The organism is Segatella copri (assembly GCF_026015625.1).
GTDB classification, from domain to species: Bacteria; Bacteroidota; Bacteroidia; order Bacteroidales; family Bacteroidaceae; genus Prevotella; species Prevotella copri_H.
This window is the reverse complement of sequence record NZ_JAPDVG010000001.1, coordinates 3130857-3188527: the sequence shown is the minus strand read 5'-3', so window position 1 is coordinate 3188527 and position 57671 is coordinate 3130857. Positions and strand designations below refer to the sequence as shown.

41 protein-coding genes (2 of these 41 cut by a window edge) are annotated in these 57671 nt (G+C 46.0%); 22 read left to right on the top strand and 19 right to left on the bottom strand.

Features of this window, described 5'->3' with window-relative positions:
- Window positions 1–339 carry the end of a M20 family metallo-hydrolase gene (locus ONT19_RS13220; RefSeq protein WP_264952158.1) on the top strand. 726 nt of this gene lie to the left of the window's left edge, so the window shows 339 of its 1065 coding nt (coding positions 727–1065); its start codon lies off the left edge, out of view; the stop codon is at window positions 337–339.
- Between the two features lie 47 nt (window positions 340–386).
- Here ONT19_RS13220 and ONT19_RS13215 read toward each other — a convergent pair whose 3' ends face one another.
- The 9 genes from ONT19_RS13215 to dut form a co-directional block, all read right to left on the bottom strand.
- Window positions 387–2588, bottom strand: coding sequence for an alpha-amylase family glycosyl hydrolase (locus tag ONT19_RS13215; protein ID WP_264952157.1), 2202 nt, complete (start codon window positions 2586–2588; stop codon window positions 387–389).
- A gap of 9 nt (window positions 2589–2597) precedes the next feature.
- Window positions 2598–3407, bottom strand: a complete 810-nt coding sequence (locus tag ONT19_RS13210) for a starch-binding protein (protein WP_264952156.1) — start codon at window positions 3405–3407, stop codon at window positions 2598–2600.
- A 410-nt stretch (window positions 3408–3817) separates the two neighbouring features.
- Window positions 3818–4411, bottom strand: a complete 594-nt coding sequence (locus ONT19_RS13205; protein ID WP_234564780.1) for a transposase — start codon at window positions 4409–4411, stop codon at window positions 3818–3820.
- Window positions 4412–4501: 90 nt separating this feature from the next.
- The gene (locus ONT19_RS13200) at window positions 4502–5365 is read right to left on the bottom strand and encodes an Rpn family recombination-promoting nuclease/putative transposase (RefSeq protein WP_234564779.1); all 864 of its coding nucleotides are present in this window, start codon (window positions 5363–5365) and stop codon (window positions 4502–4504) included.
- Between the two features lie 692 nt (window positions 5366–6057).
- Window positions 6058–7515, bottom strand: coding sequence for an IS1182 family transposase (locus tag ONT19_RS13195; RefSeq protein WP_264952067.1), 1458 nt, complete (start codon window positions 7513–7515; stop codon window positions 6058–6060).
- Between the two features lie 175 nt (window positions 7516–7690).
- Window positions 7691–9472, bottom strand: a complete 1782-nt coding sequence (locus ONT19_RS13190; RefSeq protein ID WP_264952155.1) for a murein hydrolase activator EnvC family protein — start codon at window positions 9470–9472, stop codon at window positions 7691–7693.
- A gap of 50 nt (window positions 9473–9522) precedes the next feature.
- Window positions 9523–10437: a DUF4292 domain-containing protein gene (locus ONT19_RS13185; protein ID WP_264952154.1), complete on the bottom strand. Its 915-nt coding sequence runs from the start codon at window positions 10435–10437 to the stop codon at window positions 9523–9525.
- A 327-nt stretch (window positions 10438–10764) separates the two neighbouring features.
- Window positions 10765–12612 (bottom strand): tetratricopeptide repeat protein, encoded by a 1848-nt coding sequence (locus tag ONT19_RS13180; RefSeq protein ID WP_264952153.1) that lies wholly within the window; start codon window positions 12610–12612, stop codon window positions 10765–10767.
- Window positions 12613–12654: 42 nt separating this feature from the next.
- Window positions 12655–13092, bottom strand: coding sequence for a dUTP diphosphatase (gene dut / locus ONT19_RS13175; protein ID WP_117692971.1), 438 nt, complete (start codon window positions 13090–13092; stop codon window positions 12655–12657).
- A 168-nt stretch (window positions 13093–13260) separates the two neighbouring features.
- On the opposite strand from dut, the gene ONT19_RS13170 reads away from it, so the two are divergent.
- The 3 genes from ONT19_RS13170 to ONT19_RS13160 all read left to right on the top strand — a co-directional run bounded on the left by ONT19_RS13170 (window position 13261) and on the right by ONT19_RS13160 (window position 19406).
- On the top strand, window positions 13261–14598 hold the full coding sequence (locus ONT19_RS13170; RefSeq protein ID WP_264952152.1) for a deoxyguanosinetriphosphate triphosphohydrolase: 1338 nt from the start codon (window positions 13261–13263) through the stop codon (window positions 14596–14598).
- A gap of 693 nt (window positions 14599–15291) precedes the next feature.
- A complete protein-coding gene (locus ONT19_RS13165; RefSeq protein WP_264952151.1) occupies window positions 15292–19200 on the top strand; it encodes a hypothetical protein in 3909 nt (1302 codons plus the stop codon).
- Between the two features lie 17 nt (window positions 19201–19217).
- Entirely contained in the window at window positions 19218–19406 is a 189-nt protein-coding gene (locus ONT19_RS13160; RefSeq protein WP_119228237.1) for a hypothetical protein, read from the top strand.
- 1418 nt (window positions 19407–20824) lie between these two features.
- Here ONT19_RS13160 and ONT19_RS13155 read toward each other — a convergent pair.
- Both ONT19_RS13155 and ONT19_RS13150 read right to left on the bottom strand, forming a co-directional pair.
- Entirely contained in the window at window positions 20825–21820 is a 996-nt protein-coding gene (locus ONT19_RS13155) for a GNAT family N-acetyltransferase (protein ID WP_118063419.1), read from the bottom strand.
- Between the two features lie 72 nt (window positions 21821–21892).
- Window positions 21893–22720 (bottom strand): glycerol acyltransferase, encoded by an 828-nt coding sequence (locus ONT19_RS13150; RefSeq protein WP_118416213.1) that lies wholly within the window; start codon window positions 22718–22720, stop codon window positions 21893–21895.
- Window positions 22721–23076: 356 nt separating this feature from the next.
- Here ONT19_RS13150 and rsmH point away from each other — a divergent pair, with 356 nt between their 5' ends.
- From rsmH to ftsZ, 12 genes are all read left to right on the top strand, one after another.
- The gene (gene rsmH / locus ONT19_RS13145) at window positions 23077–23991 is read left to right on the top strand and encodes a 16S rRNA (cytosine(1402)-N(4))-methyltransferase RsmH (RefSeq protein ID WP_117692963.1); all 915 of its coding nucleotides are present in this window, start codon (window positions 23077–23079) and stop codon (window positions 23989–23991) included.
- Window positions 23988–24494 (top strand): FtsL-like putative cell division protein, encoded by a 507-nt coding sequence (locus tag ONT19_RS13140; protein ID WP_153093564.1) that lies wholly within the window; start codon window positions 23988–23990, stop codon window positions 24492–24494. The genes rsmH and ONT19_RS13140 overlap by 4 nt, the downstream gene beginning before the upstream one ends.
- On the top strand, window positions 24491–26650 hold the full coding sequence (locus ONT19_RS13135) for a penicillin-binding protein (protein ID WP_119227535.1): 2160 nt from the start codon (window positions 24491–24493) through the stop codon (window positions 26648–26650). The genes ONT19_RS13140 and ONT19_RS13135 overlap by 4 nt, the downstream gene beginning before the upstream one ends.
- 81 nt (window positions 26651–26731) lie before the next feature.
- The gene (locus ONT19_RS13130; protein ID WP_118067294.1) at window positions 26732–28195 is read left to right on the top strand and encodes a UDP-N-acetylmuramoyl-L-alanyl-D-glutamate--2,6-diaminopimelate ligase; all 1464 of its coding nucleotides are present in this window, start codon (window positions 26732–26734) and stop codon (window positions 28193–28195) included.
- 24 nt (window positions 28196–28219) lie between these two features.
- Window positions 28220–29488 (top strand): phospho-N-acetylmuramoyl-pentapeptide-transferase, encoded by a 1269-nt coding sequence (gene mraY, locus ONT19_RS13125; protein ID WP_264952150.1) that lies wholly within the window; start codon window positions 28220–28222, stop codon window positions 29486–29488.
- Window positions 29489–29531: 43 nt separating this feature from the next.
- A complete protein-coding gene (gene murD, locus ONT19_RS13120) occupies window positions 29532–30869 on the top strand; it encodes a UDP-N-acetylmuramoyl-L-alanine--D-glutamate ligase (RefSeq protein ID WP_119227536.1) in 1338 nt (445 codons plus the stop codon).
- A 37-nt stretch (window positions 30870–30906) separates the two neighbouring features.
- Window positions 30907–32184 (top strand): FtsW/RodA/SpoVE family cell cycle protein, encoded by a 1278-nt coding sequence (locus ONT19_RS13115; protein WP_264952149.1) that lies wholly within the window; start codon window positions 30907–30909, stop codon window positions 32182–32184.
- 91 nt (window positions 32185–32275) lie between these two features.
- Window positions 32276–33382, top strand: a complete 1107-nt coding sequence (gene murG / locus ONT19_RS13110; protein ID WP_117692953.1) for an undecaprenyldiphospho-muramoylpentapeptide beta-N-acetylglucosaminyltransferase — start codon at window positions 32276–32278, stop codon at window positions 33380–33382.
- Window positions 33382–34758 (top strand): UDP-N-acetylmuramate--L-alanine ligase, encoded by a 1377-nt coding sequence (gene murC, locus ONT19_RS13105; RefSeq protein ID WP_264952148.1) that lies wholly within the window; start codon window positions 33382–33384, stop codon window positions 34756–34758. The genes murG and murC overlap by 1 nt, the downstream gene beginning before the upstream one ends.
- Window positions 34759–35553 carry a cell division protein FtsQ gene (locus ONT19_RS13100; RefSeq protein WP_217313005.1) on the top strand — a complete coding sequence of 265 codons (795 nt, stop codon included), beginning with the start codon at window positions 34759–34761 and terminating at the stop codon, window positions 35551–35553.
- A gap of 39 nt (window positions 35554–35592) precedes the next feature.
- The gene (ftsA, locus tag ONT19_RS13095; protein ID WP_264952147.1) at window positions 35593–37038 is read left to right on the top strand and encodes a cell division protein FtsA; all 1446 of its coding nucleotides are present in this window, start codon (window positions 35593–35595) and stop codon (window positions 37036–37038) included.
- 87 nt (window positions 37039–37125) lie between these two features.
- Window positions 37126–38460: a cell division protein FtsZ gene (gene ftsZ, locus ONT19_RS13090; RefSeq protein WP_217313003.1), complete on the top strand. Its 1335-nt coding sequence runs from the start codon at window positions 37126–37128 to the stop codon at window positions 38458–38460.
- 63 nt (window positions 38461–38523) lie between these two features.
- Here ftsZ and recO read toward each other — a convergent pair whose 3' ends face one another.
- Window positions 38524–39249 (bottom strand): DNA repair protein RecO, encoded by a 726-nt coding sequence (recO, locus tag ONT19_RS13085; RefSeq protein WP_264952146.1) that lies wholly within the window; start codon window positions 39247–39249, stop codon window positions 38524–38526.
- A gap of 233 nt (window positions 39250–39482) precedes the next feature.
- On the opposite strand from recO, the gene rpsT reads away from it, so the two are divergent.
- The 4 genes from rpsT to ONT19_RS13065 all read left to right on the top strand — a co-directional run bounded on the left by rpsT (window position 39483) and on the right by ONT19_RS13065 (window position 45385).
- The gene (gene rpsT / locus ONT19_RS13080) at window positions 39483–39737 is read left to right on the top strand and encodes a 30S ribosomal protein S20 (protein ID WP_264952145.1); all 255 of its coding nucleotides are present in this window, start codon (window positions 39483–39485) and stop codon (window positions 39735–39737) included.
- A 308-nt stretch (window positions 39738–40045) separates the two neighbouring features.
- A complete protein-coding gene (gene gyrB / locus ONT19_RS13075; protein ID WP_118063411.1) occupies window positions 40046–42016 on the top strand; it encodes a DNA topoisomerase (ATP-hydrolyzing) subunit B in 1971 nt (656 codons plus the stop codon).
- Between the two features lie 88 nt (window positions 42017–42104).
- Complete coding sequence (locus tag ONT19_RS13070) at window positions 42105–44477, top strand: glycoside hydrolase family 95 protein (RefSeq protein ID WP_264952144.1); 2373 nt, start codon at window positions 42105–42107, stop codon at window positions 44475–44477.
- Window positions 44478–44491: 14 nt separating this feature from the next.
- Window positions 44492–45385, top strand: coding sequence for an alpha-L-rhamnosidase N-terminal domain-containing protein (locus ONT19_RS13065; RefSeq protein WP_264952143.1), 894 nt, complete (start codon window positions 44492–44494; stop codon window positions 45383–45385).
- Between the two features lie 82 nt (window positions 45386–45467).
- On the opposite strand, the gene ONT19_RS13060 is transcribed toward ONT19_RS13065, so the two are convergent.
- From ONT19_RS13060 to ONT19_RS16410, 4 genes are all read right to left on the bottom strand, one after another.
- Complete coding sequence (locus ONT19_RS13060) at window positions 45468–46103, bottom strand: DUF3109 family protein (protein ID WP_264952142.1); 636 nt, start codon at window positions 46101–46103, stop codon at window positions 45468–45470.
- Window positions 46104–46197: 94 nt separating this feature from the next.
- Window positions 46198–46863, bottom strand: coding sequence for a uracil-DNA glycosylase (locus ONT19_RS13055; RefSeq protein WP_264952141.1), 666 nt, complete (start codon window positions 46861–46863; stop codon window positions 46198–46200).
- Window positions 46864–46920: 57 nt separating this feature from the next.
- Window positions 46921–48438 carry a 2,3-bisphosphoglycerate-independent phosphoglycerate mutase gene (gene gpmI, locus ONT19_RS13050; RefSeq protein ID WP_118118493.1) on the bottom strand — a complete coding sequence of 506 codons (1518 nt, stop codon included), beginning with the start codon at window positions 48436–48438 and terminating at the stop codon, window positions 46921–46923.
- 124 nt (window positions 48439–48562) lie between these two features.
- Window positions 48563–49642, bottom strand: a complete 1080-nt coding sequence (locus ONT19_RS16410; RefSeq protein ID WP_437183496.1) for a winged helix-turn-helix domain-containing protein — start codon at window positions 49640–49642, stop codon at window positions 48563–48565.
- Window positions 49643–49845: 203 nt separating this feature from the next.
- On the opposite strand from ONT19_RS16410, the gene ONT19_RS13040 reads away from it, so the two are divergent.
- Window positions 49846–50709, top strand: coding sequence for a GLPGLI family protein (locus ONT19_RS13040; protein ID WP_264952140.1), 864 nt, complete (start codon window positions 49846–49848; stop codon window positions 50707–50709).
- 87 nt (window positions 50710–50796) lie between these two features.
- Window positions 50797–53349, top strand: a complete 2553-nt coding sequence (locus tag ONT19_RS13035) for a hypothetical protein (protein WP_264952139.1) — start codon at window positions 50797–50799, stop codon at window positions 53347–53349.
- A 227-nt stretch (window positions 53350–53576) separates the two neighbouring features.
- Here the strand turns inward: ONT19_RS13035 and ONT19_RS13030 are convergent, their stop codons facing one another.
- The 3 genes from ONT19_RS13030 to ONT19_RS13020 all read right to left on the bottom strand — a co-directional run.
- Entirely contained in the window at window positions 53577–55928 is a 2352-nt protein-coding gene (locus tag ONT19_RS13030; RefSeq protein ID WP_264953064.1) for a beta-glucosidase, read from the bottom strand.
- A 642-nt stretch (window positions 55929–56570) separates the two neighbouring features.
- The gene (trmB, locus tag ONT19_RS13025) at window positions 56571–57341 is read right to left on the bottom strand and encodes a tRNA (guanosine(46)-N7)-methyltransferase TrmB (RefSeq protein WP_022121261.1); all 771 of its coding nucleotides are present in this window, start codon (window positions 57339–57341) and stop codon (window positions 56571–56573) included.
- A 96-nt stretch (window positions 57342–57437) separates the two neighbouring features.
- Window positions 57438–57671 carry the end of an ABC transporter ATP-binding protein gene (locus ONT19_RS13020; RefSeq protein ID WP_218458789.1) on the bottom strand. It continues 474 nt past the right edge of the window, so 234 of the gene's 708 nt are visible here — the last part of the coding sequence; its start codon lies off the right edge, out of view; the stop codon is at window positions 57438–57440.

Below are 57671 nucleotides of genomic sequence, written 5' to 3'. Positions count from 1 at the left end.
ATGCTTGTGGATATCCGCACCAACGAGTTCTACGACAACGAGGAGGTTTACAAGTTTATCTGCCAGCACCTGAAGAGCGAAGTAAAGGCTCACAGTTTCCGTCTGAAGTCATCCCGCATCGACCCGGCGCATCCTCTTATCAGGAAATGTGTAGCCATGGGCATGAAGCCATTCGGCAGTCCTACCCTCAGCGACCAGGCTCTGATGCACTTCCCTTCCTTCAAGTTGGGACCAGGAGAGTCTTCCCGCTCCCATTCAGCCGATGAATTTATCAAAATAAGCGAAATAGCTGATGCTATCGCCAAATACAAAGAACTCTTAGATGGCGCTGCCATCTAAGAGCTCTGCTCAATTCATCTAAATTATATATATGTTTACCTGCAGAATTACTTCACTACCTGTTCAGTAGAGGCATTCTCGCCATTAATAGGAGTACCGGCAGTACCATCGTTGATAAAGAACTTAGCCTTGAGATATGCCGTAGGAATCTGAACCTTATACCAACCAGTCTTACCATTATGAGAAGCAGATGCATCGTAAGTCATCTTGACTCCTGGCCATGCAGCAGAAGAGGTTGTGCCATTATAGAAGTAGCAATAAACATTCTCCCAGTTGGAAGCATTATCGAAGTAAACATACTCCGGATCAACGATCTCATCTTCATGTACCTTGGTAACAGTAGTGCTGTATGCTCCGTCAACATAGTAGCCGTGGTTGACAAACTCCACGTCAGCAGTTATCTTATTTCCATTACCATCCAAGAAAATGATTTGAGTAGGAGCACTTGTCTCGGTGCCATCATAAGTCCACTTGAAGACATTCTTTCCAGAAACACTCTTACCTACAAGAGGCAACTTTTTATTGATAGCATCATTCCAATCACCAGCATACTTAATTACAGGACTAACCTTGTTATTCCATACATATACGGCTGCTGCCGTATTGGATGTCTCCAAGAAACAGGAGATTTCGTCAGCCTTGCCCAAGGCTGGAACGTAAGCCTTCACTTTCTTGTAAGTTACCGAACCTGTTTCTGTCTTGCCTTCCTTGTCAGTTGCACCCCAAGTGATAGTGACATTCTTACCATAGGCAACATCAGCACCTACAGTAAACTGCTTGGCAGCAGTAAAATCCTGCTTAGCACCATCATTCACCTGAATCCAGGCAGAAACAGCATTCAAAGGAGTAGCAGTCACAGTGAGAGACTCATCAGAGAAGGCTGTGCCATCAGCTGGATTGAAAACAACCTCAGGAGTCAGCACGATAGGACCAGCATTATAGATGACAGCAATACCTGACTCGCCAACATGACCAGAGATTGTAGAAGCATTGACGGTGAAAGCACCACCGCCTACCATATCCTTATAAGTACCAGACTTGAGCCACTTGCCGTCGCCAGCACCATTGGCTACAGTCACGTCACGATCAGAACCACTTCCCAATACGATAATAGCGCCACTCTTACGAACCTGAGCACAAACGCCATTACCTTTTACATAATAGTTTGGCTCGCCAGCACAAACGTTGTGCATGTGGTTTACCTGAGCTACTTCAGCATCTTTGAAGTGAACACTTCCCTTATCACCAAATTTGATATCATTCTTTGCCTTCTGAGCAGGACGGGAGAAATAAAGAGCTGTAGCACCATTATTACCAGCTACAACTGCATAAGCACGGTCGATAACATTCTGGCTTTTATTCTTTGACTCACCACCATCGTTGGCATAAGTATCATGGCTTTCACCCCAATAAACCAACTTTTCTGTCTTTGCTTTTCTCTGATTGAAATTGCCAACAGACTCGTTGATAGAACCACCAGCAAAAGAATTGGCAAAGCCGTTACCATAACCATTATCGGTAATGCTCATGTAGGTTTGATACTCTGGGAAAAGGACATTATCATTACCACCAGTACTGTCAAGGATCTCACCATAGTTGTACATCTCCTGGTCTACCACGTTCTGCATAAAAGAGTCACCCTCAGAAGGCAAACCGATGTGCTTGATAGCATCCCAACGGATACCATCCACGCCACAGGCCTTCAAATCCTGGATGTATTGTTTGATGATGGCTTGCACAGTAGGATTGTTGGTATCGAGGTCCCACATACCAATCATGCCAAATGTCACCTGATGACGGTCGTGCCAGTTACCCACACCAAATCGTTCATGATAAAGACTCACGTCCTTCAAGCGTTCAGCCACGTTAGGATGGTCGGTATGGTTGGCAACAACATCCACAATCACCTTGACACCATACTCATGAGCCTTAGCACAGAGAGCCTTCAGATCAGCTTCAGTACCAAGACCATTACCTATTTTAAAGTCGTATGGACGATAAACATCATACCAGACGGATCCTTTACCTGCTCTTTCGTGAACAGGAGAAGTCTGAACGGCAGTAAAGCCTGCCTTGGCGATATTAGGAATTTCTTCCTGGATATCTGCCAACGTCCAGTCGAAGCAATGAAGGATGACACCATCCTGAATATTGTCTTTAAGACCATATTTGTTGTCTGCAAAGATGTTGGATGCCATGGTGAACAGCATCACCAACATCAGAAGACCATAATTGATTGTCTTTTTCATAATCTGTTATTATTTTCTGATGATTACTTTCTTACCATTGTGAATATAGAGACCAGCCTGAGTAGGCTTCTTGATACGGATACCTGTGATAGAATACCAGGCATCATCGGTTGTCTTCTTCACAGCTGTGATGGTAGTATTCTCTATGGCTGTAACAACCTTACCATTTACATAAACCGTTTCTCCCTGAAGAGTTGAACCTGCTTCGCCATTATTGATGACGAAACAACCTGTAAGGAAAGCAGCAGGAACCTCCAAAGAATAATAGCCTTTCTTGCCGTTATACTCAGTCTCTTCGTCGAGCTGCATCTTCACGCCAGGCCATTCTACAGAAGCCTCAGTTCCGTTATAAATATAGCAATATACATTCTTCAGGTTCTCTATTGTATTATCAAAGAACACCTTTACCTTGCCTGCAGGAGCAGTCTCAATGGTCTTGGTATATTTACCTTCTACATAATATCCATGATTCTTGAATTCCTGATCACCGCCATTCAGTTTCTGCCCACCATCATGAGAAAAAATCACACCAGTAGGAATTTCAGTACCAACTGTATATGTCCATTTAAAGACATTCTTGCCATCTTTAGTTCCCATCAAGGTCATGGCATCTCCAGGCCAAGCAGCAGTAGTAAACTGTTTAACCTTGTCATTCCATGCCCAAATCTTGGCATTGTCATAACTTGTTTCCAAGAACACGGAGATTTCATTTTCCGTTACCACTGGTGTATAGTCTGCCGCAAGTGCTGAAACTGGAGCCATGAAGGTCATGCTCAGCAGCAATACCAGTGTACAAATCAACGTATAAAATTTCTGCATAAACAAAATGTATTAAGTTTGAATTATAAGATTTCGTCGGCAAAAATAAGAATACTTTTTGAAAAAAGCAGATGAAGAAAAGTTAAATAAATAGCATAAAAAAAAGACAATCGTTTGCACAATTTGCAAGCGATTGCCTTCTATTTTCTGACTTAATAACAGAACTTTCGCATGTGGCTTAAGTACGGGCTGAAGGCCCAAAAGCTCCAGAAGCAGCACGCCCTGAAGGCCCAGAAGCTCCAGAAGCAGCACGCCCTGAAAGGGCAGAAGCTCCTAGCCCAGGGCAGCGCCCTGGGTATAATGACAATCAGCAAGACGCCCTGTAAGGGCAAAAGCTTTCAAATACCTGGCAAAAACTTTCAAATACCTGGCAATATACAAAGCTTTTGCCCTTACAACACCAATCTTCCTTAATCCCGGAACACGAATTTTTCATTATATTCCACATTATATAATTCCAAGAATGCTCTATATTCCTCTGCAAACGAATGCTTGGTGTGATGCTCTTTCTGATTATCAATATATTGCAATGTTTTGTCCACAACGGATTGACTGATGGAATATGCGGCATAACCACCCTGCCATGCGAAAAAATGATAATAACCCGGATCAAGGTCCTTTATCCATCTACTGCTGTTTCGCTTGATTTCCTCAACAATTTCGGAAATCGTGACATCTTTTGATAATATAAACAATACATGAACATGATCGCCTATACCACCAGCCTTTATCTCGGTACATCCCGCTGCCTTTACAAGTTTGCCGATATAACTATGGAGTCGTTCCAAATCATTTTCACGGATTTGGGGGCTCGTTGATTTGATGTGGAAAATCAAATGGATGTAAATCTTTGATAAGGATTGCGCCATAATTTTAAAGCTTTTGCCCTTACAGGGCGTTGGTTTGTATATCATAATACCCAGGGCGTTGCCCTGGGCTAGGAGCTTCTGCCCTTTACCTTTCCCTTCGGCCGGTGACCGTTGGTTCAGGGCGTGTGGGGACATGATGGCCTTCTGATGCCTTGGGGCGTGTGGGGACATGATGGTGTTCTGATGCCTGGGGCGTGTGGAGCTTACATGCGAAACTTGAGTTTTTTATGAATTGCTCAGATTCTTAATGATTTCCAAAGGTAGCTGGGTAGCTTTGGAAACCTGTTCGGCAGAAAGTCCCATTGCCAGCAAACGTTGTGCTGTTTCTGTGTTGGCCTCATGCTTGCCTTTTTCCATACCTTCTTCCATTCCTTTCTGGTATCTGTCATCCAGAAGGGTTCTTTCAACACTTACCGAATCCCAGAATTTATCATAGGCACGGAGTTCGGCATCTGTAAAGCCGGAAACTTCAAGATCTTCTACGGCTTTTCCAATCTCCGGATCATTGAGCAGGTCGGCAGGAATATCCTTCGTATTGGAATTGATTTCCGTGAGGAAACGGAGCCACAAGACCATCATGCGCTTATCGGCAATGGAATGAGGAGTGAACTTAGGGAGTTCAATGAAGGTGAAATGCAAGCCCTCGATGACCTTATTGCTGTCCTTATCGTGCACGATGCGGTAGTTGTGGATAAAATCCGGAGTATCATGCGCAAAGATATCATTTATCAGGTTGAGAGAATACACTGGTTGAAGTTCGCTGTATTTTCCTCCCTTTTTTGCCTGACTCACATAGAGCTTGGATGCATTGAACAGTACTCGCTGCTGGAATGCATCAGACCATTCCATCTGCATTTCCACGCAGAACTTCCTGCCTCTGACATCCGTGCAGAGTACATCCACTATGGTGTTCTTGCCTCCTTCGAGCTGAGGCACAAGTTCTGTAGGCAGATACTTTATCTCGTGTATCTGCTCTTCTTCGCTGAGTGGCAGGAGGGCGTTCAGAAGACTAATCAGTCTTTTAGGATGATTGCCGAATATCTTCTTGAACGTGAGGTCTGCCTTAGGGTCTAAGTACTTCATAACCATCTGTTTTAAAATTCTATAGCGCAAAGTTACGACTTTATTTTCAAACCCGCAAGAGTTTTCTAGGATTTTTAAAGGTAAAAAAGTAAAAAGGTAAAAAAGTAAAGATTTTGCTATCCCAATACTATCTGATAACTTTTTCTAAAACTTTTCGACCTGTATGGTTGAAATTACCCAATACGCCCTGAACCAACGGTCACCGGCCGAAGGGAATTGAAAATCGCTGGCCGAAGGGTAAAGCAAAGGTAAAGCCCAGAAGCTCCAGAAGCAGCACGCCCTGAAAGCCCAAAAGCTCCAGAAGCAGCACGCCCTGAAAGGGCAGAAGCTCCAGAAGCAGCACGCCCTGAAAGGGCAGAAGCTCCTAGCCCAGGGCAACGCCCTGGGTATAATAGCAATCAGCAAGGCGCCCTGTAAGGGCAAAAGCTTTATTTATGGCCTGGTATTTTAAAGCTTTTGCCCTTACAGGGCGACAGGTTTGCGACCGTAATAACCCAGGGCGATGCCCTGGGAGGGCACTGAAAAAGGTACCCAATTTTAAGTTGCATAGCTTGTTTTTGAACTTTAATTCTTGTCCAAGACGCATTTCATCTTTTAAAAGTGAAATACTTTTTTGGACAGGAATATAGTCTCAAACAGCTTTCTATAGCGTTTCTGGCGTTTAATTCGGCAATATATAGAGAAATCTACTTCCCCCCTTATGCATTTTGCATCAATTTGATGATTCTCTTCACATTTGCAGCGAAAATAGTCAAAGCTCCCTGCATTTCCATGCACGACAAACCGTATGACAGGGCTCTGTCATATCCTAAGACATTCTTAAGTTCGGAGTTTTTGGCTTCTATCTTGTATCGTTTCCTCTGAAGATTTATAAACTCTTCTGTTTTTTGATATTCGATTTGCTCCAACTGTTCATCCGATTTGATGGTAACCGCATATGTTTTTGTCTTGGCTCCTTCCTTGTAGCAACCTTCACGTAATGGACAGACCTTGCATTTGTCCACATCAAAATAATAGGTAATGCTGGAGTTTCTGTGACGCTTGTCATTTTTGCGATAATTCATCTCTTTCCATTTCGCCAGATGCCCTGCTGGGCAGACGTACAGATCTGCATCCTTGTTGTATTCAAAAGGGAGTTTGTTTGTTCGATTACCGTCAATTACAGAGCTTAAACGAGCAGAGAGGCGCATATTGTTTTCCTTTGCCATTTTGAGATTCTCCTTGCTGGAATATGCCTTATCTGCTACTATGGAATCAACTTCCATTCCTGCTTCCTCTGTCTTTTTTATCAATTCTGGCAATTGCTGTCCATCACCCTTCTCGCCGGAGGTGACGGTAGCTGCGGTGATAATTCTCTCATCGCTCATAGCTATATGCGTCTTATAGCCAAAGAATGAAGAATGCGCTGTTTTATGTCCTGTACGGGCATCTGCATCTTTTGATATTACGCCTCGGGTCTCTGCGTCTGAAATGGTTTCTTTCAGCATATTGAGACGCTCCTTGACTGCAGGCATATTGGCAGTTGCAGCATCAGCTTCCACCGTAGCAACTATCGTTTTGGCTGCAGTCATGATAGAAGAATACTTCTTTTCTTTTGGAAGCTCAGGCAATTCCATGCTGTCATCCACAGAATTAACGACCTTGATTACGGCCTTGCAATAATACTCCAAACTCTTTGCTGCACTGATAGGGTTGGAACGAGAATGCGTATGGGTTGCATCAACAATGATGGTTCTAGACTTGAGGACACCTGCTTCTATAGCAATAGAAACAGTCTTCTTGATAAGAAGATCCAACAGGTCCATATCCTTCAGACGAAGTCGACGGAATTTGGTCAAGGAACTAGGATTAATCAGATTAGTCTCCTCAGGAGTTAATCCCAAGAAGTACTTAAACGACATATCATAGCGAGTACGTTCAACAACATCAACATCCGATATGTCATAGATTACCTTTAAAAGAAGATACTTAAACATACGGATAGGACTCTCTGCTGTACGACCATTGTCATGACAATACTTGTCCTGCAATTCCTGGTATACGAAACGAAAGTCCACCAGGTCAGTAATCTGGCGGAGCAGGTTGTCTTTTGGGATAATCAAGTCATACAAACTTGAATAATCACTGAATGATATGGTCTGTTGTTGCTCTAGCATAATCCTTGTATTTTTCTACAAAGATACAAAAAATATTGCACATATGCAACTTTTGGGTACACTATTTCAAAGATCGAATGTTAAACTAACATAACCCATGAAGGGACTTTTTCAGTGCCCTCCCAGGGCTAGGAGCTTCTGCCCTTTCAGGGCGTGTGGGGGAACTATTCATACATTATCTGCTCAGCCAAGCCTCCGGATTGAGCTTGGCAGTCTCCTTGCGAAGCTGGAACTGGAGGATGTTTTCAGAGCCAACACTACCCAAAGCCTGACGGGTACGTACCTTCTGACCCTTATGAACGCTGACCGATTTCAGATTACAGTAAACAGAGATGTAGGCACCATGACGGACCAGCACGTTCCACATGCCACCATAACCGAAGACGGCACTCACCTCACCATCGTAGATGCTGCGAGCCACACAACCCGGCTTGCCCTGGATATTGATACCCTTATTGTCGAGCGTTACGCCCTTCAAGCCTTCCACATTATACTGACCGAAATGACTCACCACACGGTAACTGCCGCTGATAGGCATCGGCAATCTACCACGGTTAGCCTCGAATCCACCGCTCAGCATGCGGTCTACCGAACTCAAGGTAGAAGCCTCCTGTGCCTCCTTCTTGGCAGCGGCAATCTCACGGGTACTGCGTTCCGCATCCATCTTCGCCTTCAACTCGGCAGCCTGTCTTTCAGCCTCCGCCTTTCTTGCAGCCTGTTCGGCAGCAGCCTCACGGGCAGCCTGTTCTGCGGCGGCACGCTTGGCAGCCTCGGCAGCAGCACGCGCCCTAGCCTGCGCTTTTGCCTTCGCCTTAGCCTCAGCCTGGGCAGCAGCCTCCTCCTGAGCCTTTCTTGCAGCCTCGGCAGCCAGTCTTGCTTCTTCAGCCGCCTTTCTGCGGGCAGCTTCGGCAGCAGCCTCACGCGCCTTGGCTTCGGCTATACGACGGGCATTCTCCCTGGCAGCAGCCTCGGCAGCAGCTTTCTTGCGAGCCAGTTCCTCGGCACGTTTCTTGGCGGCAGCAGCGGCAGCGGCCTTCTTCTTAGCCTCGGCAGCAGCACGGGCACGAGCCTTGGCTACTTCCTGAGCAATCAAGCGGTCAATCTGAGCGTTGATTGCCGCATCTTTCTTACGCTGGTCGGCAATGACAGCCTGAATGGTCTTCTGCTGTTTCTGCAGTCCCTGCACCATCTCCTGCTGCTGGGTCTGCTTGCCTTCCAATACCGTTTTCTCCTGCTTACCCTTATATAATAAGGTGTTCTTATGTCCCTTAACATGCTGCAACTGCTGGTGCTTCTCGTTCACCTGCTTCTGCTTAGCCTTTACAGCCTCGCCCTGCACCTTCTGATAGGAAGAATACTGGCGGATGAAGGAAAGGCGGCGATACATCTGTGTCAGATTCTTGGCACTGAAGATGAACATCAGCTTGTCCTGAACCGTATGATGACGGCTCATATAGCGCATGGAACGGATATACTTGTTCTTGCGGTCCTGCAACTGTTGCTGAAGCGTTTTCAACTGTGCCTGCAGAATGCCGATATTGCCGTCAATATGATGGATATCCTTCTGGATACCGTCAATCTTCTTCTGACGCTGGTCTATTTCTCCGTTCAGCGCCATCAGGTCTTCAAGACGTTTCTTCACATCCGCCTTATTTCTCTGCAAAGCCTGCTCCTGCTCTCTGATCTTCTTCCGGATAGAAGCGCGCTGTCCCTGCAAACCTCGGATAGAGGCATTGCTATAGGTTGCCGCCTTGCGTTCTGCCCTGGTTGGCGCAGCTGGTTTGTATGTCTTTCTGGCCGCATGACTTCTGCTGTTCGTCTTTCTGGCAGGAGTAGCAGCCTTCTTTTTCGCAGTTACGGCAGTCTTTCTCACCGGCTTCTTCTGGGCAGAATGCTTCTGCGCAAAAGGTGCGAGCGAGAAGGTGATTGCCATGATGAATAATAAGATTCGCTTCATTTCTTATATTAAAAACCCATGTTCTATAATTTCAAACTCTTGATGAGCATCTACATACTCAATATCTTGCTGAGCACATCTGCTGGAGAAATCTGCTTGTATTTGCTGGAAATCTCGGTCTGAGTACTCCATTTGCTGTCGGTCTTCACCTGATTCAATTCCAGACTAATCTTAGCCTCCTGCTTTTTCCTGGTAGCAGTAGTGGTCATCGCCAGATTCAGGGAGGCAGGGAACATCTTGACGCCTACACTCTTGAAGTTGCCGTAGTCGACGTGGAGATTGGAGGTGCCGTTCTGCGCACTCTTATAGACAACATCTGCAGCTGTGATACGGCCGGTAGTGCGGTTGGCTGTCCAGGCATAGGTCATATTGCCGTTTCTGAAACTAACCGGCACAGCATCTCCTGCCACATCCAGTCTGGCATCAAACTTCTTCAGGTCTGATTCCTTCACAGTCCTTTCGCCCGGCAGGAGCAGCTGGTTCCAGAAGAGAGCCTGCAGAGAATAGAAGGAGATGCCCTGCTTCTTGAGGAAGTCTACCTGGGTATAATCTGCCTTGATATATTCCTTGTGCAGACGGTCGATGATAAGTACATGGTCGGGAGTAAACTCCAGACGGCCCACCTCTGTACCCAAGATAGGAATAAAGAGCTGGATGCGGATGATTTCATCCTTGCGCATGCTCAGTTTGCCCGGCACAGTAATGTCCTTATCACCAGCCTGGAGAGTAAACGACATGTTGCCTACAATATTCCTGGTATACACCTGATTGTCTGAAACCTTCTGTACGAAAGCCAACTTCCTGAGCGTCTCACTCTGACGGGAGCCAGAACCCTTGGTGGCATTCTCTTTCTGATGACTGGCTGATGAGGAGCCAGAGCCCTGTACATTCTTGCTGGTTCCGCAAGAACCGAGGAGCAGGATGCTGCAGGCTGCGGCAAGCAGCATCATCTTATTCTTCTTCATTGTATATTTCATCTTTCCTGATTTTTCTACTTTCCGTTTATTTCTTCTTACTGAAGTTTCGCAAGTAAGCCCCACACGCCCTGAAAGGGCAGAAGCTCCTAGCCCAGGGCATCGCCCTGGGTGTTTATGGGCGCAAACCTGTCGCCCTGTAAGGGCAAAAGCTTTCAAATACCTGGCAACATACAAAGCTTTTGCCCTTACAGGGCGCCTTGCTGATTGCTATTATACCCAGGGCGCTGCCCTGGGCTAGGAGCTTCTGCCCTTTCAGGGCGTGCTGCTTCTGGAGCTTTTGGGCCTTCAGCCCGTACTTGAACCACATGCGAAAGTTCAGTTCTTACCTCTTCTAACTGACTTCTTCGTAGCTGCAGGTTTCTGCTTTGGCGCATTACGCTTCTTCAGTTCTTCTTCGGTAATATATTGTCTGTTTTTAATCTTCCATGCCAGCACCTCAGTCTGGTTCTCGCCGGTATAGGCTTTTTTCCAGAAATCTACGGATTCATCGGCCATACCATTCATATAATAGATATCTCCGGCATGCTCAATAACCGTACTGTTATCTGCGGTGGAATCGCGGTTTTTGAGTGCCTGGTCTATATAGGTCTTGGCATCAGCATAGCGTTCTTCCATAAAGAGAATCCAGGCATAGGTATCCAGATAAGTACCGTTGTTCGGCTCCGCCTTGATGGTCTTGTAGCTCATCGCCTCAGCCTTATGCAGGTCAACGCCCTTCTCGCTGAGATAGTAGGCATAGTTGTTCAGCGCCATCACGTTGTCATCTTTCCATTGCAGACAGGAGTCGTAAGCCGCAAAGGCTTCCTGCTCTTCACCTTTCTTATGAAGAATATCGCCGGTTACGGCATAGAGGTCAGAAACCAGGTCAGCCGGCGACTGTGCATTCACCTGCGCCAATCCGAGACGGAACTCACGGAGCGCCTCGTCTTCCTTATCTTTCTGATAATACGCCATTCCACCGAAGTAATAGAACACCATTTCTTCGGGATTATACTCCTGAGCCGCCTTACATTGCAGGGAAACCAGGTCATATTTCTTCTCGTTCCAGAGCATCTGTACGAGTTGCATTCTGGCATTCACGTTATCCGGAGCTATGGTAAGCACCTTTTCGAAGGCACGGCAAACAGAGTCGGCAGGCATCTTCTTCAAACTCATATAAGCAGCTCTCATCTCTGCCACTTCGGCTGACGGATGAGCCACGTTGAGCGCCTTGTCAAACAGCGCAATCACCTTGGTAGAATCGCCCCCTTCGCTCTCGTTCTTCTGAATGAAAGAGCGGTACATCATCACCTTGGTCTCCAGATCCGATTTCGGACTCATCAATATCTTATCGAGCATCTGCCCGGCAAGCTGCTCCTGACGGGTGGCATTATAATAGTCGTAAAGAGACATCTGGGCATAGGAATTGTCAGGCTCTTCCTTCAACACATCGGTAAAGCACTTGTAAGCTTCCTTCTGGCGGTCGTGCTGTACGAGCCAGTTGCCCAGCATTGTCTTGTACTGCATATCCAGCGGATGCTGGTCTACCAGCGACTTCAGTTCCTGATAGGCAGCCTTCTTGTCGTTCATCAGTTCATAAACTCTCATTTTAGAGAGGGTAAACTGTTCGCTTTCACCTTCTTCCACTTCAAGACGCGAAATGGTTTTGAGTACTGATTTATAATCCTTATTCTGGGAATAAAGCTGAACCAGGATGCGGAGGGCATCGGTATTATCGTGGTTTTTGGCATACAGATTCTCATAGGCATCGATGGCAAGATCGTATTTCTGACTACCTATATAATATCTGCCCAACTGCTCTGCATAGGTCTGGTTTTCCGGATTCAGTTCTATTGCCTTCTGCATATAGGCAAGTGCCAGGGAATCCTGCTTGAGCTGAGAATAGAAAAGCGACTCATAGAAATAGGTTTCAGCCGCCTTCGGGTCAATCTTCCGGGCATGCTCAAAGAGGTCGAAAGCTGCCGAATAATTGCCGGCAGCCTGCTGGCGCGCTCCCTCCAGGAAGAAATAGTTGTAGCGCTGGCGGTCGTTCGGAGAGAGATGATCCTCCTGAACCGCCGGCTTCTGAACCGGCTGCACCTTCTTTTTACGGGCAAGCGACGGCATGGCTACCGAACCCAGCAAGACCAGCCCCATTGCCCAACTGATATTTCTAAGATTCATCTTCACGATTCTAATCCTTTCTATTCAATCTTTAATAATCTGTTATTTTACACCCGTATGACCGTATCCGCCGGCTCCACGTTCGGTTTCATCGAGCTCATTAACCTCGATGAAATCGCATTGTTCGTGCTTAGCCAGCACCATCTGGGCTATACGTTCGCCATCGTTGATAACGAAATCCTCTGTAGAGAAATTGATGAGCAGAACCATGATTTCGCCGCGATAATCGGCATCGATGGTTCCCGGCGTATTCAATACGGTAATGCCATGCTTCAAAGCCAGACCGCTGCGAGGACGGATCTGCGCTTCATAACCTGCAGGCAAAGCCATATAAAGACCGGTTGGCACCAGTCGTCGCTCCATAGGATGAAGCACGATTGCCTCATCGATGTTTGCACGCAAATCCATGCCGGCACTCTGAGGTGTGGCAAACGCAGGTAGAGGCTGATGCCCCTTGTTGATAATCTGTACTTTTATCATGACTTTTTCTTTTTTATCTGTGTCTGAGTTTAATAATCTGCAAAAATAAGCAATTTTGATGGAATAAATGAATTTTTGAGGATAAAAACATGTAATTTATCATATTTTATTTTGATTTGTGCTTACTTTAGTGTATTTTTGCGCTACAGAATCAAGTAATACAATAATATGGAATGGAAACAACTGATATCCAACAAGCGTTTCGGACAGGAGCATAAGCATGCCGAGCGCCATGATGATCGCTCTGAATTCAAGCGCGATTACGACCGTCTTATCTTTTCATCGGCATTCCGCCGCCTGCAGAACAAGACGCAGGTTTTCCCATTGCCGGGCAGCATCTTCGTTCACAACCGCCTCACCCACAGTCTGGAGGTGGCGAGTGTGGGCATGTCGATAGGTAACGACATTTCCCGACACGTCATCCGGAAGCGGCCAGAACTGAAGGATACGCTCGTCGAGGAGATAGGTACCATCGTAAGTGCAGCCTGTCTGGCACATGATTTGGGCAATCCGCCTTTCGGTCATTCCGGCGAGAAAGCCATCCAGACTTTCTTCTCCGAAGGACCGGGTCAGAAGATAAAATCAATGGTTTCATCGGAGTTTTGGGATGATATTACGCATTTCGAAGGCAACGCAAATGCCTTCAGAATCCTGACCCACCGGTTCAAGGGGCGCCGTCAGGGTGGTTTCGTCATGACCTATTCCATGCTTGCTTCCATCGTGAAATACCCGTTTGCAAGCAGTCTTGCCGGCAACCACGGCAAATTCGGTTTCTTTGCTTCAGAAACGGAATCTTATAGGAAAATTGCCGATGAATTGGGCATTTTTTGCAAATCTGCACCGGGTGAGCCTCTCAAATACGCCCGCCATCCACTTGTATATATGGTAGAAGCTGCCGACGACATCTGCTACGAAATCATGGACATCGAAGACTCCCATAAGCTCAAGATTCTTTCCTTTGCCGAGACGGAGCACTTGCTGCTGAGTTTCTTCGATGAAGATATCCAGCAGAAGATACGCCAGCGCATCATCGACGAAGAACTGACTGACGAAAATGAGAAAGTGGTTTACATGAGAGCCAGCGTCATCGGCAAACTGGAGAACGAATGTGTGGCAGCCTTCCTGGCGCACGAGGAGGAAATTCTTGCCGGAACTTTCGAGGGCAGTCTCATCGACCACATTTCAGAGCGCCAGAAAAAGGCATACAAGGAATGTGAGAAGATCTCCTACTCTAAGATTTACCAAAGCAAGCCGGTACTCGACATAGAACTTTCGGGTTATAAAATCATGGCAACTCTGATGGAGGTTTTCGTCGAAGCAGCCGTAAACCCATCGCGTTTCTACTCCAAGCAGCTCTTACGCCGGGTAAGCAGCCAGTACGATATAGAGAACGAGAATCTGGAGGAGCGCATCATGGCGGTAATTGATTATATCAGCGGCATGACCGACATCTATGCGCTCGACATCTATCAGAAAATCAACGGAATCAGTCTGCCTATTGTATAAAACACAAAAAAGACACATAATCTTTACAATTATATCTTTCTAAAGGGTGCGATAGAATGATTCATTACAGGCTTTGCGAAGGTTATATCTAGGGACAGCATAACGAACATGCTGCCCCTTTTTTCTTATTGTTGGCATTACGCAAAATGGACTTTCGGGAGGCTCTGAGAGACGGAAAAGAGTGACTATCCGGCTACAAATGCAGCTTTGGATGATTGAAAGCAGAAATTGTTAATTTTTGAAAAATACAAGAGGAAAGAGACATTTTTATCGGGAATAGCCCCTTTCAGGTGTCGCATTCCCCCACCAATGCGACACCTAAATGATAGGAATGCGACACCTAGGCATGGGAATGCGACACCTTATTTCAATTATTTTTTGTATATTTGCAGCATGATTGCTAGATTGGAGCCATGCCGGTTTGCTGTCCGACATACCTGTTCATCATACAGACAAGCCTCTTATGTTTCCAGGAATGATCTTCGCTCTGATGATCCAATGGACATGATAGCGAAGCCTATCCCATCATAGAGGAAAGCTCCTGGTCTTTGCGATAAACTGGCAAGCAGATATATAAGACAAAATATTAACATTAATCATTTAACAACAAAACGTGTATGAAAAAGAAACAATTACACAAATCGAATCGGCTCGTCACGATGCTGCTGCTCGTGATGGCTATTCTCATGCCTTATGGGGGGGGCATGGGCGCAAACGCCTTCCAGGCCTTCCATTGGTAATGGAGTAGACAATCCCTATCAGATATCCACAGCTGCCGAACTGGCGTGGTTCCGCGACCAGGTGAATAGTGGTTATACTACTATTTCAGCCACGCTGACTAAAGATATTGACTTGGCAGAGTTCTGCCATGCGAAGGATGGCACCAAGTATACTAAAGAAGTCAGTTGGACTCCTATCGGTAACTCTGATAATATTGAAAATATGTACCAAGGTACATTTGACGGCAACGGGAAGACCATCAGAAATCTCTACATCAATGACATCTCTGAGTATATCGGTATCCCCTGCGAAGCCGGTTTCTTCGGCTATGCAGAAAAGGGCAGCATCAAGAACATCACTTTCGACAATGCAAAGGTAAAGACTACTGCTGATGATTATTGTACTGGAATTTTGGTAGGAGTTGCAGGCTCTTGTATTGAAAATATCAAGATCTTGGCTAACTGTTCGGTAGAAGGAAAAAACTACGTTGGCGGAATAGCAGGAAGAGCAAATGGCGACATCGGCAACTGCGAAAACCATGCAATGGTGAATGGTGCAAATTTTGTAGGAGGTATTGTAGGTAACTATGTGTTTTCCGACAAATCCATCACTTCATGCGCCAATTATGGTGTCATAACAGGTACGAGAGACAAAGTTGGCGGTATTGCTGGATATTTTAACTCAGGAACCATTCAGAATTGTGCCAACTATGGTGATATAACGGGAACTTTCTATGTCGGAAACTTGATAGGATGTGCTGATGAATGCAATCTGAACAATGTGCTTGGCACTGGTAATGTTACTGCTACTTCTAGAAATCCTGCCGGTCTCCTTGTTGGAAACATAGAAAATTCCTCCAGCACCGCTTCTGGCATCCTGGCATACAACAGCAGTGCTAAGCTTACCATCAATGGAACTGTGCAGACAGGTAAAGCTGTCAAGGCTATCGGACAAGGCTCATTGACACCTGCTGAAAAGATAAAGGCATTTTCCGCAGAACAGTTGAAGAGTGGATTGGTTGCCAATCAGCTTCAGAAAAACGTATCAGGAAATGCAAAATGGGGACAAAAACTGAACACAAACGATTATCCTTTACTTGGCTCTGCTGATGAGGTTTACTTGGATGGTAATGTGACAATGAATTGTTTAGGCGAGCAGGTAAGTGCATTTACCAATACCAAGCCTGCACAAGAGGGCACAATGACGATTAAGCATGGCGATAGTCCCATACATCACAAATCCGTGGCTGCTACCTGCACCACAGATGGCAACATCGAATATTGGGAATGTAATCTTTGTCATGCATCTTTCTCGGATGCTCAGTTGACACAAGAGGTGAGCAATCTTGTAGTATCAGCTACCGGACACAAATATGGTGAGAACGACAAGTGTACGATGTGTCAGAAAGAAATTCCTTCCTTGACATTGGGTAACAATCTCATAACAATCGAAAAAACGTATGGCAGTAGGGATGAAATCAGCGGTTACAACCTTTATAAATATACAGCTCCAGAAGATGGCAGATTGGAGGTGACGGCAAACAGCAACGGCAATAAAACCTGTGGCACCCTGTGGGAGAGCCCTACGGCTGCATCTCGCTTGACTTACGATGATTCTAGCAATTGGCCTGACTTCAAAATCACCTATACTGTAACGAAAGGCACCACTTATTATATCGGTGCAAGAAAATTAGATGGCAATGCCATCGAAGGCGAAGTCAAGCTCAATGTAAAAATGAATGGTCTTGAAGGTGAATTGCCAACAGGCATGACTGGTAAAGGAACTGAGGCGGAACCATTTGAACTGAAGACGGCAGAGCATCTGGCGTGGTTCCGTGACTTCGTGAATGAAGGTAACATGAAAGCCTGCGCAAAGATTGCCGGTGATGTGAAAGAAATTGATATGAGCACTGTATGCCATAAGGCTGATACCGAAAAGCAGGTAGCAGAGCTCAGCTGGACTCCTATCGGCAACTTCGCTGGTAATAAGTATCAAGGTACATTCGATGGCAACGGGAAGACCATCAGAAATCTCTACATCAACGCCACCTCTGGTGATGCCGGTTTCTTCGGCTATGCAGAAAAGGGCAGCATCAAGAACATCACTTTCGACAATGCGAAGGTAAAGAGTACTGTTGATCATTATACTGGAATTTTGGCAGGATTCGGAGAGCTTTGTATTATTGAAAATATCAAGACCTTGGCTAACTGTTCGGTAGAAGGAAAAAATGGCGTTGGCGGAATAGCAGGAATGTCAAGTGGCGACATCGGCAACTGCGAAAACCATGCAATGGTGAATGGTGCAAATTCTGTAGGAGGTATTGTAGGTGACGATAGAGAATTCGGCAAATCCATCATTTCATGCGCCAATTATGGTGTCGTAACAGGTACGGGAAACAGCGTTGGCGGCATTGCTGGAGATTTTGGCTCAGGAACCATTCAGAATTGTGCCAACTATGGCGATATAACTGGAGCTGATATTGTCGGAAACCTGATAGGAGATGGTTCTATATGTAATCTGAACAATGTGCTTGGCACTGGTAATGTTATTGCTACTTCTGATACAGAGCGTGCCGGTCTCCTTGTTGGACGCATAATCAATTCCTCCAGCACCGCTTCTGGCATCTTGGCATACAACAGCAGCGCGAAGCTTACCATCAATAAAATTGAGCAGACAGGTAATGCTGTCAAGGCTATCGGAAAAGGCTCATTGACCTATCCAGAAAAGATTAAGGCATTCACCGCAGAGCAGCTGAAGAGCGGCGAGGTGGCTTACCTGCTCAACGGAAGCAAATCAGAAGGTGAACTGGTTTGGTATCAGAAACTCGGCACAGATGCTTATCCTGTGCTTGTTGCTGAAGAGGGCAATACTGTATATCATGGATCGTTCACTTGCTGCGATGGAACGGCTGCATCATATAGCAACAGTACTTCTGAGACTGAATTGGTTCACGTAGCATCTGCCACTTTAACCAGTCCTAAGTTCGATGCCGACAAGCACATCTATCACATGGGCTGCAGCAACGAGAGCTGCCCTGAGCATAAGTATGCAGCAGATGCAGATGGAAAGCTGAAGGCAACAAAGGCAGAAGACGGAACGTTCTATGTCGAGGAACTGAACCTTACCGATGCTTCTACAGCCATCAACACCCAGGCTCAGTTCACGGTGAAGAACCTTCAGTATAGCCGTCAGCTTACTGAGGGACAGACGGGTTATGTAACACTCTGCCTTCCTTTCGACATCAATGTTACTGATGTTGCTGGTGCAGAGAAGTGCTATCCTGTAGGAAATATGATGATTCACATGCCTACAGCTGATGCAAGTGTATTGAAATTCGTTCTTATGCTCGATGAGCAGTCTGTCATCAAGGCTGGTACACCGATGATTGTTAAGCTTGGTGCAGAGGGCACTGCTCAGAAATTGGTTGCAACGGCACAGAATGTAGAGTACAACGCCAACTTCTTTGCAAATCCAACAGCCAAGTCGCTGACTCTGAGAGACTGGGATGGTAAGAGTGGTTTTATGACTATCTGCCATGAACTGACAAATGCCTCAATAGGTGGCGTTTATACTACCACTCCTATGGCAGAGGGAAGCTACAGTTTCCGTGCAGATGGTAAGTTTGGTATCCACACAGGTGATTTGTCTCCTTATCGCATATATCTGAACGTCCAGCCATCGCAGTCGGCTTCTTCACGTACCATGCTGTTCAGCATCGGTTTGCCTGATGACAGTTCTACCACTGGTATCCGCATCATCAGCTTAGGAGATGGCAGACAGACTAGTTCATTAGCCATCTATACCTTAGAGGGTCAGCGCGTAATGGGAACACCTCGCAAGGGAATCTATATCAAGAATGGAAAGAAATTTAGTGTTAAATAATTAATCAACAAGGTATTATGAAAAAGAAAGAGTATATATCACCTGCAATTCAGGTATTTGAAATGAATACACCTTGCATCCTGGCAGGAAGTGGAGGAGAAACCGGTGGAGGAAGTACCGGAAGTGGAATATCGCAAGAAGAATGGGATAGTTGGGGGCCAGGCTTCGGCTCGAATGATCCGAAGTACCCAGGTGAGGGAGTGTAATTATACGCTTCTGATTCTAACATAAGTAAGGGCTGCAGACGGTAACAATGCCGTTTGCAGCCCTCGTTGTTTTAATGGCTGAAGCGTCGAGATGCCATCTTGATTAATCCTGTTTAACTGAACTTTCGCAAGTAAGCTCCACACACCCTCTTGTGGACCTTCAGCCCGTACTTGAACCAAAAGTTACAGAAAAAGTTTCTATGGTTGCACGCAAGTACATGAAGAAGAATACTCAAGTGGTTCAGTCAAGCAACTCAAGTAGTTCAGTCAGCGAGTTCAGACGTCTCAGTTAGCTAATGCAGACGTCTCGATAAGCTTACAGATACGTCTCCGTTAGCCTACGCTGTCATATTCGTAACCCGATGCAGTCATATTCGTAACCCGATGCAGCCATATTCGTAACCCGACGCAGCCATATTCGTAACCCGACGCAGCCATATTTGTAACCCGATGCAGCCTTTATATGAACAAATTTTATGTAATTATCTATCATCCATCACGATTTGCATCTCTTACACATCTTGATATATTGATATACAGACACTTGTATAGCGTGATAGATACTTCAAAAACGGAAATATCCATCACGCTATCCCTCACGATTTGGGGTTATCCATCACGATTTTCTCACTACACTCTATCAGATACTGCATATTTTTGTTGAAACACTTACGATGGATGGCATCTGAGAAAGGTTACGGTTTCATGGCATGAAATATTTTGTTTCATACCATGAAACTGTTCGTTTCAAGCGGAGAAACACTTCGTTTCATCCTGTGAAACGAACTGATACGTCACAATCCTGCTTCCGCCCCATCGGCAAGAAGTTTTGGTTTACTCGTAAACAAATCCAGTTACTTCTGCATAATGATTAGCAGAAAAACGTGATAGATAACCCCAAATCGTGAGGGATAGCGTGATGGATATTGTAAACTTTTTATCAACCTATCACGCTAAGCAAAAGAGATAACAGTCTTATTATCAGATATTTAAATCTTCAAGAAACTGAAAACGTGATGGATGTGATGGATAAAACAGATTTTTTCTTCTCACTTATTCATCCACCTGCTCATAATAATAAGAATAGTCTATGCCCTTCATGAAGGCTTGCGATGCTCCTGACTTTTCCATTCCAGAAGCTGTTCATATACCTTTCTCTTCATATCTTTACACTTTTAGACACATAAAAATGCCAGAACGATACACTTTTCGACACATGAAACCATGCTATCATTACACTTTCTGACACATAAAACCTGCGCAAAGATACACTTTTCGACACATAAAACCAAAATTTCGCTGCCTTTTCCGAGATTCATTAAGACTATTTAACCGAGGCAAGCAGTTTTTACAGAAAACAAAAATCCCATGTTTCTATTGCCAATAAGCAATAAGAACATGGGATTCTGCGGTATAGGTTAGATATTTTTTTCCTTATAAATTACTTTATTGGCTCCGCTCGTAATCTTCAGAGCCTCAGGATGTTCCTTAATAAAACTGTTGATGTGGCGAACTCGCTTCTCTTCCAAAATCTCATCGATGGCAATGAGGATACCAGTCTCCTCTACATCACCAAAACCATAGTTGATGGCGGTACCGAAAAGCTTCATCGTAGGACTCAGACTCATGTAGGCATTAACAAGAGGAGGGATATTATAACCCAACTTGCGAACCTCACGGTTCAGGATGCGATAGTCAGCCTTGAAGTCATCTTCTGTAAAGATAGCAGCCAAATCACTCTCCGGAGTATCCAATTTCAGCGGTTTCATCGGGATTACGAGGTTCTCCTTGTCATCAAAATGCTTCTTGAGAAAATAGAGAATCATGTCGCGGCCACGACGGATGTAAGACGGATACATCGTCATCTTGCCGAAGAAATATTTTACTTCCGGATAGAGAACCGTCAAAGCGCCCAAACCATCCCAGAGATTGTCGAGAGCAAAGATGCTCTTGGTGTTGGTACGCACATTCTGATATTCGAGCGAAACGAAGGAACGGCCCAACTCTACGGTATAAGGCATATACTCCTTGAGGAACTTGTCGGAGAAATGGAACATGTGGCTGGTTGCCAGCTTAGGCTGTCCCTTCTCATCGAGCAGCCAGTCCTTACCCAGGAGATAACGGTAACCGCCGATAATCTCATCGGCTTCAGGATTCCAGACAATCAGCTGCTTGTAACAGTTGTCACCAAAGTCGAACTCATCAAGATCCATAGATTTGCCCGTTCCACCTCCCGCCTCACGGAAAGCGATTTCACGAAGTCGACCAATCTCTTTCAGCACATTAGGCGAATCATTAGCCGTAACGATGTAAATCTCGTTATGGCTCTTATTGGTCATTCTCAGTTGTTTGTCGGGTGTAAGCTCGCTCTTCAGGAGCTCACGGTCAATCGGTTGGATGATTTCTTCTTCCATATTACTCTTCTTATATGCTATGATTCTACGATTTCGTTAATATAAAACAATTCTTCCGGGTTTTGCAAACCATTAAAGTTCATAAACCCTGTCTTCAACATACTGTGCCCACTCTGTAGCCGACTTGCTCTTATCAAAAGTCTGCCAAGGAATCGGTTTGCCGATGGAGATGCGGAAATGCTTGCCCACATTCCTGTACATCTCGTCAACCAGGAACAGCATGGCGAGATTGAACGGCAGATACTTGTCGCTAAATCGGGCGATGCGGTAGAAACGCTCAGAGTTGCGCCCTCCGAAATGGATAGGCACCACATCGCGCTGATATTCTACACTCTTAGAGATAAACGTTTTCTTCCAAGGCAGGTCGTGGATGGTTCCATCCTTGCGCTTGCGGCTGTTCAAGCCTGCCGGAAACATCAGCATGTGGTTGTCACTCTTGAAGCCCGCCTCCACCATACGTGGGAAATCGCGACTCTGGCGCCCCGTCTTGTTGATGCCGATACTTACAGGTTTCAAACCCGGCAAGTTGAGCAGAAGATCATTCACCAGATAGCGGAACTTGCCATCATAGTGCTTGCCGATAATGGAACCGAGACATACGCCGTCCTGTCCGCCCAGAGGATGATTGGAAACAAAGGTATAGAGTTTGCCGTCGTTCTTGTCAGGCAGGTTTTCCAAGCCTACGATTTCAACATCCATCTTCAGATAGCGCACACATTCGGTGAGCCATTCAGTACCCGAAAGGCCACGGCTCTCCCACAAGAACCTGTTCACCTCGTCCTCGTGAATAATCTTCTTGAGCCAGGAAACCAGGAAGCGCGGTACGAATTTCACCTTGCTTCCCATCTTGCTCTTAAGAATCTTATCTATGTCTATCGTTTTCTCTATTGATTCACTCATGTTTGCTAAAACTTATATAAGTTAGTGCAAAAGTAACTCAACTTTTTCAAATACGTGCCATTTTTTCCAAAAAAATAGCAAAAAAGCGAAAATTTATTAGTTTTTTAAAACTATCACGACAAATCGAGCCCATTTTGCACGTATTTTTGCAAAAACATCACACTTGATGAGAACAAAAAGGCGATGCCCGAAACTGGAAGGTGAAGTTGACCAAAAACAACTTTTTCATTAAGTTTTATAAATTTTGTGGGAAAATGTAAGGCTATATGGAGATTTTTATGTACCTTTGAACCCAAATTTATACACTAATAAGTACACACGCAATATTATAACGCGATAAGACAGCAAAAAGATATATGATAAAGACAGCAGAAACATATCACGTACCGGTGCTCCTCAAGGAGAGCGTTGACGGGTTGAACATACAGCCAGGAGGCATCTATGTAGACGTAACCTTCGGTGGCGGCGGACATTCCAGAGAGATTCTGTCGCGCCTGACGGAGGGAGCGCACCTGTACAGCTTCGACCAGGATGCCGATGCAGAGCGCAACGTGGTGGCAAACGAGAACTTCACCTTCGTATGCTCCAACTTCAGATTCCTGAAAAACTGGATGCGTTACTACGGGGTAGACGGACTCGACGGACTGTTAGCCGACCTGGGCGTATCGAGCCATCACTTTGATGACGAGACCCGCGGTTTCTCCTTCCGTTTCGACTCCCCACTCGACATGCGCATGAACAAACGTGCGGGCAAGACTGCTGCCGACATCGTAAACGAATATGACGAAGGTGCCCTTGCCGACATCTTCTACCTATACGGTGAGCTGAAGAACTCGCGCCGCATCGCCTCGGCACTCGTCAAGGCAAGAGCCGAGAAGCCCATCCTCACCACCAAAGACTTCATGGCAGCCGTAGAGCCCCTCTTCAAGCGGGAACGCGAGAAGAAAGACATGGCAAAGCTCTTCCAGGCGCTGCGCATAGAAGTGAACCACGAGATGGACGCCCTGAAAGAGATGCTCCGCTCAGCCACGGAACTTCTGAAACCGGGAGGAAGGCTCAGCGTCATCACCTATCACTCGCTGGAAGACAGAATCGTAAAGAACATGATGAAAGCGGGCAATGCAGAAGGCAAGATAGAGCAGGACTTCTTCGGAAGAATAGAAACCCCTTTCAAACTCGTGAACAACAAGGTAATCGTTCCCGATGCCGACGAGCAGGAAAGAAACCCTAGGAGCAGAAGCGCCAAACTAAGAATAGCAGAAAAGAAATGATAAACGATAAAGACATAAACATCAGCGAGAAGCCTATAGCCGAAGAAAAGGCACAGGCATCACAGGAACCGCCGAAGCAGAAAACTCCGCAGCAGGAGCCACAGCAGCAGGAGGCACCACAGGCTTCGCTCAAGGAAGTGATTGCCAAGCAAGCCATAGAGGAAGAGGCTTCAGGATCATCGAGCTTTACGCTGCGAAAGATTCTGGGTGGAGACATTCTTACCGCACAAATCATACGCCGGCAGATATGGCTCGTTATCCTCATCGTGTTTTTTGTCATTATCTACATATCCAACCGATACAATATCCAGAACGATATCATCGAGTTGGACAAACTGCAGAAAGAACTGCAAGACACCAAATACAAAGCGCTGTCTACAAGCAGCCAGATAACAGAGAAGAGTCGTGAAAGTAATGTGCTCGACATGCTGAAAAACAACAAAGACAGCGTGCTGCACATCGCTACCCAACCTCCATACATCATAAACGTACCCGAAGAATGAGCAGCAAATTTGATCATAAGAAAGTAATGCCCCGCTACAGCGCCATCGCCATCATCATGACGATTTTCGCCATAGCCGTAGTGGGTAAAGCGCTCTATATCATGACCGCCAAGCATGATTACTGGATGAAGGTGGCAGAACGGCAGAAGAAGGATTCCGTGACCGTAAAGCCAAACCGAGGCAACATCTTGAGCTGCACAGGACAGCTGATGGCAAGTTCGCTGCCGGAGTTTAAGGTTTTCATGGACTTCAAGGCGCTGAAAGATGCAGAAAACGACTCGCTGTGGGATGCCAAGCAAGACTCCATCTGTCTTTGCCTGCACCAGATATTTCCGAATCTGAGCGAGTCTGATTTCAAGAAGCACCTCACCGAAGGTCGCGCCAAGATGAGCCGCCACTGGCCGGTTTATCCGAAGCGTGTAGACTATAACACCTTCACCGAGATAAAGGACATCCCTGTATTCCGCCTGAAACCCTACCAGAGCGGTTTCCACTGGGAAGAATATAATGCCCGAACCAGAACTTACGGTTCGCTGGCAGGCCGTACCATCGGAGCCATGTATGGCGCCAAGGATACCGCCCGCTTCGGTCTGGAGCTGAGTTACGACTCCATCCTGCGAGGCACCAACGGTATCGTGCATCGCCGCAAGGTGCGCAACAAGTTCCTCGACATTACCGATACCCCTCCTATTGACGGAGCCGACATCATGACCACCATCGATGTGAGCATACAAGACCTTGCCGAACGCTCACTCATCGACGAGCTGAAGGAAATCAACGCCAATGTGGGTGTAGCCATCGTGATGGATGTACCTACGGGCGACATTAAGGCCATCGTAAACATGGAGAAATGTTTCGATGGAGAATACAGAGAAATCCACAACCATGCCGTGAGCGACCTTCTGGAGCCGGGTTCGGTATTTAAGCCAGCCTCTATCCTCGTAGCGCTGGACGACGGAGTGGTAGACACGACCTGTCACGTAGAAACCGGTGGCGGTATATGGCCGATGTACGGCAGAGAAATGAAAGACCACAACTGGCGAAAAGGCGGATACGGAATGCTGACCCTCGCACAGACCCTGTGGTACAGTTCGAACATCGGTGTGAGTCGCATCATAGACGACCATTACCGCAACAACCCGGAGAAATTCGTAAAGGGTATCTACCGTACCGGTCTGCACGACGACCTGAAGATTCCGCTGGTGGGAGCAACGCCAGCCAGAATCCGCATGCCGCACAGAAACAAGAACGGGCAGTATGACAACTGGGCAAAGACCAGTTTGCCATGGATGAGTATCGGATATGAGACCCAGATACCGCCTATCTCTACCCTCACCTTCTACAACACCATCGCCAACAACGGCAAGATGATGCGACCAAGATTCGTGAGCAAGGTAATGAAGAACGGAGAAACCATCATGGAATTTCCTCCTGAAGTGATGCGCCAGCAGATAGCCAAGGAGAAGAGCATCAAGGAACTGCAAACCATCCTGGAACAGGTGGTAAGCGTGGGACTGGGAAAGAAAGCCGGTTCGCCTAACTTCAAAGTGGCAGGAAAGACCGGTACAGCCCAGATTTCAAAAGGTGCCGGTGGATATAAGAGTGGCGGAACCAGCTATCTCATCAGTTTCGCAGGCTACTTCCCTGCCGATGCGCCACGCTACAGCTGTATCGTCTGCATACAGAAATCCGGTTTGCCTGCTTCGGGCGGTACGATGTGCGGTAAGGTGTTCCATGAGATTTCAGAAGGCATCATGGCGCAGAGTCTGAAAGTTGACGTAAAGGACGCCCGCGACTCAGCATCCGTCTTCGTTCCTGACGTAAAGGCAGGCAATATCCTTGCTGCCAACTATGTGCTCAGCCACCTCGGCATCAAGACCAATGCCAACTGGAGTGGCAGCTATGCCGACGGCAACCCTATCTGGGGCAAGGCAGAGCGCGTGGGTAACCACAGCATCAAGCTCATCAGGGAGAAGCAATACGGCAAGACAATCGTACCCGACGTTACCGGAATGGGAGCCCGAGACGCTATCTACAATATGGAGAGCCGGGGCATCAAGACCCAGATTACAGGTAGAGGAAAGGTAGTAAAGCAGAGTCTGATGCCGGGAACGGTCATCAAGAAAGGTGCCGTATGCAGCATTGTGCTCGAATAAAACTCAGAAACAGTTATCTGAAACCCTATATATAATAAGGTGTAGATAAAAAATATATAGAATATAAAACAGAAACAGGATATGAAGTTACAAGAATTACTCAAAAACATCGAGCCGGTTCAGATAATCGGCGATGCTGATGTAGAGGTTACGGGAGTAAACATCGACTCTCGCAAGATTAAGGAAGGTCATCTCTTCGTTGCCATGAAGGGAACGCAGGTTGACGGTCACAAGTTTATTCCAAAGGCATTGGAACTGGGCGCAAAGTCGGTTTTGTGCGAAGACATGCCTGAAGAGAAAGTTGAGGGCGTAACTTACATTCAGGTCGCTTCGACCGAGGATGCTGTCGGCAAGGTAGCAACCCTCTTCTACGGCGACCCTTCAAGAAAGCTCAAACTGGTAGGCGTAACAGGTACCAATGGTAAGACCACCATTGCCACCTTATTATATAATATGTTCCGCAAGTTCGGCCATAAGTGTGGCTTGCTCTCTACCGTCTGCAACTACATTGAGGACGAGGCTATCCCTGCCGACCATACCACCCCAGACCCTATCGAGCTGAACATGCTCCTGGGCAAGATGGTAGAGGCTGGCTGCGAGTATGCCTTCATGGAGTGCTCTTCTCACGCCATCGCACAGAAGCGTATCGGAGGCCTGCAGTTTGCCGGAGGCTTGTTCACCAACCTGACCCGCGACCATCTCGATTACCACAAGACATTCGAGAACTACCGTAACGCCAAGAAGGCTTTCTTCGACGGACTGCCTAAGACTGCCTTTGCCATTACCAATGCCGACGACAAGAACGGCATGATCATGGTACAGAACACCAAGGCTACCGTGAAAACCTACTCTACCCGCAGCATGGCAGACTTCAGAGCCAGAATCCTGGAGTGTCACTTCGGCGGCATGTATCTGGAGATTGACGGCAGAGAAGTGGGCGTACAGTTCATCGGTAAGTTCAACGTGAGCAACCTGCTCGCCGTATATGGTGCAGCCATTATGCTCGGCAAGAAGCCAGAGGATGTACTCGTAGTGATGAGTACCCTTCACAGCGTAAGCGGAAGACTGGAACCAATCCAGTCGCCAGAAGGTTATACCGCCATTGTTGACTATGCCCATACACCAGATGCACTGGAGAACGTATTGAACGCCATCCACGAAGTGCTCGAAGGCAAGGGCGGAGAAGTCATCACCGTTTGCGGTGCCGGTGGCAACCGTGACAAGGGCAAGCGCCCATTGATGGCACAGGAGGCTGTAAAGCAGAGCGATAAGGTAATCATCACCAGCGACAACCCACGTTTCGAAGAGCCACAGGACATCATCAACGACATGCTTGCCGGACTCAATGCCCAGCAGATGAAGAAGGTAATCAGCATCGTAGACCGCAAGGAAGCCATCCGCACAGCCTGCATGCTGGCAAAGAAGGGCGACGTGATTCTCGTAGCCGGTAAGGGACACGAAGATTACCAGGAGATCAAGGGCGTAAAGCACCACTTTGACGATAAGGAGGTGATTCGCGACATCTTCGGAATTTCACAGAAGTAAAATCAATCAAGAAAAGAAAGAAAAATGTTATACTATCTCTTTAGATTTCTGGAGCAGTGGGGCATCACAGGTTCTCACATGTGGGGCTACATCTCATTCCGTGCCCTGCTTGCGCTGATTTTATCATTGGTAATCTCTGCCTGGTTCGGCGAGAAATTCATCAAGTATCTCAAGAGCAAGCAAATTACAGAGACACAGCGCGATGCCAGCATCGACCCGTTCGGTGTCAAGAAGATTGGCGTTCCTTCTATGGGTGGTGTCATCATCATCCTGGCTATCCTCGTACCGGTACTGTTACTCGGACGTTTGCGCAACATCTATCTGATCCTGATGATCATCACCACCGTATGGCTCGGCTTTCTCGGTGGAATGGACGACTTCATCAAGATATTCAAGCGCGACAAGGAGGGATTGAAGGGCAAATATAAGATTATAGGACAGATTGGCATCGGCCTGATCGTGGGACTGGTACTCTGGTCTTCACCTGATGTAAAGATGAACGAGAACCTCGCCATCGAGCAACAGGGACAGGAAACGGTGGTAAAGCATCGTACGGAAGCAAGAAAATCGCTGAAGACTACCATCCCATTCGTCAAGGAGCACAACCTCGACTATTCCAGCATCACCAGTTTCTGCGGTAAGTACAAGGTAGCAGCAGGCTGGATTCTCTTCGTCATCATGACCATCTTCGTTGTAACAGCCGTATCAAACGGTGCCAACCTCAACGATGGTATGGACGGAATGTGTGCCGGAAACTCCGCCATCATAGGTGTGGCGCTAGGCATACTTGCGTATGTGTCGTCGCACATCGAGTTTGCCGCCTACCTCAATATCATGTATATTCCTGGTTCTGAGGAACTGGTAGTATTCTTCTGTGCCTTCATCGGAGCCCTCATCGGTTTCCTCTGGTACAACGCCTACCCTGCCCAGGTATTCATGGGCGATACGGGTTCGCTGACCATCGGCGGTATCATCGCAGTAGGTGCCATCATCATCCACAAGGAGCTGATGCTGCCTATCCTCTGCGGTATTTTCTTCGTAGAAAGCCTCAGCGTGATGATGCAGGTTTACTATTACAAGATAGGAAAGCGGAGAGGTGTGAAGCAGCGTATCTTCAAGCGCACACCTATCCACGACAACTTCCGCACACAGGACAGTCAGCTGGATCCTGACTGCAAGTATCTGTGGAAGAAGCCTCGCAACTGCTTCCATGAATCAAAGATTACCATCCGTTTCTGGATTGTAACCATCATTCTGGCAGCATTGACCATCATCACATTGAAGATCAGATAAAATACAGGCTCTTATCAGCCCGACAAGTATAGAGAATAAGACAATGAGCAAAATTGTAATTTTAGGAGCTGGCGAAAGTGGCGCAGGTGCAGCCGTGCTGGCAAAGAAAGAGGGATTCGAGGTCTTTGTTTCAGACATGTCAAAGATCAAGGATAACTACAAGAAGTTGATGGATGACCACAACATCGAATGGGAAGAAGGTCACCATACAGAAGAAAAGATTTTAGATGCAGATGAAGTCATCAAGAGTCCGGGTATTCCTAAGGAAGCACCTATGATACAGAAACTGATGGCTAAGGGTACACCTATCATCAGCGAAATAGAATTTGCGGGCAGATATACTGATGCCAAGATGATCTGTATCACGGGAAGTAACGGTAAGACAACCACTACCTCGCTGATTTACCACATCATCAAGTCGGCTGGCTATGATGTAGGTCTGGCAGGCAACATCGGAAAGAGTCTGGCCCTTCAGGTGGCTGAAACTCCTCATAAGTACTACGTCATCGAGCTGAGCAGTTTCCAACTCGACAATATGTATGAGTTCCGTGCCAATGTGGCCATCCTGCTCAACATCACTCCAGACCATCTGGACCGCTATGAGTTTAAGATGCAGAACTATACCGATGCCAAGATGCGCATCACCCAGAACCAGACAGAGGAAGACAGCTTCATCTTCTGGAACGATGATCCTATCGTTACAAAGGAGCTGGCTAAGTACAACCTCAAGTCACATCTCTGCCCATTCTCTGAGTTCAAGGAGGAGGGTTGCGTTGGCTTTATCGAAGACGGCAAATACAAACTCAACTTCCCTTCAGACTTCGAAATGCCACAGGCAGACATGAGTCTACGCGGCAAGCATAACATCTATAACAGTCTGGCTGCAGGTCTGGCATGCAACATCGTAGGCATCGACCACGAGACCCTGCACAAAGGCTTGAGCGACTTCCCTGGTGTAGAGCACCGTCTGGAGAAAGTGGGCAAGTACCAGGGCGTTTACTATGTGAACGATTCAAAGGCTACCAACGTAGATGCCTGCTGGTATGCGCTGGAGAGTATGACCACCCCTACCATCCTCATCATCGGCGGTAAGGATAAGGGAAATGACTATAACCAGATCAAGGACCTGGTAAAGGAGAAATGTGCCGGTATCGTATATCTCGGAGCCGACAACCAGAAGTTGCACGACAACTTTGACGCACTCGGCATCCCTGTACGCGACACTCACAGCATGAAGGATTGCGTGGCAGCCTGCCAGGAATTGGCAAAGCCGGGCGATACCGTACTCCTCAGTCCATGCTGCGCAAGTTTCGATCTCTTCAAGAACATGGAAGATAGAGGCGAGCAGTTTAAGGCGCTGGCAAGAGCTATCGGAGAATAACAGTTTTCAACAATAGAACAGATAGAACTATAAAGAAATGAATAACAAGAGCATTGGTAATATTTTCAAGGGAGACAAGGTGATCTGGATGGTCTTCTTCTTTCTCTGTATGATAAGCATCGTGGAGGTATATTCTGCCTCCAGCTCCTTGTCGTTCAAGACAGGAAACTACATGGCACCTGTCATCCGCCACATCTTGCTCTTGGGAGGCGGTCTGTTCACCATGATTTGCATGCTCAAGGTGAAATGCAAGTACTTCAAGATTGTTACCCCCGTCGTGATGGGCATCTCATTACTGTTACTCGTCCTGGTCTTGGCTACCGGTCAATCTACCAACGGAGCCTCCCGATGGTTCTCTCTGATGGGCATACAATTCCAGCCTTCTGAGATAGCGAAGGGAGCGGTAGTACTGGCTGTTGCTCAGATTCTTAGTGCTATGCAAACAACTCAGGGAGCCAACAGGAAGGCTTTCAAGTTCATACTTGTAGCAACTGCTCCATTTGTTATTCTCATCGGACTGGAAAACTTATCCACAGCCATGCTCCTCAGTATCACAATCTTAGCCATGATGCTCATCGGACGAGTGCCGATGAACCAGATTGGCAAGCTGGTGGGACTGTGCATGATTGTCATCGTCACAGCCTTTGCAGGTATCATGATAGTAGGACAGGACAAGGGCGAAGAGGGCAATGAACCGGAAAATACGCTGACCGAGAAGGTTGAGCAGGAACAGAACAAGCCTAACATGGCAGAAAAGATGTTCCATAGAGCCGACACCTGGAAAGCCCGTATTGACAAGTTTATGAACTCAAAGCCTGTAGCCCCACAGGATGTCGATCTCGACAAAGATGCCCAAGTGGCACATGCCAACATCGCCATCGCCTCTTCCAACATCGTAGGCAAAGGGCCTGGAAACTCAGTAGAAAGAGACTTCCTCTCACAGGCGTTCTCAGACTTCATCTATGCCATCATCATCGAAGAGATGGGTATATGGGGAGCCGCACTGGTTGCATTCCTCTACATCATCCTCCTGTTCAGAGCTGGCAGAATAGCCAACAGGTGTGAGAACAATTTTCCAGCATTCCTCTGCATGGGCCTCGCCATCATGCTGGTTACCCAGGCACTCTTCAACATGGCAGTAGCAGTAGGTTTGGCTCCAGTTACAGGACAGCCACTACCACTCATCAGTAGAGGTGGTACATCTACCATCATCAACTGTCTGTACCTGGGCATCATCCTGAGTATCAGTAGAACAGCCAAGAAGAAAGAGATACCTCAAAATGAGCTCGACGACAGCAAAATGGTGGCTGCCTGACAAGAGTTTTATAAATTAAGGTGAAAAAATGGCAGAAAATGCCGTTAAATCGATATTTTTTTATACCTTTGCGTTATAAACATGAACGGATATGAATAATGAATTAAGAATTATCATAAGCGGAGGCGGCACAGGTGGTCACATCTTCCCTGCCGTATCCATTGCAAATGCCATCAAGGCAAAACGCCCTGATGCTAAGATTTTGTTTGTGGGTGCACTCGGCAGAATGGAAATGCAGCGTGTACCTGCTGCGGGTTATGAGATCAAGGGCTTGCCTATCTGCGGCTTTGACAGAAAGCATCTGCTCAAGAACATCGCCGTGCTCTTCAAGATATGGAAGAGTCAGCACATGGCAAAGAGCATCATCAAAAACTTCAAGCCTATGGCAGCTGTGGGCGTAGGTGGCTATGCTAGCGGTCCGACTCTCAATGTTTGTGCCAGCAAAGGAATACCTTGCCTCATCCAGGAGCAGAATTCATACGCTGGTGTAACCAATAAGCTCTTGGCCAAGAAGGCTGAAAAAATCTGTGTGGCTTACGAAGGAATGGAGCGTTTCTTCCCTGCAGACAAGATTATCATGACCGGTAATCCTGTTCGCCAGAATGTATTGGAAACTACCATCACCCCGGAAGAAGCACGCAAGCAATTCGGTCTCGACCCTGAAAAGAAGACCATCTTGCTCGTAGGTGGCAGCCTTGGCGCAAGAACCATCAACGAGAGTGTGCTCCAGCACCTCGACCTGGTGAAAGAAAGCGGCGTACAGTTTATCTGGCAAACAGGTAAATACTATAATGCTGCCATCATGGAGCAACTGAAAGGTCAGGAGCTGCCAATGCTCAAGGTTACTGATTTCATCAGCGACATGGGTGCAGCTTACAAGGCAGCCGACCTGGTTATCAGCCGCGCAGGTGCCAGCAGTATCAGCGAGTTCTGCCTCATCGGCAAACCGGTTATCCTGGTTCCAAGCCCTAATGTGGCAGAAGACCACCAGACCAAGAACGCCATGGCATTAGTCAACAAAGATGCTGCCATCTATGTAAAGGATGCCGATGCACCAGAGGTATTGCTCAAGAAAGCAGTTGACACGGTAAAAGACGAGGCTAAGCTTGCTTCGCTCTGTGAGAATATCAAGAAATTAGGATTAAAGAACTCTGCCGACGTCATCGCCGACGAAGTAATCAAATTAGCAACAAAGTAATGGAAATAAAAGATATTAAAGCAGTTTATTTTGTAGGAGCGGGCGGCATCGGAATGAGCGCCATCGCCAGATACTTCCTCAGCAAGAAGTTGGTTGTAGCCGGATATGACAAGACTCCATCCAATCTAACTCATGAGTTGGAGAAAGAGGGAATGCTTATCCACTATGAGGAGAATGTTGACCTCATACCAGAAGCCTGCAAGGACGCCAAGACAACATTGGTAGTCTACACACCGGCAATTCCTGCAGAACACAAGGAACTGGTTTTCTTCCATGAGAATGGCTTCACCATCGAGAAGCGAGCTCAGGTTCTGGGTACATTAACCCGTACACATAAGGGACTGTGCGTAGCGGGTACACACGGAAAGACATCAACATCTACCATGTGTGCTCACATCATGCACCAAAGCCATATTGACTGTAATGCCTTCCTGGGAGGTATCTCAAAGAACTATGGCACCAACTATATCCTCTCCGACAAGAGCGACTATGTTGTCATTGAAGCAGATGAGTTTGACCGCAGTTTCCACTGGTTGCGCCCATGGATGAGCGTCATCACAGCTACAGACCCAGACCATCTCGACATCTACGGCACCAAGGAGGCCTATCTGGAGAGTTTCCGTCACTATACAGAACTGATCCAACCGGGCGGTGCACTCATCATCCACAAAGGTCTGGAGATGAAGCAACACGTACAAGACGGTGTCAAGATATACGAATACAGCCAGGACGAGGGCGACTTCCACGCTGAGAACATCAAGATAGAGAATGGAGGTATCACCTTTGATTTCATTTCTCCTATCGAGAACGTAACGGGCGTAGAACTCGGACAGCCTGTGCCTATCAACATCACAAATGGTGTGGCAGCAATGGCAATGGCACAGTTGAATGGTTGTACAGCCAATGAACTCCGTAACGGCATGAAGACCTACGGAGGAGTTGACCGCCGTTTCGACTTTAAGATCAAGAATAACAAACTGGTATTCCTGTCTGATTATGCTCATCATCCAAAGGAGATATATCAGAGTGCTAAGAGTATCAGAGAGTTATACAAGGACCGTAAGATAACAGCCATCTTCCAGCCTCACTTGTATACTAGAACCCGCGACTTCTATCAAGATTTCGCCAATAGTTTGAGTCTTTTGGACGAGGTAATTCTCTGCGACATCTATCCAGCTCGCGAGCAGCCTATTCCAGGAGTAACCTCCAAGCTTATCTACGACAATCTGAGACCAGGTGTAGAAAAGAGCATGATTCACAAAGAAGACGTTCTTGACCTGGTAAAGAATCGAGACTTCGATGTTCTAGTTATCTTAGGAGCTGGCGATTTGGACAACTATGTTCCACAAATTACCAAAATACTTGAAGAAAAATAAATGCATATCAATTGGAAGAAAACCATCATCATCGCACTGGATTTAGTACTCGGTACTTATCTGGTATTCGCTTTCACCAGGTTTAACAAACCTGATGAAACGAAGTTGGTATGCACCAAGGTGAACATCAACATACAAGATGAGATGACCAATGGCTTTCTGAATGCGAAGGAAATCAAGAAACGACTGGAAACAAGGAAACTCTATCCGCTGGGGGAACCGCTCAAAGAGGTGAACGCCCGCAAGATAGAAGAAACCTTGAAGACCAGTCCTTTCGTCAAGACGGCAGAATGCTCAAAGACTCAGGATGGTCTTGTAGACATCTACCTCACCCAACGCATGCCAATCGTCAGGATCAAAAGCATCAGCAACGAGGACTATTACATTGATGACCACAATCAGATTATGCCCAACACGAACTATACGTGCGACATCATCATCGCAACGGGCTACATCAACAAGTGGTATGCTAAAAAATACATCTCATTGCTAAGCAAAGCGCTGATGACAAACGAGCTCTGGCGAAACCAGATAGAACAGATCAATGTTCTGCCTGACAGAGGAATAGAACTGGTACCGCGAGTAGGCAACCACATTATATATATAGGTAACCTGCCAGAGACCAACCTCATCGACAAACGGGAGCAAGCCATCAACGATTTCGTCAACAAGAAGATGAATCGATTAGAGAAATTCTATAAGTATGGACTCTCACAAGCTGGTTGGAACAAGTATTCGTATATCAATATCGAATTCGACAACCAGATTATATGTAAAAAGCATAAAAATAGCTAATTAGAAAATAGAAACAGATTAAGATAACACATAAGAACTATGCCAAAGGAATTTATTGTAGCTATCGAACTTGGCTCATCTAAGATGACAGGTATAGCAGGTCAGAAGAATTTGGACGGCAGCATCACCGTACTTGCCACCGTAGAGGAAGATTCATCTTCTTGCATCAGAAAGGGTGTGATCTATAACATTGACAAAACCTGCCAATGTTTGACCAACATCATCAAGAAGTTGAAAAATATACTGAAACAAGATATCGTCCAGGTCTATGTAGGCGTGGGCGGTCGCTCTATACGCAGTATCAAGAACGTCATTGTCAAAGATCTCCCAGGTAACACCATCATCTCACAAGAGATGATCAATGAACTGATGGATATCAACCGCAACATGACCTATCCGGACCAGGAAATTCTGGATGCTGCAACTCAGGAATACAAGATAGACAACCAATACCAGATAGACCCTGTAGGAATACAGTGTAACCATCTGGAAGGCATCTTCCTGAATATACTTTGGCGCAAGAACTTCTATAACAATATCAATACCTGTTTTGAGAATGCCAACATTCCAATTGCAGAAATGTATCTCGCTCCTTTGGCTATGGCTGACAGCGTATTGACAGACTCTGAAAAGCGTGCAGGATGTATGCTTGTTGACTTGGGTGCCGACACGACAACCGTTTCTGTATATTATAAAGGTATACTCCGTCATCTCTCTGTCATCCCATTGGGCGGCGGCAACGTGACCAAAGACTTAACTTGTCTTCAGATTGAAGAGCCTGATGCAGAAAAGATGAAGCTCAAGTATGCCAAGGCTTATACCGATATCAACAATATCGACCCAACCCTGAACTACCCTATCGACAAGGATAGAGTGGTTGAAAGCAAGAAGTTCATCGAAATCGTAGAAGCACGCGTAGAGGAAATCGTAGAAAACGCATGGTTCCAGATTCCTGTGGAATTCTCAGATAAGCTGTTGGGTGGTATCATCCTTACAGGTGGCGGCAGCAACATGCCTGAGATCGATAAGGTTTTCAAGACACATACCCACATCGACAAGGTACGCATCGCCAAGTTTGTTTCTCAAACTGTCAACTCCAAGGATCCTAAGATTACCAACCACGATGGTACAATGAACACCGTATTGGGACTCTTGGCTAAGGGTGACATGAATTGTGCTGGTGAAGAAATCGGCACAGATCTCTTCAGCAATTCAGCAGAGAAACCACTTGCAGCCGAGCAGCACAAGGCTCCAAGAAATCCTAACGAGACAGCCGGCAAGGGCGTGGTTCTGACGGCGGCTGAAAAAGCGGCTGCTGATGAGGCAGCCCGCAAGCAGAAAGAACTGGAAGAAGCAGAGGCAAGACTTCTGGCTGAAAAAGAAGCAGAAGAGGAAGAAAAGAAACGCAAGGAAAACAGTCTCATCCATAAAATGATGAGAGGTTTCAAGAAGTTTGTGAAAGATACCATTTCTGAGGAAGAATAAGATGCCAAAACGGCTATCAGAAAACAGATTTCACAACGAGGCAGATAATAGAATCAGATTGATAAACCCTATAAAGATTATACAACTATGCTAGATAATGGAAACACTCCTCATATCCTTGACTTTGGGGAGCCAGAAAAAGAAAATAGCATCATCAAGGTGATTGGTGTTGGTGGTGGCGGTGGAAATGCCGTCAACCACATGTATCGCGAAGGTATCCACGACGTTAGCTTCGTGCTCTGCAACACCGACAACCAGGCGCTTAACGACTCACCAGTACCTGTACACCTGCAGTTAGGTAAGGAAGGTCTGGGTGCAGGTAACAAACCTGCCAAGGCACGCCAGGCTGCCGAAGAGACCCTTGAGGATATCAAGAATATGCTCAACGATGGAACCAAGATGGCATTCATCACAGCAGGTATGGGTGGTGGTACCGGTACAGGTGCAGCACCTGTCATCGCCAGAGTAAGTAAGGAGTTAGGCATTCTTACCGTTGGTATCGTAACCATTCCTTTCCGTTTCGAAGGTCCAAAGAAGATTGACCAGGCATTGGATGGTGTGGAGGAAATGTCAAAGCATGTAGATGCCTTGCTGGTAATCAACAACGAACGTCTCCGCCAGATTTATCCAGACCTTGCCGTTCTCGATGCCTTCGGCAAAGCAGACGACACCTTGAGTGTGGCTGCCAAGAGTATCGCTGAAATCATTACAGTACATGGTCTCATCAACCTCGACTTCAATGACGTGAAGACCGTACTGAAGGATGGTGGTGTGGCTATCATGAGTACAGGTTACGGCGAGGGAGAAGGAAGAGTGAAGAAGGCAATAGAAGATGCCTTGAACTCACCACTCCTTAACGATAATGACGTATTCAACTCAAAGAAGATTCTGCTCAGCATCGCATTTGCAAGCGAGAAGAAGGATAATCCAGGCTTGACCATGGACGAGATGAATGATGTCAACGACTTTATGGAGAAATTCGGCGACGACTTCGAATTGAAATGGGGTCTTGCCATTGACCCTGAATTGGGAAGCCGCGTAAAGGTAACCGTTCTTGCAACCGGTTTTGGACTCGAGGATGTAGAGGGCATGAACCGCCATCTCAAGAAGCATACGGAGGAAGAATCTCGCCGTCTCGCTGAAGAAGAGGAGAAACGTGCTGAAAGAGAAGACCGCCGCAAGCGCTATTATGGCAGCGATGGCAATACAACCCAGTACAAGCGTCACCCGCACATTTTCCTGTTCCGCCAGGAAGATCTTGACAACGAGGATGTCATCCTACAGGTTGAAAACACGCCAACCTATAAGCGTACCCGACAGACTCTGGAAGAGATCCGCAATATTGCTTCTGGCAACACAGAGCCAAAAGAAGACAATAACGATGATGCTTCTTCTGTACAGGGCGTCATCAGTTTTGCCTAAACAGAGGACATAGCCAACGTCTGTTTCCCGTTTACATCAAGCAAGCGAGGAAACCTGAAAAGACTAAGCAAACAGTTCCTGAAGAACAGCAAAACTCTTCATTTCCGGGAAACCTGGCAAATGAAGTTTATAATACTCCAATATCACCTCTACACACCTGTTCCGTTCGATACGGGACATTGTGTAGAGGTGCATTGTTTTATACTCTAAACGAAGCAAAGACACAAGCCGCATAGAATCTTCCTTATTTAAATAATGTACGTGGGAAGGAACATGAGCAACAAAACATCCATCTACCAAATCAAAATAATCGCCAGACATACCGCTTTCTATATTGGGCATAAAGCCTAAATGAAAAGACAGCTGTATCATAAAGACAATATGGAAATTACCAATAGAACCTTTAGCCCGGTCTAACCATTCGATACTGTTCTGTACGAAAAGATAGAGCACGCCATTAGCCTGCTCATGACGGGTGGCATACGAAAGCAGTTCTGCCAAGAACATGGAAATGCCCAGTTTGTATGGAGAAAAAGGGATATCAACAAATGGAATCAGAATCGAGACATCTCTAAGACGCTGCAGATTTGACTTAGGGCGATAATCAAATTCGAGATTCAAGACCATGAACGGTTGGAAAAGTTGCCGTTTTATCTTTCCCTTCGATGACTTAGGTACACGCACCATAAAAGAGAGTCTTCCCAACTTTTCGGTGAAGAAATCCACGATAAGTTGAGAGTCTCCATACTTGATGGTTTGCAACACGATAGCACTAGTTTTTATCTCCATTTTGCCTAATATTAGTGAAAAACAGGGCAAAAATACAAAAAAATGCGCATTTAGCGAAAATTTTCCACAAAAAATTTGCTAGATTCAAATAAAAGTAGTAACTTTGCACCCGCAAATAAGCAATGGTCCCTTCGTCTATCGGTTAGGACGAGAGATTTTCATTCTCTAAAGAGCAGTTCGACTCTGCTAGGGACTACAAACATTTAAGAAATAAAAAAAATAACATAAAGAAGATGGCAAATCACAAATCATCAATCAAGAGAATCCGTCAGGACAAGAAGAAGGTTTTGCACAATAAGTATTATGCAAAGACTATGCGCAATGCTGTCCGCAAGTTGCGCAACATGTCTGACAAGGAAGAGGCTGCAAAGCTCTATCCTACAGTTCAGAAGCTTTTAGACAAGTTGGCTAAGATCAACGTTATCCACGACAACAAGGCTGCAAACTTGAAGTCTGGTCTTACAAAGCACATCGCTAAGTTGGCCTAACTTATAAGTCAAAGCAAAGAAATAAATAAGGCTGCAATCCTTTATAGGGGTCGCAGCCTTATTCTTTTTCTATGAACCCGACTACCCATTTCCTGCATCATAAAATCTTCCCATCACAACTAGTTTATACTACAACATACCCTATAAAAACGCGCAAAACGATTATTAAACAGCTTTTTCAAGACACTTTTGCCGCTAAAGTTCACATTCTACGTTTTTTCTTCACTTTTTGGTGATTTTTCACAAACAAAAGTTCCTGTTTCTCAGCTTTTTTTAGTATCTTTGCACGGAAATAAGACAATACTAAAATGGCAGAAAATCAAAACAACGCAAATAATTACTCTGCGAGTAACATTCAGGTTCTGGAAGGCCTGGAAGCTGTTCGCAAACGTCCGGCGATGTATATTGGTGACATCTCCGAGAAGGGTCTTCATCACTTGGTAAACGAGACAGTAGACAACTCTATTGACGAAGCAATGGCGGGCTACTGTACCGACATCGAAGTTACCATCAACGAAGACAACTCTATCACCGTAGAAGACAATGGTCGTGGTATCCCTGTGGATATGCACGAGAAACTACATAAATCAGCCCTCGAAGTCGTTATGACCGTGCTTCACGCAGGTGGTAAGTTCGACAAGGGTTCTTACAAGGTATCTGGCGGTTTACATGGTGTGGGTGTAAGTTGTGTGAATGCACTTTCTACCCACATGTTGTCACAGGTGTTCCGTGGCGGCAAAATCTACCAGCAGGAATATGAGAAGGGTAAGCCTCTCTATCCGGTTAAGGTGGTAGGTGAGACCAACAAGCGCGGTACACGCCAGCAGTTCTGGCCAGATCCAACCATCTTTACTCACACCGTCTACAAATGGGATATCATCGCCAACCGTATGCGCGAGTTAGCTTTCCTTAATGCAGGCATCAAGATTACCTTGAAAGATTTGCGCCCTGACGAGGAAGGTAAGACCAAGGAGCAGGTTTTCCACGCTAAGGATGGTTTGAAGGAATTCGTCCGTTACGTAGACCGTCACCGCACTCATCTCTTCGATGATGTTATTTATCTGAAGACAGAGAAGCAGGGTATTCCTATCGAGATTGCTGTGATGTACAATACTGATTACTCAGAGAACATCCACTCATACGTTAACAACATCAACACCATTGAAGGTGGTACCCACCTGACTGGTTTCCGTATGGCGTTGACCCGCACCTTGAAGGCTTACGCAGAAGCTGACCCAACCATCTCTAAGCAGATTGAAAAGGCAAAAGTAGAGATTGCACCAGAAGACTTCCGCGAGGGTCTTACTGCCGTTATCTCCATCAAGGTAGCTGAACCTCAGTTTGAGGGACAGACCAAGACCAAGCTCGGTAACAGCGAGGTACAGGGTGCCGTTCAGCAGGCTGTAAACGAGGCTTTGTCTGATTACCTGGAGGAGCATCCAGACGAGGCTAAGCGCATCTGCGAAAAGGTTGTCCTGGCTGCTACTGCCCGCATCGCTGCCCGCAAGGCACGTGAGAGCGTACAGCGCAAGAACTTCATGACAGGTGGTGGTCTTCCTGGTAAACTTGCCGATTGTTCAATGAAGGACCCTAAGGAATGCGAAATCTTCCTCGTCGAGGGTGATTCCGCCGGTGGTTCTGCCAAGCAGGGTCGCGACCGTTTCCGTCAGGCTATTCTCCCATTGCGTGGTAAGATTCTGAACGTAGAAAAGGTACAGTGGCACAAGGTATTCGAAGCGGAGTCTGTCATGAACATCATCCAGAGTATCGGTGTCCGTTTCGGTGTAGACGGCGAAGACAGCAAGGAGGCTAATACAGACAAGTTGCGTTACGACAAGATTATTATCATGACCGATGCCGACGTCGATGGTTCTCACATCGACACACTGATTATGACACTCTTCTATCGTTTCATGCCAAAGGTTATCGAAGAAGGCCATCTGTATATCGCTACCCCACCACTCTACAAGTGTACTTATCGCAGCAAGGTAAGCGAATATTGCTATACAGAACAGCAGCGCCAAGCATTCATCGACAAGTATGGAGATGGATTAGAAGACAAGAACATCCACACCCAGCGATACAAAGGTTTGGGTGAGATGAACCCAGAGCAGCTTTGGGAAACCACTATGGACCCATCTACACGCTTGCTCAAACAGGTTACTATCGAGAACGCAGCCCAGGCTGATGAGATCTTCTCTATGTTGATGGGTGATGATGTGGAACCACGCCGCGAATTTATCGAGCAGAATGCCACATACGCAAACATCGACGCTTAAGACAATTCAACTAATTTACATAAGGGGCTGTGCCATTTACCTACAAATGACACAGCCTCTGCTTGTATAAAACCCAACAAACCAACTTATGAAACATTTACTTATCTCTTGCCTATTACTCTCTGCAGCAGGCACACTTCAGGCTGCCCCGAAGAGTAATATTCCACCGCTGAAGCTTTGGTACAATAAGCCGGCTACAGCCTTTGAAGAATCGCTACCTATCGGTAACGGCAAGTTAGGTGCATTGATTTATGGTGGAGCCAACAATGACTCTATCTATCTCAACGACATCACCTTGTGGACAGGAAAGCCTGTCAATCGCGAGGAAGGAGGGGATGCCTACAAATGGATACCTAAGATCCGCGAGGCTCTGTTCAAAGAGGATTACAAGGCAGCCGATTCTCTACAACTGCATGTACAAGGACACAATTCAGAATATTATCAGCCACTTGCCATCATCAATATCAAAGATGCAAATAAAGGACAATTCAGCAACTACAAGCGCGAATTGAGCCTTGACAACGCTATGGCTACATTGAGTTATACAAGAGAGGGAATAAAATACCAGCGAGAGTATTTCGCATCACATCCGGACAAGATGATTGCTATTCGCCTGACAGCTTCCCAGAAGAAAGCCATCAACTGCGATATCTCTCTCACCTCTCTAATTCCTCATCAGGTAAAAGCTTCCAATAAGCAGCTCACCATCACGGGGCATGCTATGGGAAAGCCTGAGAACAGTACCCACTTCTGCTCCATCCTCAGCATCAAGAACCAGGACGGAACCATTACAGCCTCTGATTCTACTCTCCATCTGCAGGACGTAAGCGAAGCGGTTATCTATTTAGTGAATGAAACCAGCTACAACGGATTCGACAAGCATCCTGTAAAAGAAGGAGCTCCATATATTGAAAAGGTTAACGACAATGCCTGGCACTTGGTCAACTATACCTATCCAGAGTTAAAACAGCGTCATATAACCGACTATCAGAACATCTTCAACCGTGCCAAGTTTGCACTCAAGGGAGCTAAGTTCGACAACAGACGAACCACCGACCAGCAACTCTTTGATTACACAGAGAAAGAAGAGCAAAATCCTTACCTGGAAATGCTATACTTCCAATATGGAAGATATCTTCTGATCAGCTGTTCGAGAACTCCCGGCATTCCGGCCAATCTTCAGGGTCTTTGGGCTCCGGCACGAAAATCTCCTTGGCGTGGAAACTACACCATCAACATCAACCTGGAAGAAAACTATTGGCCAGCAGAAGTTACCAATATGTCTGAACTAGTAATGCCTGTAGACGGACTGGTGAAAGCCATGTCTGTAACAGGAAAATATACAGCAAAGCACTATTATGGAATTGAAAATGGCTGGTGCGGTGGACACAACACTGATGCATGGGCGATGACAAACCCAGTTGGAACCAAGAAAGAAAGTCCTAAGTGGAGCAACTGGAACATGGGAGGGGCCTGGCTTGTACAAACCTTATGGGATCACTACGATTACACCCGCGATAAGGAATATCTGCGCAAGACAGCCTATCCATTGATGAAAGGTGCAGCAGACTTCATGCTTGACTGGATGATAGAGAACCCAAAGAAGCCGGGCGAACTGATTACTGCCCCTTGCACTTCACCAGAGGCTGAATATATCACCGACAAGGGCTATCAAGGCTGCAGTTTCTATGGAGGTACCGCCGATCTTGCCATCTTGAGAGAATTGTTTAAAAACACACTCAAAGGTGCTCAGATCCTCGGTATTGATCAAGCTTATCAGGCAAAGTTACAGGAGGCTATCAATCGTCTCCACCCTTATCAGATAGGAAAGCGAGGCAACCTGCAGGAATGGTATTACGATTGGGATGACCAGGATTGGCATCATCGCCACCAGTCACACCTCCTCGGGTTACACCCATTCTATCAGATTTCATTAGATAAGACCCCTGATTTAGCTGCAGCTGCTGCCAAGACTCTTGAGATAAAAGGAGACTTCTCTACCGGTTGGAGCACAGGATGGCGCATCAGTTTATGGGCTCGCCTGCACAGAGCAGACAAGTCATATTCTATGATCAGGAAATTGCTTAACTATGTACATCCGGGCAATTACAACAATCCGAAGAATCGCCCTTCAGGAGGAACCTATCCAAATCTCTTCGATGCTCACCCACCATTCCAGATTGATGGCAACTTCGGAGGCACAGCAGGTATATGTGAGATGCTGATGCAATGCGATGGCGAGACTATGCATCTTCTTCCTGCTCTACCTAAAGAATGGCCAGCAGGCGAAATTAAGGGTATCAAAGCGCGAGGAAACTACGAGATTGATCTCGTATGGAACAATGGAAAAGTCAGCAAAGTTTCCATCACCAGCAAGAATGCCGGTAACCTGACCGTCAAGTATAATGGTAAGTTGAAAGCATTAAGTTTCAAGGCTGGCGAAACAAAACTCATAAAATAGACAAATAATCATCTATGAGATATTTTACAATTCTCATCTTTACAACTCTCTGGGTACTGAATTCCTATGCACAGGAATTCGGTACCCATTGGGTATCATACCCATTCCCCAACGATTCTTCTGAGATATTATACAGGAAAATCTATCATCTTGACCAAAAGCCTTTAAAGGCTGAGATAAGCATGGCAAGTGGAGGAAATACCCGTCTATACATCAACGAAAGAAATGTTACGCCAAGCATTTTCAACGAAGGAGCCAGAGACAGCATCCTTCTGATGCAATCTACAGATATCTCCAGATATCTGAAAAAGGGAGAGAATATCATCGCAGTCTGGTATGCACCAGGAAGAACAAGAAGCAAAAGCAAACAACTGTCATTGGAATTTTATGGCTGGTATACTGACTCTGTTCCTTTTTATCATAAAGCAGACGAAACATGGTGGTGCAAACCGCTGAAGGGGTGCAGTTACAACGAAAAAGAACACTTTGATAATAGAATATACACTACTGAGTGGAAATCGGCTGAATACCAATCTTCAGGATGGGTTCATCCGACAGGTGCCTTCAATGATACGGTAAAGTATATCTTTGTAGACCAGCTGCCATACCTCACCCAGAACAAACTTCAAATGGTATTAGAACCATACGAGGAGGAATTCGATCATCAGGGATGCCGTATAGACTTCGGGCGTCCGTTCCGTGGAACCATCCGGCTCACGATACGCAATGCCAGCAAAGGAACAACACTTCATATTAACGGAAACCAATATGTATGCAGTGGCGAAATGGACGAACAAGCCTATTACCGCATCCATGCTGAGCATCAAAAAGATTTCGTGATAACTTGGGATAAAGGCTTCAGAAGAAGTAATATCACAAATATAGAAGGATTAGAGATTTCGGAATAAGCTCAACAGCGTTTCGAAATCTCTTTTTTATAAAACAAAAAAAGACTTCGGAACTATTATCTTCCAAAGTCTCTAACAGAACTTAATCTTCCAAATCCGCAAGTACTTGCTCTGCCACTTCGCAAAGCTCATCATACCATTCCTTGCCGAATTTCTCTACCAACGGACCCTCCAAGAACTTATAAACCGGAAGATTCAACTCCTCTCCTTTCTTGATGGCATCCTTGCATATACGCCATTTGTTATAGTTGATGCCATACACCTCGTTGCCGAAATCCTTGGCACGTATAGGATACAAGGCACAGGAGATAGGCTTCTTGAACTTCGACTTTCCTTCGCGATAAGCACGCTCCAGAGCACAGAGACAACAGTTAGAAATCGTATGTCCATCGCCTAAATCTTTCAAGTCCTGATAGCAGGTAAACACACAATCCTTACCATTCACAATGCTCGTTACCAAATCGCCTTCAATATCGGTATAAGCCACACCCTGCTTATCAATGATAGCCTGGGCAGAAGCTGAGAGATCATCCCAAACTACATCGAGCGCATTCTCTATCTCCATGATTTCATCCAGGGTAACAGGAGCTCCCGCATCGCCTTCGATGCAGCACTCGCCCTTGCAGGCATCAAGGTCGCAACAGAATTTTTCGGTGATAATATCAGGTGAAACCAATACGTTGCCCACCTGCAGAATACGCAGTTCGTCTTTCTTCATAATGTTTTTTGAGATGAATAAATTTCTTTGAGTGTATAATAAAAATAAGGATAGCTACCCATAAGTGGATAGCTATATATAAAAATAGGTGTACCTACCATTGGATAGGCGCAATTCCGTTCTGCTGCAGATATGCATTGCAGCGGGAGAAATGATGATTGCCAAACCAGCCGCCTCTATTGGCTGATAATGGCGAAGGATGCACGCTCTCCAATATCAGATGCTTGCTCGTATCGATGAGTTTCGCCTTGCTTCGGGCATAACCGCCCCAAAGGATAAACACCAGGTGCTCCTTATCCTTGCTGAGCGCCTTGATGGCAGCATCGGTAAACTCCTCCCAGCCTTTGCGCTGATGGCTCGCTGCCTGATGGGCACGAACGGTCAACGTGGCGTTGAGAAGCAGTACTCCCTGCTTTGCCCAGCGGGTTAAATCGCCCGTAGCTGGCATCGGAGTACCGAGATCCATCTGAATCTCCTTGAATATATTAATCAATGATGGTGGAAAAGTGATTCCATCTGGCACAGAGAAACTCAGTCCCATCGCCTGACCCGGCTCATGGTAAGGATCCTGTCCGATAATCACTACCTTTACATCATCAAAAGGACAGAGATTGAAGGCATTGAAAATCAAGCGACCAGGAGGATAACAGGGCGTACGCAGGTATTCCTCTTTCACGAAGTTTGTGAGGTCAACAAAATATTGCTTGTCAAACTCTCCTTCTATATGCTGTCTCCAACTTTCTTCTATCTTTACGTCCATAATGATTTAAGTTAAAGAAGTCAAGGCTCAAAAAAGCCTTGACTTCCGAAATTATTATTAGTCAATAATCAAGTTCTCACCAGTCATGTCTGCTGGCTGCTCCAAGCCCATGATGTGGAGGATAGAAGGAGCAACGTCTGCCAAACGGCCATCCTTAACGGTAGCTGAGTTGTTATCAGTTACGTAGATGAATGGAACTGGGTTCAAAGAGTGAGCGGTGTTTGGTGTGCCGTCCTCGTTGATAGCGTGGTCTGCATTACCGTGGTCAGCGATGATGATAGCCTCATAATCGTTAGCCTTGGCAGCCTCGATAACGTCCTTTACACAGTTGTCAACAGCGTGAACAGCCTTAGCGATAGCGTTGTAGATACCAGTGTGACCTACCATATCACCATTAGCGAAGTTTACAACGATGAAGTCGTACTCCTGAGTGTTGATAGCACCAACCAACTTATCCTTTACCTCGTAAGCGCTCATCTCTGGCTTCAGGTCGTATGTAGCTACCTTTGGAGAAGGAACCAGGATACGGTCCTCACCCTCGTATGGAGTCTCACGACCACCATTGAAGAAGAATGTTACGTGAGCATACTTCTCTGTCTCTGCAGTGTGGAGCTGCTTCTTGCCCTGAGCGCTCAAGTACTCACCGAGAGTGTTCATTACGTTCTCCTTAGGGAAGAGGATGTGAACGCCCTGGAAGCTTGCATCGTATGGAGTCATGCAGTAGTACTGCAAGTCCTTGATGGTGTGCATGCCTTCCTCTGGCATATCCTGCTGAGTCAATACCTGTGTCAACTCCTTGGCACGGTCGTTACGGTAGTTGATGAAGATAACAACATCACCCTCCTGGATAGTACCGTCAACCTTTGAGTTATTGATTGGCTTGATGAACTCGTCAGTTACGTCCTCATCATAGCTCTCCTGCATTGCCTTCACCATATCGTCAGCCTGCTTACCCTTACCCTCAACGAGCAAGTCGTATGCTTCCTTTACACGGTTCCAGCGCTTGTCACGGTCCATAGCATAGAAACGACCCACGATGCTAGCGATGTGTGCACCGTTCTTGTCGCAGCAAGCCTGCACCTCCTCGATGAAGCCCTTACCGCTCTTAGGGTCTGTATCACGACCATCCATGAAGCAGTGAACGTATGTCTCCTTCAAACCATATTCCTTACCAATCTCAATCAACTTGAAGAGGTGATCCAAAGAAGAGTGAACACCACCGGTAGAAGTCAAGCCCATCAAGTGGAGTTTCTTACCAGTCTTCTGAGCATAGCTGTAAGCATTGATGATCTCCTGATTCTTCAAGATGTCACCGCTCTCGCAAGCCTTGTTGATCTTAACGAGGTCCTGATATACCACACGACCTGCACCGATGTTGAGGTGACCTACCTCAGAGTTACCCATCTGACCTTTAGGAAGACCTACGTCCTCGCCACAAGTCTGGAGAGTAGAATGTGCTGAAACTGCTGTCAAATAATCGAGATAAGGAGTTGGAGTCTTGAAGATAACATCACCCTTATCATGCTTACCGATTCCCCATCCGTCGAGAATCATTAAAAGAGCTTTTTTTGCCATAATTACATAAAATAATTTAAATTCGAATTTCGACTGCAAAGTTACAACAAAATAGGTGAAGGACAAAATAAATTAAGATAAAAAAACTTCCACCTTTCTAAAAAGATGAGAGTTGATAACAAGATCAACAGGTTCGCAGGATATATCCCTTCTTGATGACAGCTTCGATACTTACCTTTTCATCCAGATTCAATGCCCGGCGAAGATAGGTAATCTGCACGTTCAGGGCAAGGGAATTGGAGTATGAGTCATCACCCCATACTTCATTCAGTATGAAATCCCGCTCTACAAGTTGGTTCTGGTTCTCGGCAAGAAGCTTCAGAATTTCAGCTTGACGAGATGTGATGACTACTCTGGAATTACCACATTGCAGTTCATTCTGCGCATAGTAGAAAGCAATGGAACCGATAAAAACAGCAGATTCTTCACCTTTGTCGCCTTCTTTCGGTTGCTTCAACTCATAAATCATATTCTTCAGAAACTCATGGCGAATGCCATCAATGCGTTTCTGGAAGACTATGGTCTTAACCAGATAATACAGACATCCTATCAAGATGAAAAAGAGAAAGATGCTTCCTATCAATTGCCACATCATGGCTTTGAGCGTTCGAGTAATAGGAATGGGCACCTGAAAAGAAATACCTTGGCGAAACATTGGGTTCGTCTGATACTTTACCGTCACCACACGTGACCATCTGCCTTCGACATCATATTTTGCATTCAGGAAGACAGTCTTGTAATCCAGATGGCGAAAAAAGGATATCTTCCCATATCCCTTATCATCCAGTAATCTTTGATAAGAAGCCAACGAGGGATGCTTACCTATATAAGCCAGATATCTGCTGATGATGAGATAAGCATCATCACCCGTAAGATCAGGATCATTCAAACGGACAAGAAAGCGGTGATTGTTCCAAAAAGAAAGCGTAGTACGGCTACATCCCTTCTTCATATCATATTCAGATTCTATCTTAAGCATAACCGTATCTCTTCTACCTTTCGTAGATGAATTCTCCTGCAACTTTTTTCTATTCTTCAAATCTTGCGCTAACACCTCATCACAATCCTTTTTGAATTGCTCTACCTGCTGGTCTAAGCTATATTGACATTGAAGATGGAGCCAATATGCCTGCGTGCAGAACAACAATACGATTGCTACCCCACATACCATCCATACTATTTTCAGCTTACTGTTACTTTTCATACATTCCAGATCTTTTGAATTTGACGGCAAAGTTACTGAAAAATCCGTAAACAAAAGCAAGAGTAATAAAATAATAATAGGCGAAAAGAAGCAAAAGTAATAACTCAGTAACAGAAATCATCGATTTCATCGGATAATCTCAGTATTTTTGCATCACAAAAACGAATGAAACAGATAAAATAATGAATAAAAAGACGAAGATTATGAAAAAGGTATTATTGATGGCATGGCTTGCATTATATGCTTGCATGCTCCAAGCGCAAACAGTAAACCTGTTCGATGAATCAAGCATTGGCATGGGAGATTCCATTGATCAGGTAAAGTATCAGGTAGTATATGATGCCGAGTATATTTACGAAAAGAAATATACCAAGACCGACACCATCTTTGGCCACATCGAAGAGAAAATGCTCTTGCAGATTGGCAACAAGTATTCCGCATTCTACAGTTATCCGATATTCCAAAGAGACTCTACCATCTCTGCGAATATGGCAAAAGGAATACCTGTCAATTTCTCCGGTAATGGCGGACAGATTAATTGGAAAATATATAAGAACTATCCAGAACCGGGCAAAACTGCCTATCTCGATTTCTTTGCTGCCGACAGATATGTGTGCATAGAGCCGATGGAACCGATAGACTGGCAACTCACAGACAGCATCGATTCCATCTGCGGTTACGAGTGCCACCAGGCAATTGCCAAGTTTAAAGGTAGAACATGGATAGCTTGGTATACGGAAGACATCCCTATTGACAATGGTCCCTGGAAACTGAGCAGACTGCCGGGATTGATACTCAAGGCTCACGACTCCGAGAACGATTATGGATTTACGGCTGTAGGACTCACTACAGACAAAGGCTCCACACCTATCTATTATAAAGGTAAGACATTCGAGCCTATCGACCGCAAATCATTGACCTCCATTTACAAGAAATACTATGCCGACCCTATCGGCTATCTGCTTCAAGATGCCAAGTATGCTGCAATTGTAAAGATCAAGGATGAAAAAGGAAATATCCTGAAGCATTCCAAGCGTGCTGAGCCATACAATCCGATTGAAAGATAATTAGCAGTTTACTTTTTTGCCAAACAAGCGTCTTAAAGACATCAGCAAGATAAGTGTCTAAGGTAAAATAGAAAAGAGAGAAAAAAGATGAAGAAAATAATAGTTCTTTTCACTATTCTGTTCGTGACGTGCCATGCGTTTGCCCAAGAGAAGATTAGTGGTTATGTGGAAGATTCACTTACACACAACCGTCTGACCAACGTATCGGTTACGCTGCTGCGCAATGGAAAGCCCTTGAAGTTTACACGCAGCAAGGAAGACGGAACTTTCTTGATTTCCATAGCACAAAAGCAAACTGGCGATATGCTGCAAGCTTCCTATATAGGCTATAAAAAGCAAAAAACGGCGGTTTCATCGGGAAAAGAAACCATCATCAGTATGACTTCAACAGCTTTTGTCTTGAAGGAAGTACAAGTAAAAGGATCTCGTATCACAGGGCGGGATACCATATCTTTCGACCTCACCCGCTTTGCCAACGAACGAGATAACTCCCTGAAAGATATACTGAAAAAGCTGCCAGGCGTGGATATAGAGAAGAATGGCCGTATCAACTACAATGGTAAGCCCATCAACCGATTCACTGTGGAAGGTCTCGACCTGACCGGTGGCAAATATAACCAACTAGAAGAGAATATCAAGGCAAAAGACGTAAAAAAGGCCGAAGTCATCGAGCATGACCAGCCTATCAAGGCGCTCCAGAACAAGACCTTTACGGATAATGTGGCGATGAACATCGCCCTGAAAGATAGTGCCCGCGACAAACTGATGCCCACCCTCAAGCCTTACATGCTCGTAGGGCATCCATCCCACGTAGGCGGAAGCATCAATATCATGCAAATTGGCAAGAAAAAACAGATGATGTATGATGCAGAATACGACAGAACAGGCAAAAATCTCGGCTATGCACTTAACCAACTCGCATCTTACAGCAATCGTCTGGCTCCAGCCTCCCTTCCATCATGGATATCAGTACCATCGCTTGACGCTCCTATCGACGAAGAACGCCTGCGCTTCAACACCTCGCAAAAATACTCCATCAACCATATCAAGAAGAACAAGGACGATGCAGAGACTCGCATAGAAGCCAACTATCTTCGTACGGTAACCCGACAAGAGCGAGAGAACATGAGTATCTACGACCTCGGCGGCGAAGCTCCTACAGTTACCACGGAGCATAACCACAAGACGATGATCAGCGATGCCTTCAATCTGCAATGGGAGAACAAGGTAAACAAGGCTGAGCATTATGGCAACAAGAGTATCGGCCTCAGCGCAGCACAAAACGATGGTTTGTCAAACATCAACGACACGCTTACCCAACGTGTCCGCATCCCAAAGCTCGACCTCTCGGCAAGTATCTACCGCCTCTTCATCTTCAAGAAAAGTCAACTCTCTTGGCGTAGCACTGCCGACTATCACCATGGTGTGGCGGACCTCTACGTTAACGACGATCGGAATCGCATCCGCACCAACCTTTGGCATACTGCCCACGCCTTACAGTGGATGAGGAATCGCTTCCACTGGACACAGGAATATAGAATGAGTATCGACCTCAACAACATCTATGCGAAATATCAGGAAAGAAGCGATGAAATCGGAAAAAACAACGGATTCACCGAAAACAGTCACGATGAAATCGGCAAAAACAATCTTAACATCACAGGGAAGTTCACCCCTTACTGGCAATACAAGACCGAGACGTTCCGTATGTCGTTCTCTCCCGATTTCATCTGGGAACGCTTCACCTATCCACAGAAAACTCTACTTACCATATCACCCTACCTTTACTTATATAAGAAATTAGATTTCCGAAGAGAGTTGACTATCTACACAGGATACAGTACAGGAACAGGCAATGCCACCAACTACGCCATGAAGCAATATCGTCAAAGTTATCGCTCTTGGTACACTTCGAGCGACATCATTCCGATAACTCGCTCTCTTTATGGCAAGTTGAGTTACGACTACAAGCGTCCTATCAAGGAAATCTTCTTCAGCGCATCGGTCAATGCCAGCAAAAACTGGATGAACACGGCATCCGACCTACGCATCGAGGATGGCAAATACTATACCTCATTATATAAGCAGGACAGCAAGAGCAACAACCTAGGGGCATCACTCTACATATCGAAGGGTTTCTACGACCTACATCTGAAGACCCGCCTGGAGGGCAGTTACAACTACAGCAAGGGGGAGCAATACAGCAGCGGCAAAGCCATCAGCTACACCGCCGACAACTATACTGTAAAGCCTAGCATCGACTTCTCGCCGTCCTGGTGCGCCTTTAGCTATGAGGGAGAATTCTCTTTTTACAACTCGAAACGTCAAAAAATGGCGAAGTCATCGTTATTTAATTGGCACCAAAGCGTATCTGCCACCGCTACCATCAGCCATGTGGACCTCTCCTTCTCGCTCGTACATTATCGCAATGAACTGCAAGAGGGCAGCCATCTTAACACCCTCCTTGGCGATGCCTCTGCAGTTTGGAGAATGAAAAAGCTCCGCCTTTCAGCAGAGCTTCGAAACCTATTCAATAAGAAGAATTATATGGAAACCATCTATAGCGGCATCAGTACATTGACCGACTGCTATTATCTTCGCCCTCGCGAACTGATGATTTCCGCCCAGTATTCCTTCTAAACAAGAACTCCCATCTCAGAAAAGAGACGGGAGTTCTTTGCTTTTGAGGATAGGAAAATAGGTGCTGCGAAATTTATAAAGAAATAACTTTACAGACCAAATGTGGTGAAAAATATCTCTTAAGGGAAGATTTTATTTCCCTTAAGGAAAAATTCTCAATCTCTTCTTTCCCCATTTTCCGGGAGTTTCTTCTAGATAATCTCTTTCTAGAATATTATTTACACAGGCTACTTCTGCTTCAGATAGTTCAACTGAACCTTAGGAGCGCAAGCATTGCTTGTCTTCTCGGTATATTCTGCAACCTTTAAAGTAGCAGTACCCTTGATGTTCTCTACGTCACTACCTACCTTGAAGAGATAGTTACCTGCATCTACCTTCCACTGGCTATTGGCCTCATCGAAGCTGGCAAGATCGCGCTTTTCGAGGGTCATCTTCAAAGTCTGACTTTCACCTGGATTCAGCAACTTGGTCTTGCCGAAGGTCTTGAGTTCCTTGGCTGGCTTCTCGTAAGCGCCCTTAGGAGCGGTGACATAAACCTCAGCAACTTCCTTGCCGGCAACCTTACCGGTATTCTTGATAGTTACGCTAACCTCGATATTGTTGCCTTTAGCCTTGACTGATGGCTTGCCAAACTCGAAGGTAGTGTAGCTCAAACCATAACCGAAAGGATAAGCCACATTCTTCTTGAAGGTATCAAAGTAGCGATAACCTACGTAGATATCCTCCTCGTGGTTGCTATAGTCGTAACCCTTGATGTTGCCCTTGCTCCAATCCAGCAGATTCTTGTAGGTGTACATATCGTAATCCTTGGCAAAGTTGGCAGTAGAAGGATGATCGGTAGCAGCGATAGGCCAGGTCATGGTCAACTTACCCGATGGATTCACCTTACCGGTCAGGATATCAGCTACAGAGTTGCCGCCCTCGATACCTGGCTGCCAAGCTACGAGAATAGCATCCACACGGTCTCTCCAACTGGCAGTCTCCATCACAGAACCAGAGTTGATGATGACAATCACCTTCTTACCCTTGGCATGAAAAGCATCAGATACACGGAAAATCATATCCTGCTCTATCTGACTGAGGTTGAACTCACCATTGATCTGGCGATCCATTCCCTCACCTGCCTGACGGCCGATGGTGATGATGGCAGCATCAGCCTTTGGCTCCTCGCCAGCTACACAACGCTCAGTAATCTCAATTTCATCGAGCTTAGGCTGACCCTGATCCAGGAACCACATCATCGGATTCTTGTCTGCCTTCAACTTAGCCTTGGCATACTTCACATAATTCTGATAGATTTCCGTAAGCTGAGGAGTAGTTGCCACGCCGATGTTCTTCAAACCGGTAACCATATCTACAGAATAGCCTACATTAACGGCTCCACTACCGAGGCCACCCGACATGAAGTCGTAAGAGTTGACACCGAAGAGTGCCACGGTCTTCAAACCCTGGATAGGAAGAGCGGCATCATTCTTCAGGAGCACCATACCCTCGGTAGAACTCTGACGGGTGATGGCAGCATGAGCCTTCAAGTCTGGCTCACCACTATATTTATATCCCTTGAATCGAGGAGTCTTCACAATATATTCGAGCATACGGCGAACATTGCGGTCCACATCCTTGATATCCAGCTTGCCATTCTTTACGGCATCAACAATATCCTGCACCTGAGCTGGATAACCCGGCATCATCAGGTCGTTGCCAGCCTCTACTTCCTGTTCCAGAGGAAGGTCGGCACGCTTACCAATCCAGTCGGTCTCCACGATTCCCTTATATCCCCAGTCGTTGCGGAGAATATCAGTCAAGAGCCCCTTGTTGCCCTGCGCATAAACACCGTTTACCTTATTATAGGCAGACATGATAGTCCAAGGATTGCTCTTGCGAACCATCATCTCGAACCCCTTCAGATACAGCTCACGGAGAGCACGCTGGCTCAATCGCTCATCCACCTTGGTACGGTCAGTTTCCTGAGAGTTCACGGCAAAGTGCTTGGCACTTACACCCACGCCCTGGCTCTGCACACCCTGTACAAAGGCGGTTCCGATAAGACCCGTTACGATTGGGTCTTCAGAATAATACTCAAAGTTACGGCCGCAGAGCGGATTGCGATGCAGGTTCATACCCGGTCCGAGTACAACATCACAGCCATACTCCAGGGTTTCGTTACCGATAGCCTCACCCACCTTGCGCACCAGGTCGGTGTTCCAGGTAGAAGCCAGACAGGTTCCGATAGGGAAACCAGTGGCAAAGTAGCTACGGCTGTCACCTTCGCGATGAGCATCGATATGAACTCCGGCAGGACCATCACACTGAACGGTAGTAGGAATGCCGAGACGAGGGATGGCTACAGTAGTACCCGCAGCACCCGGCACGAACTTCTTCTGATGTCCGAGCATAGCACCGCTGCCCACGAATCCATCGTTACCACCGCCCACCAGCATCTGGGCTTTTTCTTCCAAGGTCATCGCCTTGATTACTTCTTCGATGTTATTGGCATTCAGTTTTGGTGCTGATTGCGCCATCATTGTAGTTGCCATCGCTCCAGCCGCAACGGTAAGAGCCAATTTCTTATAGTTCATCATTTTGTCGTTTATTTAGTTAGTTATTACTTTTCTATTCTTTTAGTCGTTTCGTCAGTTCCATGCAGTCCCTGAGAATACTGCACTTCTTCAAAAACTTGCTGCAAATATAATAAAATAAGGTGGAAACACCAAGCATTTCCACCTTTTTTTCTTGAATTCAACAAGATTATTCCCGGATTTAACAAAAGGTATAGGAAGAACATAACATACTATACATATCCCTAACCTAAGACTAGTCCTGATATTTAATCTGGAAGTAATCAAAAACAAAACATTCCTTCCATTTCAATCTTTCGCAAATTTCATCAAAAAGAAGAACTGAGGAAAAAGATGTTATGGTAAAAGTAGTCGTCAACTTGATTAACAAAGACAATCAATAGAATTGCCATTAAAAAGCCGCACAACAGCTGTTCTACGCATGCACAACAGCTGAAAGACAAGCGCACAACAGCTGATGTGCGACCGCATATCAACTGTTGTGCGCTTCGAGATACTTACTGTTCCAACAACTTCTATTGTATCTCCAAACAACTTCAGTTACTTCTTTCAGATACTTATGACGCATTCTTCAAACGCCAATAACGCTTGAGGAAAGGCATTCAAAGCATTGCGGAAGCTTATTCAAATCATTGTAAAAATCTACTTCGCTGTATCCTTTGAGCTTCGCTTATCACGGCGATAACTGCGATAATCATCCAGCGGAATCTCAATATCAGGTTCCACCAACTCCCCCTCACGTGGCAAGGCGAACTTCTGATACTTGATGTTCAAGCCACGCTCTATCCACATACTCTCATAATAGGTCTGGATAGAGAGAATCTTACGGGTTTCCTCATCGATACCCTCCTGATGATAGAGGTCCTCGGTGCGGAAGAGCACAGGCAGATGGTTGCCATCCACCATATAAGTAGTATAGGTGAAGAGGAAGTTGGAGTCCGTCTTCAGATGGATGATGCCGCCATCCACGAGGAAATGGCGATAACGGTTCATGAAGTAAGTAGATGTAAGACGCTTGCGAGGGTTCTTCATCTGCGGGTCAGAGAAGGTGAGCCAGATTTCCTGCACCTCATCCTCGGCAAAGAAGCGGTCGATAATCTCGATGTTGGTACGGAGGAAAGCCACGTTCTTCTGTCCTTCCTCTATCGCTTTCTTGGCACCGGTCCACATACGTGCGCCCTTGATATCCACACCGATGAAGTTCATCTCAGGATAGAGCTTGGCAAGTTCCACGGTATATTCACCCTTGCCGCATCCCAACTCCAGCACGATAGGGTTATCATTGTGGAAATACATCTCACGCCACTTGCCCTTCATATCGAAAGGCACGTCATCTACTACACTATATGGATACTGGAACACGTTCTCGAAACGCTCCATATCCGCAAACTTAGCTAATTTTCCTTTGCTCATTGATTCTTTTTTTCTTCGTTTGAGTGCAAAGGTAAGCATTTAACGATAATTATACAAATCATATCATGGAATTTGTATAATATTAACGGAAAAAGTTTATTCCGCCTGAATACCGAAGTACTCGTTGAGTTCGGCGATGGCAGCGCCATCGGCATTAGGAAGATCCTTCACCAGCTTGCCTTTCTCCAGCAGGAGGATGCGGGAGGAGATGTCGGCAACGAAGTTGAGGTTATGGCTGGAGATGATGACCGTGGTGCCCTGCTCCTTGCAGATGCGCTGAATCATGTGGGCGATAGTCATCTGAGAAGATGGGTCGAGATAGTTGAACGG

Excerpts from the sequence above, each read along its gene's own strand:
- ONT19_RS13215 (WP_264952157.1), bottom strand. The coding sequence starts at position 2,588 with ATGAAAAAGACAATCAATTATGGTCTTCTGATGTTGGTGATGCTGTTC.
- ONT19_RS13210 (WP_264952156.1), bottom strand. The coding sequence starts at position 3,407 with ATGCAGAAATTTTATACGTTGATTTGTACACTGGTATTGCTGCTGAGC.
- ONT19_RS13205 (WP_234564780.1), bottom strand. The coding sequence starts at position 4,411 with ATGTCCCCACACGCCCTGAACCAACGGTCACCGGCCGAAGGGAAAGGT.
- ONT19_RS13200 (WP_234564779.1), bottom strand. The coding sequence starts at position 5,365 with ATGGTTATGAAGTACTTAGACCCTAAGGCAGACCTCACGTTCAAGAAG.
- ONT19_RS13195 (WP_264952067.1), bottom strand. The coding sequence starts at position 7,515 with ATGCTAGAGCAACAACAGACCATATCATTCAGTGATTATTCAAGTTTG.
- ONT19_RS13190 (WP_264952155.1), bottom strand. The coding sequence starts at position 9,472 with ATGAAGCGAATCTTATTATTCATCATGGCAATCACCTTCTCGCTCGCA.
- ONT19_RS13185 (WP_264952154.1), bottom strand. The coding sequence starts at position 10,437 with ATGAAGAAGAATAAGATGATGCTGCTTGCCGCAGCCTGCAGCATCCTG.
- ONT19_RS13180 (WP_264952153.1), bottom strand. The coding sequence starts at position 12,612 with ATGAATCTTAGAAATATCAGTTGGGCAATGGGGCTGGTCTTGCTGGGT.
- dut (WP_117692971.1), bottom strand. The coding sequence starts at position 13,092 with ATGATAAAAGTACAGATTATCAACAAGGGGCATCAGCCTCTACCTGCG.
- ONT19_RS13170 (WP_264952152.1), top strand. The coding sequence starts at position 13,261 with ATGGAATGGAAACAACTGATATCCAACAAGCGTTTCGGACAGGAGCAT.
- ONT19_RS13165 (WP_264952151.1), top strand. The coding sequence starts at position 15,292 with ATGGGGGGGGCATGGGCGCAAACGCCTTCCAGGCCTTCCATTGGTAAT.
- ONT19_RS13160 (WP_119228237.1), top strand. The coding sequence starts at position 19,218 with ATGAAAAAGAAAGAGTATATATCACCTGCAATTCAGGTATTTGAAATG.
- ONT19_RS13155 (WP_118063419.1), bottom strand. The coding sequence starts at position 21,820 with ATGGAAGAAGAAATCATCCAACCGATTGACCGTGAGCTCCTGAAGAGC.
- ONT19_RS13150 (WP_118416213.1), bottom strand. The coding sequence starts at position 22,720 with ATGAGTGAATCAATAGAGAAAACGATAGACATAGATAAGATTCTTAAG.
- rsmH (WP_117692963.1), top strand. The coding sequence starts at position 23,077 with ATGATAAAGACAGCAGAAACATATCACGTACCGGTGCTCCTCAAGGAG.
- ONT19_RS13140 (WP_153093564.1), top strand. The coding sequence starts at position 23,988 with ATGATAAACGATAAAGACATAAACATCAGCGAGAAGCCTATAGCCGAA.
- ONT19_RS13135 (WP_119227535.1), top strand. The coding sequence starts at position 24,491 with ATGAGCAGCAAATTTGATCATAAGAAAGTAATGCCCCGCTACAGCGCC.
- ONT19_RS13130 (WP_118067294.1), top strand. The coding sequence starts at position 26,732 with ATGAAGTTACAAGAATTACTCAAAAACATCGAGCCGGTTCAGATAATC.
- mraY (WP_264952150.1), top strand. The coding sequence starts at position 28,220 with ATGTTATACTATCTCTTTAGATTTCTGGAGCAGTGGGGCATCACAGGT.
- murD (WP_119227536.1), top strand. The coding sequence starts at position 29,532 with ATGAGCAAAATTGTAATTTTAGGAGCTGGCGAAAGTGGCGCAGGTGCA.
- ONT19_RS13115 (WP_264952149.1), top strand. The coding sequence starts at position 30,907 with ATGAATAACAAGAGCATTGGTAATATTTTCAAGGGAGACAAGGTGATC.
- murG (WP_117692953.1), top strand. The coding sequence starts at position 32,276 with ATGAATAATGAATTAAGAATTATCATAAGCGGAGGCGGCACAGGTGGT.
- murC (WP_264952148.1), top strand. The coding sequence starts at position 33,382 with ATGGAAATAAAAGATATTAAAGCAGTTTATTTTGTAGGAGCGGGCGGC.
- ONT19_RS13100 (WP_217313005.1), top strand. The coding sequence starts at position 34,759 with ATGCATATCAATTGGAAGAAAACCATCATCATCGCACTGGATTTAGTA.
- ftsA (WP_264952147.1), top strand. The coding sequence starts at position 35,593 with ATGCCAAAGGAATTTATTGTAGCTATCGAACTTGGCTCATCTAAGATG.
- ftsZ (WP_217313003.1), top strand. The coding sequence starts at position 37,126 with ATGCTAGATAATGGAAACACTCCTCATATCCTTGACTTTGGGGAGCCA.
- recO (WP_264952146.1), bottom strand. The coding sequence starts at position 39,249 with ATGGAGATAAAAACTAGTGCTATCGTGTTGCAAACCATCAAGTATGGA.
- rpsT (WP_264952145.1), top strand. The coding sequence starts at position 39,483 with ATGGCAAATCACAAATCATCAATCAAGAGAATCCGTCAGGACAAGAAG.
- gyrB (WP_118063411.1), top strand. The coding sequence starts at position 40,046 with ATGGCAGAAAATCAAAACAACGCAAATAATTACTCTGCGAGTAACATT.
- ONT19_RS13070 (WP_264952144.1), top strand. The coding sequence starts at position 42,105 with ATGAAACATTTACTTATCTCTTGCCTATTACTCTCTGCAGCAGGCACA.
- ONT19_RS13065 (WP_264952143.1), top strand. The coding sequence starts at position 44,492 with ATGAGATATTTTACAATTCTCATCTTTACAACTCTCTGGGTACTGAAT.
- ONT19_RS13060 (WP_264952142.1), bottom strand. The coding sequence starts at position 46,103 with ATGAAGAAAGACGAACTGCGTATTCTGCAGGTGGGCAACGTATTGGTT.
- ONT19_RS13055 (WP_264952141.1), bottom strand. The coding sequence starts at position 46,863 with ATGGACGTAAAGATAGAAGAAAGTTGGAGACAGCATATAGAAGGAGAG.
- gpmI (WP_118118493.1), bottom strand. The coding sequence starts at position 48,438 with ATGGCAAAAAAAGCTCTTTTAATGATTCTCGACGGATGGGGAATCGGT.
- ONT19_RS16410 (WP_437183496.1), bottom strand. The coding sequence starts at position 49,642 with ATGAAAAGTAACAGTAAGCTGAAAATAGTATGGATGGTATGTGGGGTA.
- ONT19_RS13040 (WP_264952140.1), top strand. The coding sequence starts at position 49,846 with ATGAAAAAGGTATTATTGATGGCATGGCTTGCATTATATGCTTGCATG.
- ONT19_RS13035 (WP_264952139.1), top strand. The coding sequence starts at position 50,797 with ATGAAGAAAATAATAGTTCTTTTCACTATTCTGTTCGTGACGTGCCAT.
- ONT19_RS13030 (WP_264953064.1), bottom strand. The coding sequence starts at position 55,928 with ATGAACTATAAGAAATTGGCTCTTACCGTTGCGGCTGGAGCGATGGCA.
- trmB (WP_022121261.1), bottom strand. The coding sequence starts at position 57,341 with ATGAGCAAAGGAAAATTAGCTAAGTTTGCGGATATGGAGCGTTTCGAG.